Source organism: Candidatus Binatia bacterium (genome assembly GCA_035631035.1).
Lineage (GTDB): Bacteria > Eisenbacteria > RBG-16-71-46 > SZUA-252 > SZUA-252 > DASQJL01.
In genome coordinates this window covers 1-57,671 of record DASQJL010000073.1, presented here as the reverse complement: position 1 = coordinate 57,671, position 57,671 = coordinate 1, and the positions used below count along the sequence as shown (strand labels likewise).

The following is a 57,671-nucleotide window of genomic DNA, read 5'->3' as shown; positions in this document are numbered from 1 at the left end:
GTCGCTGGGCGGGATCGCGGTGGCGATCGGGGCGATGGTGGACGCGTCGATCATCATGGTCGAGAACGTGCACAAGAAGCTCGAGGCGTGGGAGGCGGGCGGGAAGGCCGGGCCGCGCTCCGAGGTCATCGTCCGCGGGCTCCAGGAGGTCGGCCGTCCGGTCTTCTTCGCGCTCATGGTCATCACCGTCTCGTTCCTCCCGATCTTCACGCTCGAGGCGACCGAGGGGCGGCTGTTCAAGCCGCTCGCCTACACCAAGACCTACTCCATGTTCTTCGCGGCCCTTCTCGCGGTCACGCTCACCCCGGCGCTCGCCGCCTGGTTCATCCGGGGAAGGATCCGGCCGGAGCGCGACCACCCGATCAGCCGGCGCCTGGTGAACGCCTACGCGCCGGTCGTGCGCTTCTCGGTCCGCCATCGCCGCTGGGTCGTGCTGGGGGCCGTGCTTCTCGTCCTTTCGACCATCCCGGTCTACCTGCGGCTCGGGAGCGAGTTCATGCCGCCCCTGAACGAGGGGACCATTCTCCACATGCCCACCGCGCCCCCCGGCATGTCGGCCACCGAGGCGGGTCGCGTGCTGCAGTACATGGATCAGAAGCTCAAGGAGATCCCCGAGGTCGCGACGGTCTTCGGAAAGATCGGCCGCGCCAGGACCGCGACCGACCCCGCGCCGATGTCGATGGTCGAGACGGTGGTCACGCTGAAGCCCGAATCCCAGTGGCGGCCGGGGATGACCTGGGAGGGCCTCATCGCCGACATGGACCGCCGGGTCCGCGTGCCCGGCATGCCCAATGTCTGGTGGATGCCGATCCAGACGCGGAACGAGATGCTCGCGACGGGCGTCCGGAGCGCGGTCGGGGTCAAGGTCTACGGGCCCGACCTCGCCACGATCGAGCGGCTCGCCGTCCAGGTGGAGCGCGCGCTGCAGGACGTGCCCGGCACGCGGAGCGCCTTCGCCGAGCGGATCATGGGAGGGCTCTTCCTCGACTTCGACATCGACCGGGCGGAGGCCGCGCGGTACGGGCTGACGGTCGAGGACGTGCAGGACGTGATCGAAACCGCGGTCGGAGGGATGCCGGTCTCTCAGGCGGTGGAGGGGCGCGAGCGCTATCCCATCAACGTCCGGTACGCGCGCGGCTTCCGAGAGGACCCGGACGCGCTGGGCCGGATCCTGGTGCCCACGATGACGGGGGAGCAGGTCCCGCTGGCCCAGCTGGCGAAGCTCCAGTTCCGCACCGGTCCCCCCATGATCCAGGAGGAGGACGGTCAGCTGTTCGGACTCGTCTCGGTGGACGTCGCGGGCCGGCCGCTCGCGCAGTACGTGCACGACGCGAAGGAGGCCGTCGCGAAGCGCGTGGCCCTGCCTCCGCGCTACCGGCTCGACTGGTCGGGACAGTTCAAGTACTACGAGCGCGCCGCCGCGCGGCTCATGCTGGTGGTCCCGATCACGCTCCTCCTCGTCTTCGGGCTGCTCTGGTTCAACACGCGCTCGGTCGCCGAGTCCTCCCTCGTCATGCTCGCCGTCCCCTTCTCGCTGGTCGGCGCGATCTGGATCCTCTGGATCCTGGGCTACCACCTGAGCGTGGCCGTCTGGGTGGGGATGATCGCGCTCGCGGGGCTCGACGCGGAGACCGGCGTGGTGATGCTGCTCTACCTGAAGCTCGCGCATCGCGAGCGGGAAGCGCGCGGGGCGCTCCGCGATCGCGCGGACCTGGCCGAGGCCATCGTCGAGGGCGCCGCGCATCGCATCCGCCCGAAGATGATGACCGTCTGCGCCATCCTCTTCGGCCTCCTCCCGATCCTCTTCGGACAGGGAAGCGGGGCCGACGTCATGAAGCGCATCGCCGCCCCGATGGCCGGGGGGGTGATCACGTCGTTCCTTCTCGAGCTGGTCGTCTATCCCGCGATCTACGCGGGGTGGAAGGGCCGCCGCCTGCCGGAGCGTTCGACCGGTCCGGCTTCATCCGCAGCACCCCAAGGAGATCCACGATGAAACGCATCCTGCTCGCCGCCCTCGTCCTCGCCGTGCTCGTCGTCGTCGCGGGCGGCTGTCAGCGCTCCTCGCAAGCCGCGCCGCAGACCGTGAAGGTCTCGGTGACCGACGCCGGATTCGTCCCGTCCGAGCTCAAGGTCAAGAACGGCGTTCCGGTCGTCCTGCTCGTGACGCGCACCACGGACGAGACGTGCGCCAAGGAGATCGTCATTCCCGACCAGCACATCCGGCGTGCGCTTCCGCTGAATCAGCCGGTCGCGATCACCTTCACGCCGGAGAAGAGGGGAGCCATCAAGTACGCGTGCGGGATGGAGATGGTGTCCGGCACGCTGCGGGTTCAGTGACTTCGGTCTAGCGAAGCGTCACGCGCGCGAACAACATCGTCGACCTGGGGTCCGTTCCGTAATCGCCGCGCAGCCCGGCGGGAACGGCGGCGACCGTCGCGAGGATCCCGATCCCCGCCGCGGCGTGTCCGCGCTTCCAGAGATCGAAGCGGTACCCGCCGCTCCACGAGCCCACGTCGTAGACGGTCCCGGCGCGCGGATCACCCTCGGGAACGAGCTCGTTCTTCTCGACCCGTTCGGCGCGCGCGAAGACGGTGTGCCGTCCGGCGATCTCCAGCGCCGCCTCGGCGGTGAAGGCATCCAGCGCGGGACCCGGCCGGTCCCGATTCCGCCCCCACGCCGCCGTGACCTCCGCGTGTCCCGGTTTCAGATCCGCCGCCCAGATCGCCGAAGCGGTCGTGCGATCGACGTCGATCCCCGGCTCGAGGGACTCGGGACCCTTCAGCCGCCCGCGGCTCGCCTGGAGGGCGAGCGCCGGGGTCGGGTTCCACGACAGGCGGAAGGCGTGCGAATCGAGCTTCGGTGTCTCGACGTCCCAGCGGTTCTCGTCGGGCTCGCGGCCCCGGAACGCCGAGGCCTCCACCTTCCACGCGCCCGCCACCGCTCCCGCCGTCAGCACGCCGAACGTGATGTGCGACGAGTCCAGCCAGTGGTGGGTGATCGGAGCCTGGGGAAAGGCCGCACCCGAGAAACGGTGCATGAAGGCGGGGGGCCCGAGCGCGGGCTCGCCGGGGAGTCCGCCGTAGAGAAAGACCGAGCGGCTCCCGCTCGAGAGGCTGTAGCTGAGCGAGAGCTCCATGAAGAGATCGTGGGGGTGCTGCCGGTCGATGAGCGGCGTGCGGCCGTCCGAGGTCTCGCCGGTCTGGAGGAGCAGCGGATAGCCCTTCTTCCCGATCGTCGCGGGCTCGGCCGAGAGCATCGCGCGTACTCCGAGCCGTCCGGGCCCGAGATCCCGCCGCGCCATTCCCATGATCATGTTGGCACCGAACCGCTTCTCGTCGCCGCGCGGACCTCCCTGATCGTCGGCGACCAGGTCGGCGAAGCCGTGCAGCATCAGCATCCAGCGCCCGGCCATCCGGTGGACGCCCAGGTGGCGCGCCCGATCCGGCTGCCACGAGGTGCCCGACGCCTCGCGCGTCATGGGGTAGGACCCGTAGAGTCCGGTCATCGCCGCGTGCCCGTGCATCGGCATCGCGTGGTCCATCGGCATCTCGTGGTCCATCGGCATCGCCGCGGCCGAGTCGGCGGGCATCGGGTGGTCGTGCATCGACGCGTGGTCGTGCATCTGCGCCGGCCCTGGCGCGGCGGCGGCCATCGCAGCGAACGCCGCCGCGGCCCCGATCGACGCGCGGACCCTTCTCATCGCGACGCTTCGTGGGTCCCGTGGGCCAGGGGACTGCCCTCGGCGGACCGCAGCCACTGAACGTAGGCCCAGAGCGCATCCACGTCGCCCGGCTGGAGGTGCTTCTCGAAGGCCGGCATCTTGAGGACGGCGCGGCGAAGGAAGAATTGCGCGAGCGCGTCGTGCTCGAACCGGTCGCTGACTCCGTCCTCGACCCAGTCCTTGAATTCGTCGCGGCTCCGAACCAGGTCGGGGAAGTCGGCCCCGTCCCACGAGGGGACGTAGCCCTTGAGCGATCCCGGATTGGCGCGCGCCAGCCGGCCCCCGGCGCCATGGCAGCCGGTGCAGCCCAGGCTGTCGGCGCGCTCCAGGCCGCGCGCCGCGATCGAGTCCTCGGGCGAGGGGCTCCCGGACATGGCCATGACGTAGGCGACCAAGTCGGCTATCCGGTCCTCGGACACGTTCCCCCGGAACGCGGGCATCTTGAGGATGCCGCTCTCGCGCTGGGCGCGCCATGTGGCGCTCTGCTGCCGCCTGGCCGTGACGCCGTCATGGATCCACTCGTGAATCTCGGCGGCGCCCGAGGCGAACATCATCACGTCCCCCTCGAAATTGGGAACGGTCTTGTCGGTGCGGCCCGGGTTCATCGCGCCGCGCGTGCCGCCGGGACCGTGGCAGCCGAAGCAGCCCATCGACTCGGCGAGACGCCGGCCGCGCTCGGCGGCCGGCAGGTGGGGGCGGAAGATGGAGAGCGCCGCGCCGATTCCCACGGCGGCGGCGGCGATCACGAGCAGGGTCACGGCACGTCTCATCGCGGCTCCTCGCGGCGGGTCCCGGTCGTCATGGCCGGAAGTCCGCGGACTCCGGCCGGATCGTCCGAGCGGGATTGTCACGGTTCACCGCGTCCGCGACAAGAGGCGGGGTGGGCGCCGGGCCGCCCCCTCGCCTGTCCGCCTCGTCTGTGCGATGCTCTCCAGGCATGGGGGAAGGGGCAGGGGACTCGAACGGAGCCGGCTGGGACGGCGCGCGGGACCCCGGTGACGATCCCGGCTTCGGCCGGGCGCGAAAGGAGTCGTGTCCATGAGGAATGCGTGGAAGGGGCGGGAGGCGCGCCGGGTGGCCGTCCTTCTCGCCATGACGCTGGCGCTGGCGGGCGGATGCTCGTCCAAGAAGGAGCCGAAGACGGTGAAGGCGCCGCCGGGGAACAAGGACGTGCCGATCCAGGTGACCGAGCACGGATTCGAGCCCGCGCGGATCGAAGTCGTGAAGGGATCCAACGCGACGCTGGTCTTCACGCGGATCACCGACCGCACCTGCGCCAAGGACATCGTGATCAACGGCAACGGCGCGCACCTCGACCTGCCGCTGAATCAGCCGGTGCGGATCGGCCTCGGCACGGTGAACACGAACATCCCGTTCGCGTGCGGGATGAAGATGGTCACCGGCGAGGTGGTCGCCGTCGCGCAGTAGCGCTCCCGCCCGCGAACCGAAAGGAGGAGGAGTGACGCGTTCCCAACGTCGCATCCGAATCACGCCCGAGATCGTCGCCTACGTTCGGAAAACCGAAGCCTACCGCGCCGGCCGGGATCCCATCCGGCTGATGCGGGGACACGCCGGCCGCCTGGAACGCGCGGTCGGCGGACTCACGACCGCTCAGCTTCGGCGCCGGCCGGCTCCGGGGAAATGGTCGATCGCGGACATCCTGGGGCACCTCCTCGACACCGAGGTGGTCTACGGCTACCGCTACCGGATGGCGCTCTGTGAATCGGGCTCGCCGATCCAGGGCTACGACCAGGCCGGATGGGCGAAGACGTTCCGCGGACGGCGCGTGAGCACGGCGGCGCTGCTCCGCCGGATCCGGCAGCTGCGCGAAGTGAACCTCGAGCTCGTGACGGGGGTGCCGCGGAGCTGGTGGACGCGGTACGGGATGCATTCCGAGCGGGGGAAGGAGACGGTGCGGCGAACGCTGGAGCTGATCGCGGGGCACGACCTGAACCACCTGGATCAGATCATGGCGATCCGGAAGAAGTACGGCTGGACCGTGCGGGCGCCCCGCGCGCTGCGTCCACGAGCGCGGCGGCGAGCCGCCGCGTGACCTCGGAGCCGCGCATCCGCTCCGGGTGCCACTGGACGCCGAGGTAGAAGGGGCGGTCCTCCCGCTCGATCGCCTCGATCACGCCGTCCACGGCGCGCGCCCCGACGCGCCACCCCGGCGCCACGCTCGCGATCGCCTGATGGTGATAGCTGTTCACGCGCGCGCGCGCCACGCCCAGGAGCTCGCGAAGGCGGCTTCCCGGCTCGATCACGACGTCGTGATCGGGAGAACCTCCCTCATCGTCGTCCTCGTGCTCCGCCGCGCCGGGCAGGTCCTCGGGCAGATGCTGGTGCAGGGTGCCCCGCCCCGCCACGTTCATCACCTGCGTTCCCAGACAGACCCCCAGCGTGGGGCGCTCCAGCTCCAGCGTGGCCGCCGCGTAGGCGAAATCGGACGCGACGCGGTCGGCGTGGGCCAGACGCTCGCGATCGCGCGTCTCCTGGCCGTACCGCTCCGCCTCGATGTCCTTGCCGCCCGTCATGAGGAGGCCGTCGAGGCGCGCCAGCACCTCGCGCGCCTCCGCGGCGGTGGAGACGGCCGGCACGATGAGGGGGATCGCTCCCGCCTCGGCGATCATCGCGACGTACTGGGAGAGCACCACGTGCTCGGTCCCGCGGTTCTTCGTGTCGCGAATGTTGGGCGTGATGCCGATCAGCGGCTTGGCCATCAATATCCTCGTGCCGGATCCACTTCGTTCCAGAGCGGCCTTCCGTCCAGCCAGCGTCCGAGGTTCGCCCGGAAGAGGGCCATCGAGCGCGGCCAGTAGCCGGTCGAGAGGCCGGACACGTGCGGCGTCAGGATCACGTTGTTCAGCGTATAAAGAGGGCTCTCCGGCGGCAAGGGCTCGCGCTCGAACACGTCGAGCGCGGCGGCCGCGGGGCGGCCGGCCCGGAGCGCCTCCACCAGGTCCGCCTCGCGGACGATCTTCCCCCGCGCGATGTTCACCAGCCAGGACCCGGGCCGCATGCGCGCGAGCGCGCGCGCGTCGAAGCGCCCCTCGGTCTCCTCGGTGAGCGCCGCGGAGATCACGATCGCGTCCGACTCCTCGAGGAAGCGGTCGAAGTCTCCGGGGCCGTACACGGCGGCGAGCGCCGGCTCCTCCCGCGGGAGGCCGATCGTGTCGAGGAGGCCGGGATCCCACGTCCGGGGCGCGGGATCCCGCTTCAGCGCCACGACCCGCATCCCGAACGCGAGCGCGCGGCGCGCCGTCTCGCGCGCGATCGCCCCGTAGCCGTAGAGGCCCAGGGTGCGGCCCGCCAGCTCCCGCGGCACCTCGGGGAGCGAGAACCAGCTCTCGCGGTCCATCGCCCCGGTGGCCTGCTGGCGCGCGGCGCGCGGCAGGTCGCGCGCCAGGGAGAGCAGCATCCCCATGACGTGCTCGGCGATCGGGATCGCGTGCACGCCGCGGGAGTTGGTGATGCGGGGCGCCTGGGCGCGGATCGAGGGGGTGAGGTAGGCGCCGACGCCGGCGGCGGGCGCATGCAGCCAGCGGAGCGATCGGGCGCGCGCGAAGACCGCGTCCCCGAGGCCCCAGCAGAAGAGGATCTCCGCGCGCTCGATGGCCGCCTCGATCGCGGCGTCATCCCGCGCGTTCTCCACGCGCACCGAGGGGAAGTCGCGGCGGAGCGCCTCCACGGCCTGGTCGGGAATGGTCCAGGCCGGGGCGCTCTGCAGCGCGATCAAGAGCTCCGCCGTCCGGGCTATAGCGAGGGCCCTTCGTCGTTCAGGAGGATGCGCCGGAGCAGCGCGACCGGCAGCGATCCCTCGGAGAGGATCCGCTCGTGGAAGTGGGCGAGATCGAACGAGGCGCCCTCCTTGGCGCGGACGTCGTCGCGGAGCTTTCGGATCTGCATGGCGCCGATCGTGTAGACGACGTAGAGCGGATCGAAGGCGGCGCGATAGGCCTCCTGCTGGGCGTTCGCGCGCTCCATGTGCGCGTGGTCCATGAAGAACTGCGTCGCCTCGTCCATCGTCATGCCGCGCGTGTGGACGCGGATCCCGACCTGGAGCCGGCAGGACCGGACCAGCGCCCAGCGGAGCATGCCGAACTCCTTCATGGCGTCGCCGCGGGCGTAGCCGTGATCGAACAGCGCCTCTTCGGTATAGAGGCCCCATCCCTCGGCGAAGGAGCTGCACCCCATCGTCTTTCGCGCGTAGGTCGGCGCCTCCCGCATGTAGAGCGAGTGCACGTAGTGGCCGGGGTAGCACTCGTGGATCGAGACCGAGGCGAGGGTCCACCGGCTGTAGGCCTGGAGATGCTGCTCGACGCGCGCCGAATCCCAGCCGGCGGCCGGAAGGGAGATGTTGTAGTAGGAGTCGCGCGCCTTCGTCTCGAGGGGGCCGGGCCCGTCGAACGAGGCGAAGGAGCGGCTCGCTTCGTACACCGGCGTCGCGCGCACCGTGAGCGGCACGCCGGCGGGGATCGGGATGAAGTTCGATTCGATGCAGTAGTCGCGGATGTCGTTGAGCAGCGCGCGAACCTCGTCGAGCAGCTTGTCCTTGGAGGGGTGGTCGCTGCGCATCATCCCCTCGACCATCTCGACCGGCGCGCCCGGCGCCACGCGCCCGGCCGCGTCCTCGTACCGCGCCTCCAGGCGGTAGAGCTCGCGCATGCCGATGGAAAGGAGCGAATCGATCGGCACGTCGATCATCTCTTCGTAGTGGAGCCGCTTCCGGAACGCGTCCTCGCCGAGCACGTAGCTGCCGTGCGCGTTCGGGATCAGCTCGTCGCGGATCCACTTCACGTAGGCGCGCGTCGCTTTCTGGGCGTCGAGCTTGGCCGCGTCGTATTCCTTCCAGAGCGCGGCGTCCTTCACCGAGGCGAACGCGCGGGGCACGTCGGTGTCGAGGTAGGCCACCAGCCCCTCGAGGTCCTCCGCGGAGAAGCGCGCGAGCAGCTCGGGGGGGTTCTTCACGTTGGCGCGGCCGTTGTCCAGCTGCCGCGGGACCTGGCGGAGCCGCGCGATCACCGCCCGGAGGCGCGTCTTGGGAGGCGCGAAGTTCCGCGCGATCAGATTCCCGATCCCCCAGCCGTAGCCGTAGGTGCCCGGATCCTTCTCCCAGTCGCGAAGCTCGGTCATCCGGAAGAGGCGGCCGTTGAGATCGCTGGCGAAGAGGTCGTAGTCGATCCGCGCGTCGGCGTCGAGCTTCGCCCTGTCGATCGTCGCGAGGGCGGCGAGCGCGCGGTGCATCGAGGCCGCCTCGGCGTCGATCGCGGCTTTCGACGTGTTCTCGAGCCGCGTGTCGAAGTCGTGGACGCCCATGTACGTGGCGTACGAGGGATTGGCGGCGAACCGCTCCCGCATCGACTGCTCGAGGAGCTTCTCGAAGCGGACCTGCTCGGCGCCAGGTGTTCCGGGCCTGGCTGCCTTGTGGGGCTTGGCAGCCGTGGTGGCCTCGGCGCGCGCGCCGGAGAGCGGCGCGGCAAGGAGAAGGAGCAGGGCCGCGAGGGACGGGACGAACGAACGGCGGATCATGACGGGCCTCCGGAAATGGGGTCGCCCGAGGCGCGCGTCCGCGGCCGGGGCCTGCTGAAGATCATCTGCATCGAGACGACGACCAGGAACACCGCGAACATCCGCGCGAGCGAGCGCCCCCCGATGCCCTGTGCCAGCACCGCGCCGACCAGCCCGCCGAGCGCTCCGCCGGCCAGAAGCCCCGGAAGGAGCTTCGCCGGCAGCTTCCCCCCGCGCGCGTAGGTGACCACGCCGACCAGCCCCACGGGCACGATCAGGAGGAGCGAGAGTCCCTGGGCGGCGTGCTGCGGCATCCGCTGCACCAGGGTGAGCACGGGGACCAGGATCGTCCCTCCGCCGATTCCGAGGAGTCCGGCCAGGAACCCGACGCCCAGCCCCAGTCCCACCTCGAACGGCCACGGCCAGGGCATCGCCGCTCCCAAAGGAATCGGCGGCGCCACGAGGATCCGGATCGCGGTCGCGAGGACGGCGATCCCGAACGCGCGGCGCAGCCAGAGCGCGCTCATCCGCGCGGCCGTGCGCGCGCCGGCCACGACGCCGGGGAGCGCTCCCGCGGCGAGGAGCGCCGCCAGGCCCAGGTCCAGCCGCTCGCGCGCCAGGTACGGAACGACCGCGACCGCCGCGGTCGCGATGATGAACGCGAGCGAGACCGCCTGCGCCTCGTGCTGCGGCTCGCGCATCACGTGGACCAAAAGCGGCACCAGGAGGATGCCTCCTCCCACGCCCATCATCCCGCCCAGGGCGCCGGCGGCCGCGCCGAGCGAAGCCGTCAGCAACAGCGGATGCCGTATCATGTCGTTCGGATGGCTAACCTAGCACACGCCGGCCCCCGGCTCGGCTGATGTTCTTTCTCGAGCGGCACCGAACCCGCCCGCGCGTCTACTGGACGCTCGGGTTCATCGGGGCGCTGGTGCTCGTCATCAACGGCACCGTCTTCTACTCCATCCGGACCTCCCAGGCGATGCTGGACGTGGAGCTGGGGAAGCGGCTGGAGGGCACCGCGCAGATCGCGGCGCTCCTGGTCCGGCCCGAGCAGATCCGCTCGCTCGGAGCGGCGGTCCGGGACTCGGCGGCCGCCGTTCAGGACTCGGTCACCGACTTCGTCGTCCAGATGGACGCGATCGAGGCCTCCGACAAGGTGCGCGCGGCCTGGAGCCGCCTGGCCGAGGGAGCGGAGGCGTCGAACGTCCTCCTGGTCGACCGTTCCTCCCACGTGCTGCTGCGCCTCAAGGAGCCGTTCGGCTTCGAGCGGGACGTGCTCACGCTGGACCCCGCTTCGCTCGCGACCGCTCTCATCGGCGAGCCTTCCCACTCGCCGCTCTACGAAAAGGACCGCCAGTACCTCCGGTCGGGCTACGCCCCGGTCGTGGACGAGGACGGCCAGGTGCTGGGCGCCGTCGTGGTGGAGGGGGGATCGCGCGCGTTCCGGCCGCTCGAGGCGATCCGGACGTCCCTGTTCGGAGCCGCCCTGTTCGCATCGCTCCTGATCGTTCTGATCTGGGCGGGGTATCAGAGGACGGTGGGGCATCTGAACCGGATCGAGGAGAACCTGCGCCACACCGACCTCCTCGCCTCGGTGGGACAGGTGGCCGCGGGCGTCGCGCACGAGATCCGAAACCCGCTCGCGGTGCTCCGGGGCGCCTCCCAGCGCCTCCAGAAGTACGAAAACCTGAACCAGGCGCAGCGGGCGGAGTTATTGGCGATGATCGACGAGGAGGTGAGCCGGATGGGCACCGTGGTCCAGAACTTCCTCGATCTCTCCCGGCGCCCGAAGGGAGAGTCGGTGGATTTCGAGCTCCGGCCGGTGCTGGAGCGCTCCATCGACATCCTTCGCGTGGAGCTGGACCGGTCCAAGGTGTCCCTGGAATACGAGTGGGACGCCCCGGAGATGATGGTCGAGGGAGATCCTTCGGCGATGCACCACGTCTTCCTGAACCTGGCCCTGAATGCGCGCGACGTCATGAAGGACGGTGGGCGTCTGCGCGTTCGGGTGCAGGGCAAGAAGGGGGAAGCCCGCATTCAGTTTGAAGATACCGGCCCGGGGGTCCCCAAGGCGATCCGGAACAAGATCTTCGAGCCGTTCTACACGACGCGGGCGACGGGGACTGGCCTGGGACTGGCGTTCGTGGATCGAATCGTCACGGAGCACGGCGGATCGGTTACAGTGGGGAGCGCCCCGTCGGGGGGCGCCCTGTTCGAAATTCGTCTGCCGGCCGAGGCCTTGTAACGGATGGCGCAACGCACCCTGGAACGCATCCTGGTCGCCGAGGACAAGGAGAACCTCTGCCGCCTCATCGAGGCGACGCTCTCCGAGGCCGGCTACGACGTGGCCGTCGCCCTCGGCGGCGACGCCGCCATCCACGAGCTGCAGGCCCGCCCCTTCGATCTGGTCGTCTCCGACATGCGGATGCCCGGCGCGAGCGGCGCCGAGGTCTTCCGGCACGCCCGTTCCCTGGCCACCCAGCCCGACGTGATCCTCATGACCGCCTTCGGCGACGCGCGCGAGGCGGTCCAGATGATGAAGGAGGGGGCGGCCGACTACATCCTCAAGGACAACCTCCTCGAGGAACTGCCGGTCCGGGTGCGCCAGGTGCTGGACCACCGGAAGCTCCGCCAGGAATCCACCGTGCTGCGCGGCCGGATCGAGAGCCTTCAGGAGCAGATCCACCTTCACCGCTTCGAGACGATCGTGGGATCGAGCCCCGCGATTCGCGAGGCGCTGAACCTGGCGCAGCGCGTGGCGCCCACCGACGCGAGCGTCCTGCTGACGGGCGAGAGCGGGACGGGGAAGGAGGTCTACGCGCAGGCGATCCACGCGGCGAGCCATCGCTGCGAGGCTCCCTTCATCCCCGTGAACTGCGGCGCGCTCCCCGAGACCCTGCTCGAATCGGAGCTGTTCGGCCACGAGCGGGGCGCCTTCACCGGCGCCATCCGGACCAAGCCGGGGCGCTTCGAGGTGGCCGACGGCGGGACCGTCTTCCTCGACGAGATCGGCGAGCTGCCGCAGAGCATCCAGGTCAAGCTGCTGCGCTTCCTGCAGGACCATATCTACGTCCGCGTCGGAGGCGAGGAGATGCGGCGCGCCGACGTGCGGATCCTGGCCGCGACGAACCGGAACCTCGAGGACATGATCCACGACGGGCGCTTCCGCGAGGATCTCTACTACCGGCTGAACGTCTTCCCGATCCGGCTCGTCCCGCTGCGGGAGCGGCGCGAGGACATCCACCCCCTGGTGAACCACTTCCTGATCCACCAGGAGCGGACCCCCGACGCGCTCGCGTCCGAGGCGCTGGAATTCCTGGTGAACTACGACTACCCCGGGAACATCCGCGAGCTGCAGAACCTGATCGAGCGTGCCTGTATCCTGGCGGGGAAGGGGCCGATTCTCCGATCCCACTTCCCGCACGACCGTCCGCGTGCCGCCCACGACGGCGCCGACCTCCTCTCCATGGGACTCAGCCTGGACCAGATGGAGCGGAAGATGATCCTCGAGGCCCTCGAGCGGGCGCAGGGGAACAAGACGAAGGCGGCATCACTCCTTGGCATCTCCCGCCGCGCCCTCTATTCCCGGATGGAGAGCCACTCCATCCCGATCGGCGCCGCCGAGCCGGAGCCTTCGGAACAGGGATAGGTGGTGCTGTGCCGTGGCGCACCCCGGCATGGCGAACGGCCATCGCTCCGCGCGCTCCGGACCGTTCCGTACAGACGAAGGTACGTTCCCGTCCATCGGCGCTCGACCCGGACCCCGGCCTCGCATCGCCATGGCCGCGAACGCCCGGGGTAACTTCATCCTGTAAACGAGGTTTGGCACCCGTTGCCGATTCGGACGCGGTAACCCTATACGTGGCGTGCCGTTTGCATCGTTTATTCCCGCCATGCCGGAACGATCGATGGATGCCGACCGAACAGCCCAGCCTTGACGCGAGGACCCATGCGCCGCGAACACGCCCGGATTCTGCCTGCTCTTCTGGCTGCCGCGGCCCTGTTCCTGCCGGCGTCCTCGCCTTCGGCGCTTAGCACCGACGAGCTGTACGGCCCCTACCTGCCGCCCGCCTCCTCGTTCGGCCCCGCCCCCAGCGCCCAGCGTCTCACCGAGGGAGACCGCGTGGCGCGCGAGATCCTGCGCACGGACGCCATGATCGCCGGCTCGGAGGGGCGCGTGCGCCGGAGCGCCAGCGACAAGTCGCGCTCGGACCTGCGTAACGCGCGGGAGCGCCAGACCGAGGCCCGCGAGGCGAGCGGGCAGAGCTTCTACGCGCGCGCCAACCGCCTCACCCTCGAGGCGCGCGCCTACTTGAAGAGCGCCTTGATCCAGGCCGGCCCGCCCGAGAACGACCCCGAGGTCGTGGGGCGCGCGCTGGACCAGACCGACGACGCGCTGGAACGGGGGAAGGACATCGTGGAAGCCGCCTCCTCGTCGCGCCAGCGCCTCATGCTGAAGGGGCTTCAAGAAAGGCAGGAGAACGCGCGGCGCCTCTACAAGAACGGCTACGTTCGGGGCGCCTTTGGGCAGACGCGCGACGTGCGCAACGGCGTCGTCGACCTGCTCCGCCAGTGCGCGGACCTGCCGGTCCCGCGGGACACGGCGCGCCGCGCGCTTCGCCGGGCGGAGCGGGTGTTGGTCGAGACGAGGAAGGAGATGGGGTCGAGGCCGGCAGCGCGGGCGCTGCGCCTGGAGCGCGACGCCGAGCTCCAGCTGGCCCGCGCGCGCGATTCCTTCACGAGAAACGCCTACCGCGACACGCTGCTCCACTCGAAGCTGGTCGAGCGCCATCTCCAGCGGGCGATGGAAGCCAACCGGCTCGCGACCAACCAGAGCGACTGAGGCTCGCTACGAGCCGAGCCGCACCGCGGCGACCGTCACGTCGTCGGCGAGCTGGGCGGGTCCGCTGAACTCCTGGATGCGCGCGATCAGCCGCTCGACCAGGGTCTCGGCCGGCAGATCGCGCGAGGCCTGAAGGAACTCCACCAGCCGCTCCTCCCCGAACTCCTCGCCGAACTCCTCGCCCGCCTTCGCGGGCGCCCGCGCTTCCGTCACCCCGTCGCTGTAGGCGACCAGCAGATCTCCCGGGCGGAGCGCGATCGTGCCTTCCTCGTACTCGGCCTCGGGGAACATGCCCAGGAGGAGCCCGCCCGCGTTCAAGGTCTCCATTTCCCCCGAGGCGCGCATGACGTACGGCGGGTTGTGGCCGCCGTTCACGTAGTTCACCGCGCCGCTCCGGGTGTCGATCCGCGCCACGAAGAGCGTGACGAAGCGGAGCCCGCGCACGCTGTGGTGGATGGAGCGGTTCAGGCGGGCCATCACGTCGGCCAGCGGGCGCCCCGTCTCGACCTGCGCGCGCACGGAAGCCTGGAGGTTCATCATCAGCATCGCGGCCGCCATCCCCTTGCCGGCCACGTCGCCCAATCCCACGACCAGGCACCCGTCCTCGGCGGGGATGAAATCGAAGTAGTCGCCGCCGACGTCGAAGGAGGGGATGTTCTTCCCGGCCACCACGACGATCCCTTCGCGGACCGGCTCGGGCGGAAGCAGGTTCTGCTGCATCGTCGCGGCGCGCCGGAGCTCCTCGGCCAGCCTTCCCGCGCGCTCCACCGCCTCGTACTGCTCCGTCTCGCGCACCTTGACCGCGGTCAAGTGCGCGATCAGCGTGAGCAGGCGGAGGTCGCTCTCCTCGAAGGGCGCCGGCGCGGCGACGTTGTCGACGTAGATGAGTCCGAGCACCCGGTCGTCGTGCCAGAGGGGAGCGCACATCGCCGAGTGGATCCGCTGCTGGATCACGCTCTGCTGTTCCCGGAAGCGGGTGTCGCTCTGCGCGTCGCCCGTGAGGAGCGCCTGCTTCTGCTCGATCGCGGCGCGCGCGATGCTCCGGCTGACCACGATGTCCCCCTCACTCCCGGCCGCCTGCTTCACCGCCTTGGCGACCAGCGCGTCAGAGTTCGGATCGCGCAGGAGAAGGGCGGTGCGGTCCGCGCGCAGCACGTCGCTCGCCAGTTCGACGACGAACGCGAAGAGCTCGTCCACCGTGCGATGGGCGAGGAGCGCCTGGCCTACCTTGTCGATGGCGCGCAGGAACGCGCCCACCCGCTCGGGAGCCAGGCCGGCCCCGAGGGAGCGGGTGTCCACCCCGGTCTCGAACTCCTCGACCTTGATCGACCGCAGGGTGGCCGGCCCGGCCACGTCGGCCACGCGCGCCGTGACCTGGCTCCCGCTCGCGGAGAACGCCACCTGGAAGTTGCCGAGCTGGAGCATGTCGCCGGGCGTCAGCGGGGAGGCCTTCTCGATCCGGCGGCCGTTCACCTTCGTCCCGTTCTTGCTCCCCTGGTCCTCCACCCACCAGGAGCCCTCCCGGTGGAAGATGCGCGCGTGCTCGCGCGAGACCGAGGCGTCCGTCAGGACCACCGTGTTCTCGCGGGAGCGGCCGAGCGTGACGGCCGACGCCGGATCGAGCGCAACCCGCTCGCCTTCGGTGCCGCCCCGCCGGACGACAAGGTACTGGCCCTCACCATGCATGCGCGGTAGTCTCCAGCCTTCACCCCTCGGAATCAACACGGATCGGGAGGAATATGGCGCGCGACACCCGCACGATACGCGCCGCGGCGCTGGAGGCGCTCGGCAGTTTCCGTTTTCACGAATTCGCTCCCTTCGCCTGGATCCTCGCGGCGGAGCTGGTCGTCCTGTTCCTCGCGATGAACCTGGGCACGGCGTGGGGCATGGCCTCCGCCGGATGGCTCGCCAACCGCATGACCGGCGACCGGGTGCTCCACTACCCCATCTTCTACGCCTTCCTGCCGACGCTGATGACCAACGTCGAGGCCGTGCTCTATGCGTTCGCGGGGAGCGTGCTGATCCCGCTGGCCCTGATCCGGGTGCTGCGGCCGATCGATCCGGCGGCGTTCCCCGCGACGGCGACGGGTGCGCGGCTCAAGCAGGCGTTCTTCGCCGTGCTGGTCGCGGCCGTGCTGTGCGAGGCGCTGATCCTGGGATGGCAATTCGTCCTCAACCAGCCGGCGGTGCTGAAGGCCATTCGGGCCGTCCTGCGCAGCGGTTTCGCCAGCTCGATGGGCGTCACCGTTCTCGGAATGCTGGTCGGGTATGCGATCTGGAGCCTCTTCGTCTACATCCCCGTGACGGCAGTGCAGCCGGGGCGGGGCTTCGGGAGCGCGTTCGGCGGGGGACTTCGGGAGGGGCTCGCGAACTTCTTCCCGACCTTCCTCGTGGTGATCGGGCTCTCGCTTCCCGCCGCGGCGATCCTGCTCGTTCTACAAGTGATGGGGTCGTTTCTCGTGACCCAGATCCGCCCCGAGATCATCGGCGTGCTGATCGGCCTCTATGCCATCCTCAGCATGCTCGCGACCTTCTTCATCTATAGCGCGGCGGCGCGCTTCTACCAGGCCCGCCAGGCGGAGGCGTCATGACGACCCGCGCGGACGTCCGTCTCCTGCTGCTCCTCACAACGGCGGTCATCGCGGCGGGGTGCGGCACGGCCGACCGCCGTGCCGAGCGGTACCGTGTCGAGCAGGCGATCTACCAGGCGAAGAAAGCGGAGACCGAGGCGTTTCTGGGGAGAAGCCATCCCGACTCCGTGGGCCTTCTTCGTCTCCGCGGGGACTATCTACGCGTGCGCGATGCCGCCCACCCTCCATTCCTGCGGGGAAGCGACCGGGAGAAGCGGATCGGACGGGAAGCGCTTCAGCTCGTGGCCGCGGCGCAGACGCAGGCCGCGCGATTCGCCTCGATGGCGAACCGTCCGGACCTCGCGCTCGAAGATGGGCGTTGGATGGAGCAGCACGCCGAAGGCGACACGATGACGCTGCGCCAGGCGGACTTCGTCGCGGCCGGGACGCTCCGCGCGTTGGGCCGCACCAACGAAGCCGTGGAGCGGATGCGGGCGATGCTCCGCCGCTACGAGCCCGTGCCGCCGCCCAAGGGGACATCGCAGGAGGACGAAATCCTGGGTGTGCCCGAGCTCATGGCGCAGCTGCGGCGGGAACGTGGCGACGAGGCGGGCGCGCAACGAGAGCTGGACTATGGCAACGGCTATTTCAAAGGTCTTCTCGAGAAGCCACGCGAGCCGATGCTCGAAGCCCTCATCCGCGCGCGGATCGTACGCACCGATCTCGAGCTCCGGCGATCGCCCGACGCCTTGGAGCAGGTGACCGCCCTCGAGAAGTTGGTGGCCGCGCATCCGGATCTCAAGGCGCTCACGCCGGAGCTGCGCTATTCGCGCGCCAAGATCGAGCTCATGTCGCACCCGACCGATCCTCGTGGGATTGCCATGCTCGACGCGTTTGCGCGTGAGTTTCCGAAGCACAACCTCGCGCCGCGGGCGCTGTTCGACGCGGCCGTGTACCGTGAGGGGAACAAGCAGTTCCCTGCCGCGCTGGCCACCTATCGCGAAGTCGTCGCCCTCTACCCGCGCAATCTGGACGTGGCACCCGCCGCGCTCTTTCGGGAGGCGATGCTCGAGGAGCAGACCGGCGCATGGGACCAGGCGAAAGCGACGCTGGAGTCGATTCCCGTGAAATATCCGCGCACTCAGGCCGCGGTGGAGGCGCCGATCACGATCGCGACGCGTTACGCGGCGCGTGGGGATCAGGCGGCGGCCGCCGCCGCACTCGCTCGCGCAATCACGGTCTACGAGAGCATGATCGTCACCGATTCAACCTCCGTCTTCGCCCCCCTGTGCCGGTACAACATCATCCGGGGGCACCTGGTCCTCAAACAATGGGACAAGGCGTTGGCCGCCGTGGATGACATGGCTGCACACCATCCGCGTAATCCCTATACGGCCCAAGCACTTGTGGATGGTGCCCGCGTCGCGGCGGCCAACGGGCAGCGGGACCGGGCGGCGGGATATCTTCAGCTGTTCCTGGAGAATTTCCCCAATTCGCCGGCGCTGGCAGAGGTCCGACAGCAAAAAGACGCCCTAATGCGCTAGACACGTCGGGCCTGCCTGACTATCCTCATTGGGTAGTGCAATCCAAACGGTCCGTGAATTTTGCAGTTGATTCGCACGGTGTCACCTGCTACAATCTGTTTGCTCAGGTGTAAGCGGTTTTTTCCAGCGCCACTTTCCCGGCCTGGGGGGGTTGTACCGGGAGTGCGGCGTTAAGTCCGGTGGCGTGGGCATTCATCCCCGACTGTTCGCGCAATGCATCTAGGGGGTTACCGAATGATTCGTAAGGTGCTCTTCCTCGGCGCCGCGGGGCTACTCCTCGGCGCGTCGGCGGCGTTCGCGTTTCCGCCGATCGATCTCACCACTCAGGACGCGACTGCGACGTCCGCCGACGGAACGATCTGGACTCAGCTGAGCACGGATCCGACCGGCACGGGCGTGTACAATCCGTTCCTCCGTCTCCACAACTCCCCGACCGAAGAGGGGTTGAACACGGACGGCAACGCGAATGCAACGTATGACGACGTGGGCGGCATCTGGACCCACAGCGTCACGCTGGGCCAGCTCGCGGTGATCAACGTTGGCGGCGTGAACTACTACCAGTTCAGCGTCGACATCAACGAGGTCGCTACGGATGGCAAGCAGTACCTCTCGCTCGACCAGCTGAAGATCTACACGCTGGCGGGCTCCGGTTCGCTCACGTCGACGACGGACGTGGTGAGCGCGGGTGGCGTGCTCCGGTACAACCTGGATGGCACGACCGATCAGACGGTGTACTTGAACTACAATCTCAACACCGGTAGCGGTGGCGACGATGCTCAGGTGCTCATCCCGACGTCGTACTTCGCCGGTGCCAGCTCCACGGATCAGATCTACTTCTACACCCAGATGGGCGCTACGACGGGAATGGAAGCTGACCTCACCTCCGACGATGGTTTCGAAGAGTGGTCGGCCGCTCTTGGCACGGCTCCTCCTCCGCCGTCGCTTCCCGAGCCCAGCACGGTCATGATCCTCGGAACCGGACTCCTTGGTCTGGCCGCGACCCGGATGCGCAAGAAGTAAGCTCGAAAGCAAAGTCGGTACTCCCCGGCGAGGCGGTGCTTCTCACCGCCTCGCCGCTTTCTTTTCCCCCCTCGAGTGTGGTACCATTCCGGGACAAGCTATCTACATTAGCCGCTTATAATTACCATCGGTTCCGGAGGGACCGGAACCAGGGGGGCTCCCTTGAAAGAGTTCCAAACGAGCCAGATCCGTAACGTCGCACTCGCCTCGCAGCACGGCACCGGAAAAACCTCCCTCGCCGAAGCCTTCCTCTGGCGCACCAAAGTCACGACGCGGCATGGCCGGGTCGAAGACGGGACCACCGCGCTCGACTTCACGGCGGAGGAGACCCATCGCAAGATCTCGCTCAGCCTGGGCGTCGCGCCCATCGAATGGCGCAACCACAAGATCAACCTCATCGATACGCCGGGCTACGCCGACTTCGCGGGTGATCTCGTTGCGGGACTGCGCGCGGCCGACGGCGTGATCCTCTGCCTCAAGGCCCCGGCGGGCGTCGAGGCCGGGACCGAGGCGGTGTGGGAGAAGATCGAAGATCGCGGGTGCGCGACGCTGGCGGTCATCACGCAGATGGAGAAGGAGCACGCCAACTTCGCGGGCGCGCTCGCGCGCGCGACCGAGCGCCTGGGAAAGCGCTTCGTCGCGGTGGCGTGGCCGATCGGACAGGCGGAGTCGTTCCGTGGCATCGTGGACCTCGCGTCGCACAAGGCGTTCTTCTTCGAGAAGGACGGCTCCTCCAAGGAAGGCCCCGTCCCCGCGGAGATGGAGGCCGAGATCGGCCAGGCGCGCTCCGCTCTCGTGGACGCCGCGGCCGAGGCCGACGACACGCTGCTCGAGAAGTTCCTCGGCGGCGAGGAGCTCTCCGTCGAGGAGATCCACAAGGGACTCCGTGAGGGGGTCTGCGCGCGCTCGTTCGTGCCGGCGGTACCGGTCGCCGCCTATCCGATGCACGGGATCGATTTCGCGCTCGACACCATCGTGGACCTGATGCCCTCGCCGTCCGACTGCGGCCCCGTGGTGGGGACGAAACCGGGCAGCGCCGACAAGGTCGAGTTCCCTGCCGACGCCGCCGGGCATCTCGCCGCGATCGTCTTCAAGACGAGCAGCGAGAGCCACGCCGGCGACCTCTCGATGATCCGCGTCTTCTCGGGGACGCTGGCGCCGGGGAAGGAAGTCTGGAATTCCAGCGCACAGCGCGCGGAGAAGATCGGGCAGCTCTTCACCATCGTGGGCAAGGACCGGAAGGACGCGGCCACCCTCCCCGCGGGCGACATCGGGGCGGCGGTGAAGCTGCGCGAGACGCACACCGGCCAGACCCTGTGCGACAAGAACCATCCCATCGTGCTCGCGCCCGTCCCGTTTCCCGGCGCGACCAACGAGGTCGCGATCGCGCCCAAGCACAAAGGGGAAGAGGAGAAGATGGGCTCGGGCCTCCACAAGCTGCGCGAGGAAGACCCGACCATCCACGTCCGCGTCGAGGGCGACCTGCACCAGACGGTCCTTTCGGGGCTGGGCGACCTCCACATCGACGTGCTCCTCGAGAAGCTGACGCGCCGCTTCGGCGTGCACGTCGAGACGGCGAAGCCGCGGATTCCCTACCGCGAGACCATCCGGAAATCGGTCAGCAAGCAGGGGCGGCACAAGAAGCAGACGGGCGGCCGCGGCCAGTTCGGGGACGTCCACGTCCGCTTCGAGCCGTTGAAATCCGGGAGCGGGTTCGAGTTCGTGGACGAGATCGTGGGCGGCTCCGTCCCGCGCAACTTCATCCCCGCCGTGGAGAAGGGGATCGTCGAGGCGATGCACGAGGGGGTGCTGGCCGGCTACCCGGTCGTGGACTTCCGCGCCGCGCTCTACGACGGCTCCTACCACACGGTGGATTCGTCGGAAATGGCGTTCAAGATCGCCGGCGCGCTCGCCTTCCGGGAGGGGGTGCGGGAGGCCGGCCCCGTGCTGCTCGAGCCGATCGTGGAGATCGTTGTGCGCGTGCCCAAGGATTTCGTCGGCGCCGTCACGGGCGATCTGTCATCCAAACGGGGGAAGATCCTCGGCATGGACTCGGAGTCGCGCTACGACCAGATCCGGGCGCACGTGCCGCAGGCCGAGCTGTACAAGTACTCGACGCACCTGCGCTCCCTCACCCAGGGGCGCGCTTCGTTCCACACCAAGTTCAGCCACTACGAGGAAGTGCCGCGCGAGCTGGCCGACAAGGTCATCGCGCAGGCCAAGGCCGACAAGGAAGCGATGGCCTCCGCCTAGCCGGCCAGGGAGTATGACACCCATGGATCTTCATCTCGCCTCGCACCGCGGGCTCCTCTGTCCTGCGATCCGACGTTCCCGAGCCGCTCTCGGCGGTCTCGCCCTGCTCCTTCTGGGGATCTCGCCGCTCGCCTCCGCTGCTTCCGCTGCCCCGGCCCCCGCGCCCGACGCGCGGTCGAAGGCGGCGCGCGCCGAGGCTCTCGAGCGGAGCTCCCGCTTCACGCCCCCCGCGCCGCGCATGCAGCCGGTGCTCAGCGCGTCGGCGGTCGCACGGATCGCCGCCGAGGGGCGCACCGCGCTCTGGGTCGTATTCACCGACAAGGCAGTGTTCGACGAGCGCTCGTTCGGCGCGGCCGTGCGCGACGCCGGAGCGCGGCTCACCGAGCGCGCGCGGGCCCGCCGCGCGAAAGAGCAGGGGGGCCAGTACGCGCCCGATTTCGACGACGTCCCGGTGCCGGCTCGCTACGTCGAAGCCGTCGCCGCGACGGGGGCGGGCGTGCGGCACGTCTCCAAGTGGATGAACGCGGTGAGCGTGATGGCCAACGACGGGGAGGCGCGCCGGATCGCGACCCTTCCGTTCGTGCGCGCGATCCTGCCGCTTCAGTATTCCCGGCCCATAACGCCGGTCTCGGAAGGGCCAGCCATCGAGGGCGCGCCGAGCACGGATGAGCACGGGGCGGCCCCGGCTCCCGGCGCGGCTCGCGCCTCGGCCCTGAACAAGCCGCCCTCGACCGGCTACGGCCCGTCAATCACCCAGCTCACCAGCATCAACGTTCCCGCCGTTCACGATTCCGGATACAGCGGCGCCAGCGTGATCCTCGCGATGTTCGACACCGGCTTCAACAAGAGCCACACGGCGACGATCCAGCTCAAGCGGATCGCCGAGTGGGACTTCGTCTGGGAGGACAGCGAAACCGCCAACCAGATCCCGCCGGACGCCTCGGGACAGTGGGACCACGGGACCGGCACGTGGGCGGTGGCGGGAGGGTACTGGATCAATAACCTGATTGGCCCCGCGTACAACGCGACGTTCGCGCTCGCGAAGACCGAGTACGTCCCCACCGAGACGCATGCCGAGGAGGACAACTGGGCTGCGGCGGCGGAATGGGCCGACTCGCTGGGTGTGGACGTAATCTCGTCGTCGCTGGCGTATCTCGATTTCGACCCGGGGCAGACGGACTACACCTGGAACGACCTGAATGGGCATACGACCATCGTGGCGCAGGCGGCCATCCTCGCGGCCCGTCGCGGCATCGTCGTGGCCAACGCCATGGGGAACTCCGGACCCGGCGGACGCACCCTCGACAGCCCTGCCGATGCCGACAGCATCCTCTCGTGCGGGGCGGTAGACACGAACAACGGCATCGCCAGCTTCTCCAGCCGCGGGAACACCTCGGACGGCCGGATCAAGCCGGAGGTGGTGGCCCAGGGCGTAGGCACCTACTGGGCGGTCGCTAGCAACAACGTCGCCATCGCGCAGGCGAATGGCACGTCGCTCTCGACGCCGCTCGTCGCAGGCTCCGCGGCGCTGGTGCGCGAGGCGCACCCCGAGTGGACCGTCGCCCAGGTTCGTCAGGCCCTGATGACAACGGCGGACCGCGCCAACATCCCCGACAGCATCTACGGGTGGGGCCGGATCAACGTCCAGGCCGCGATCTGGTCCTCGTCCCTGGGCGCGCCCGTCTTTCCCCGCCCGTTCAATCTCCTGCTTCCGTCGAACAACACGACCGTGACCACGACGCCTTTGACCCTGCGCTGGCGGAGCACCACCGATCCGCAGAACGAGGCGTTGACCTATACCGTGACCCTTCGCAATCTCACGACGAACCAGGTGGTCTTCAGCAAGACCACGACCGACAGCTCGGCCCAGGTGGCGAACTACCTCGGCCCGAGCACCACCTACGAATGGAGCGTCGTGGCCACCGATGCCCTGAGCCATGGGCGAAGCGCGCGCGAGCCGTTCCGCTTCACGACCGGCGCGACCACCGACGTGGCGATACCGCCCTCGGCGGCGGGCGTCGTGCTGGGGCAGAACCGCCCCAATCCGTTCCTCCGCGCGACCGACATCCCGTTCACGCTCGCGGGCAGCGGCGCCCCGGTGGCGGCCGACCTGCGCGTCTTCGACGCGCGGGGGCGCCTGGTCAAAACGCTGGTCGATTCCGATCAGGCGACCGCGCGGCAGTACCTGATCCGCTGGGACGGTCGCGACGAGGCCGGACGCCCCGCGGCCGCGGGGATCTACTTCTACCGGCTCCGCGCGGCGGGACGCGAGCTGGTGCGGCGTCTGGTGCTGGTGCGTTGATCGCTTCACGCCCGGGCGCGACGATCGGCCGGGGCGACGCGGAGTCTTAGACGTACAGGGGGGAACGCGGCATGTCGGGTCATTCGAAGTGGGCGACCATCAAGCGGAAGAAAGCCGCGACGGACGCCAAGCGAGGGAAGATCTTCACGAAGTACATCAAGGAGATCATCGTCGCCGCGCGCGCCGGTGGCGGGGATCAGAACGCCAACCCGCGTCTGCGCACCGCCGTCCTCGGCGCCAAGTCGGTGAACATGCCGCAGGACAACATCGAGCGCGCCATCAAGAAGGGAACCGGCGAGCTCGAGGGGGTGAACTACGAGGAGGTGACGTACGAGGGCTACGGCCCCGGCGGCATCGCCATCCTCATGGACTCCCTCACCGATAACCGGAACCGCACCACGGGCGAGCTCCGGCATATCCTGACCAAGGCGGGCGGACGGATGGCCGAGGCGGGGGCCGTGCAGTGGATGTTCCACGCCAAGGGGCAGATCGTCATTCCGCGCTCCGCGATCGACGAGGAGTCCCTCATCGAGCTCGTCCTCGACGCCGGCGCCGAGGACGTCGCCACCGACGACCCCGAAACGTACGAGATCATGACGCCGCTCCCGCAGTTCGAGTCGGTGAAGGCGGCCCTGGCGAAGAAGGGGATTGTCACGACTTCCGCCGAGATCGCCAAGGTGCCCCAGAACACGATCGCGCTGTCCGAGAAGGATGCCGAACAGGCCTTGAAGCTCATGGAGGCGCTCGAGGACCATGACGACGTCCAGCGGATCTCGTCCAATCTCGACATCTCGGACGAAGTCCTCACCAAGTTCCAGCAGTAGCGCCGCCGCGGCAGCGGCCGAGCGCGCACCCGCTCCGGCGGTCGGGCGCGCACCCGCTTCGGCGCCCGCGGCGGGGCGGCGGATTCTCGGGATCGACCCCGGCAGTCGCGCCACCGGTTACGGGCTGGTGCGCCTCGAGGGCAGCCGCGTCCACTACGAACGCTCCGGCGCCATCGCGCCGCGGGCCTCCCTCTCCTTTGCCGACCGTCTCGTCGCCGTGCACGACGCCCTGGCGCATCTGCTCGGGGAGCTCGCTCCCGACGAGGTCGCCGTCGAATCGGCCTTCGTCCGGAAGAGCGCCAAGGCGGCGCTCCAGATCGGCCATGTGCGGGGCGTCGTCCTCCTGGCCGCGCGCAAGAGCGGGGCCGCGATCTACGAGTACACCGCGCCCGAGGTGAAGATGGCGGTGGTGCGGCAGGGCGCGGCGGCGAAGGAGCAGGTCGCGTTCATGGTGCGCCGCCTCCTTCCCGGCGTGGGCGCCGTCACCGAGGACGAAGCCGACGCGCTCGCGGTCGCCCTCTGCCACGCGCACCGCTCGCCGCTGGTCACGTCGGCGAGGGTCGCGATCCCCATCCGGAGGTTTTCCCGGTCATGATCGACGCCCTGAGCGGAACCCTCGTCTCCAAGATGCCCACCTCCGCTGTCGTGCGGATGGGGGGCATCTCGATCCGGCTCCACATCTCGGTCTCCTGCTTCGAGACGCTCCCCGCGGTCGGCCAGACCCTGTCCCTGCTCACCTATCTCCACGTACGCGAGGACGCGCTCCAGCTGTACGGCTTCGCCGACCATGTCGAGCGGGAGCTGTTCGAGCGGATGATCTCGGTCTCGGGGATCGGGCCGCGGCTGGCGGTGGGCATCCTGAGCGGCGCCACCGCCTCGCGCGTGCGCGAGGCGCTCCAGGCGGGGGACGCGGAATTCCTCCAGACGCTGCCGGGCGTGGGGAAGAAGCTGGCGCAGCGCCTGGTCGTGGAGCTCTCCGAGAAAGCGCCGGCGCTCGGCGGCGCGGCGCCCGCGGCCGCCGGAACTCCGGGCGCGCTCGGCGCGCACACGACCGTTGCGTCCGACGCGGCCGCCGCGCTGGCCGCGCTCGGTTTTTCCCGGAGCGGCGCCCTGGGCGCGGCCCAGGAGGCCGTGCAGGAGCTGGGCGCGGGCGCCACCGTGGAGAGCGTCGTGCGCCGGGCGTTGCAGCAGAAGGTGCGCTAGCCTAGGCTTCACCCGTTCCCGATGACGTCCAGCCAGGCCGCCGGTTCACCGGAGTGCCAAATGCCCCGACCCGCATCGCCCGAGCCGAAGAAGCGCCGCCTCCCCGGGCCCGCGCCGTTGCCCGTTCCCGGGCCCGAGCGGGAGCGCGTGACCGATCCCGAGCTCCTCGGGAACGACCGCGAGCTGGAGGGGAGCCTCCGCCCCCGGCAGCTCTCCGACTTCACGGGGCAGGACGGCCTGCGCGAGCAGCTCCGCATCGCGACCGAGGCGGCGCGGGCCCGCGGCGAGGCGCTCGACCACATCCTGTTCCACGGACCCCCCGGGCTGGGGAAGACGACCCTCGCCTCCATCCTGGCCGCCGAGATGGGCGTTCCCTTCGTCCAGACCTCGGGGCCGGTGCTGGAGCGCGCGGCCGACCTCGCCGGCATCCTCACCAATCTCGACGAGCGCGGCATCCTCTTCATCGACGAGATCCATCGGATGAATCCCGTCGTGGAGGAGTATCTCTACCCCGCCATCGAGGACTTCTGCCTGGACATCATGATCGACCGGGGACCCAGCGCGCGCAGCGTGCGGATCGATCTCAAGCGCTTCACGCTGGTGGGCGCGACCACGCGCACCGGGCTCCTGAGCGCGCCGCTCCGGGGCCGCTTCGGCCTCTCCGCCCGGCTCGACTACTACTCGCGCGACCAGCTGACCCGGATCATCCGCCGGTCCGCAACCATCCTGGGCGTCTCCATCGACGCCGGGGGGGCGCAGGAGATCGCCTCCCGCGCCCGCGGGACGCCCCGGGTCGGCAACCGCCTCCTCCGGCGGGTCCGGGACTATGCCGAGACCCGGGCCGACGGGACGATCACGTCCGCCGTGGCCCAGGCCGCCCTCGCCCTCCTCGAGGTGGACGCCCGCGGCCTGGACGACATGGACCGGCGGATGCTGGAGGCCATCGTCGTGAAGTACGGCGGCGGCCCGGTCGGCCTCTCTACGATCGCCGTGGTCGTGGGGGAGGAGCCGGACACCCTGGAGGACGTCTACGAGCCCTACCTGATCCAGGAGGGCTTCCTGAAGCGGACCCCCCGCGGGCGGGAGGCCACCGACCTGGCGTTCGCCCACCTGGGGCGGTCCCGGGCGACGCCCGGCGCTCCCAACCCCGAGGGACAGCAGCGGCTGGAAGGCTTCTAGAGGGGGGCCCTTTTTTCGAACGAAATCACCCCCCTGCACGCTTGTAACTTTACGCTTCTCCTCCGCTGGTCGTATTCTTACCATCTGGCGTCCGCTTTCGGAATATCCGCACTTCGGAAACGACTCGGTTTTCTCGCCAAGGAGAGGACCTCACATGAGTACCGCGACATCGGTGGGCCGCATTCCGGAGATCGTCCAGCGCTACGAGCGCGAGCTTCTGGCCGACTGGATCCAGCTTCAGATTTCCGCGCTGGGCTATCAGCGCGACCGAGCCCGCGAGGACGAGCTGACGGACCAGTCGCGCCGGTTCCTCAGCCATTTTGCGAGCAGCCTGCAGGGCGGCGCCTCCACCGACATCCGCACCCCCGCCTGGGGCGAGACCCGCGAGTTCCTGACCGACCTTTCGCGCTCGCGCGCCATCCAGGGCTACTCGCCGACGGATACCGCCGTCTTCGTCTTCTCCCTGAAGCAGCCGCTGTTCGCCCGGCTCCGCCACGAGCTGGGGCGCGACTCGGACCAGCTCGCCGAGCAGCTCTGGACGGCGTCCCTGATCCTGGACCAGCTGGGGCTCTACACGACCGAGCTCTACATGAAGAGTCGCGAGGAGCTCATCCGGAGGCAGGAATCGGAGATGGTCGAGCTCTCGACCCCCGTGGTCGAGCTGTGGGAGGGGGTCCTCGCCCTGCCCGTCATCGGCACCCTCGATTCGACCCGGGCGCAGACCGTCATGGAGAACCTGCTCCAGAAGATCGTGGAGACCGGCTCCTCCTACGCGATCATCGACATCACCGGCGTGCCCACGGTGGACACGCTGGTGGCGCAGCACCTGTTGAAGACGATCGCGGCGGCGCGGCTGATGGGCGCCGAGTGCATCATCAGCGGCATCCGCCCCCAGATCGCGCAGACGATCGTGCACCTGGGCGTGGAGCTGCAGGGGGTGGCCACCAAGTCCACGCTCGCGGACGCCTTCGCCATCGCGCTCGCGCGGCGGGGCCTGACGGTCGCGTCGGTGGACGGCGCGGCCCCCCGGAACGGCGGCGCGCCTCCTCCTCGTCCGTCGCGCTGAGGAACGGGACCATGGAACGGATCCCGATCCTCAAGATGGGCGACTGCCTGCTCGTCACGATCCAGGTCGACATGCACGACCGGCTCGCGATGACCCTGCAGGACGATCTCACCTCCCGCATCGCGGAGGCGCATGCGCGCGGCGTCGTCATCGATATCTCCTCCCTCGAAGTGGTCGACTCCTTCATCGGGCGGATCCTCGCCAACATCGCCGCGATGGCGCATGTTCTGGATGCCGAGACGGTGGTGGTCGGCATGCGGCCGGCCGTGGCGATCACCCTGGTCGAGCTGGGCCTCTCGCTCCCGGGGGTGCGTACCGCCCTGAACGTGGAGCGAGGCATGGACCTGATCCGCGGCGACGGCGCCGCGGGATCCGCGGAGCGTTCGCGTGGCCGTACTCAGGGATGAGGCCAAGGAGATCCGCACCTCGCAGGACGTGGTCGGCGTGCGCCAGCTGGTGCGCGAGTGGGCTGTGTACGCGGGCTTCAGCCTGGTGGACCAGACCAAGATCGTGACCGCCGCCAGCGAGCTCGCGCGCAACACGCTGACCCACGGCGGGGGCGGGTCGATGCGGCTCGAGGCGCTGAACGACGGGAACCGGCGCGGCATCCGGGTGGTGTTCGAGGACCAGGGGCCGGGGATCCCCGACGTGGAGCAGGCGCTGCGCGACGGCTTCACCACGGGCGGGGGGTTGGGTCTGGGACTGGGCGGGGCCAAGCGGCTCTGCCACGATTTCGAGGTCACCTCCGAGCCGGGCCGGGGCACCCGGGTCGCGATCACGCGATGGCGGTGATCGAGACGCAGGCGATCCCGGTCCGCGAGATGAGCCAGGCGGGGCAGGTTCGCCGGGCGGCGGCGGTGCTGGCCGAGAGCATCGGGTTCGATTCCGAGGAGACCGGCCGCGTGGGCCTGGTGGCGACGGAGGCGGCGACGAATCTCGTGAAGCACGCGCAGGGGGGAGAGATCGTGCTCTCGACCGTGAGGGAACCGGAAATGCGGGCCGTGGAGATCGTCGCGCTCGACCGCGGCCCCGGCATCCGCGACCTCGATCGCGCCCTGCGCGACGGCTTCTCGACGAGGGAGGGGAGCATCGGAGGCGGCCTCGGCGCCATTCGCCGGATCGCCACCTGCTTCGATCTCTACAGCGGCGAGACGGGCACCATCCTGTTCGCCAGGGTGGGGGCCGAGCCCCGGGGCGACGCGAGCGCCATCGAGGTCGGGGCGGTCCAGGTCCCCTGCCCCGGCGAGGAGCTCTCCGGGGACGCCTGGGCGGTCGCCCATCGCCCCGACCGCACGCTGGTCCTGGTCGTCGACGGTCTCGGGCACGGCGCCGACGCGCATGCCGCCTCCTCGCTGGCGGCGCGCCTCTTCCTGGAGCACACCGACGAGGGGCCGGTCTCGATCCTCGAGCGCATCCACGAGGGACTCCGCGCCACGCGCGGGGCCGCCGGGGCCGTGCTCGAGCTGGATCTTCAGGAGCGCGTGGGCCGCTTCGTGGGGATCGGCAACATCTCCGCCTCCGTGCACGCTCCCGGAGAGCAGCGGTCGATGGTCTCCCACCACGGCGTCCTGGGCCACTCCGTTCGCAAGGTTCACGAGTTCGTCTATCCCTGGCCCCGGCGCGCCCTGGTCCTGCTCCACACCGACGGGATCGCCACCCACTGGGACCTCGCCCGGTATCCTGGACTCCAGCATCGCCATCCGGCGGTCATCGCCGGCGCTCTCTACCGCGATTTCGGCAGGGGGCGGGACGACGCCACCGCCGTCGCGCTGCGGGAGGCCGCGTGAGCAGCCGCATCCTCTCGCTCGCCCTGCGCCAGGAGGTGGACGTGGTGCTCGCGCGCCAGCGCGCGCGGCGGATCGCGGGTCTCCTCGGATTCGACGGACAGGATCAGGTGCGGATCGCCACCGCCGTCTCGGAGATCGCGCGGAACGCGGTCGCCTACGCGCAGCAGGGGATGGCCGAGTTCCGGGTCGAGGGAGTCACGCCGCCCCAGGTGTTCACGATCCGGGTCACCGACACGGGGCCGGGCATCCGCCGGCTGACGGAGATCCTCGAGGGGCGCTACCGCTCCACGACGGGCATGGGAATCGGCATCTCCGGCGCGCGGCGCCTGATGGACCAGTTCAGCATCGTGTCCGATCCGGCGCAGGGAACGACCGTCACCCTGAGCAAGCTCGTCCCCCCGGGGCGGCCGCTCGTGAGCCCGGCGGAAATCGTCGCGATCGCCGAGTCGCTCGCGAAGGAAAAGCCGCAGGACGCCCTCGGGGAGATCCAGCGCCAGAACCAGGAGCTGCTCGCCACCATGGCCGAGCTGGAGCAGCGCCAGGAGCAGCTCCTGGTGCTGAACCGCGAGCTGGAGGACACCAACCGCGGGGTGGTCGCGCTCTACGCCGAGCTGGACGAGAAGGCCGACCATCTGCGCCGCGCCGACGAGCTCAAGTCGCGCTTCCTCTCGAACATGACGCACGAATTCCGCACGCCGGTGAACTCGATCCAGGCGCTTGCCTGGATGCTCCTCGAGCGCACCGACGGCCCGCTCACGGCGGAGCAGGAGCGGCAGGTTCAGTTCATCCGGCGCGCCTCCAGCGAGCTGTCGGAGCTGGTGAACGACCTGCTCGACCTGGCCAAGGTGGAGGCGGGGAAGTCCGAGGTGCGCCCCACCCTCTTCGAGGTGTCGAACCTCTTCGGGGCCCTGCGCGGCATGCTCCGGCCGCTCCTCGTCACCACCTCGGTCGCCCTGGTCTTCGAGGAGCCGGAGGAGATCCCGCCGCTCCATACCGACGAGGGAAAGGTCTCGCAGATCCTGCGCAACTTCATCTCGAACGCGCTCAAGTTCACCGAGCAGGGCGAGGTCCGCGTGCGCGCGCGCCTGGTCAACGGCGGAGGGAAGATCGCGTTCGAGGTGTCGGACACCGGCATCGGGATCGCGCCCGAGGACCAGGAGCGGATCTTCCAGGAGTTCACGCAGATCGACAGCGCGATCCAGCGGAGGGTCCGCGGCACGGGACTGGGGCTTCCCCTCTGCCGCAGGCTGGCCGAGCTCCTGGGCGGATCGGTTTCCGTGCGGAGCGAAGTGGGCGCCGGATCCACGTTCGTGGCGGAGATCCCGGTCTCCTACGCGGAGCGCGACAGCGTGGCCCTGGATTCCTGGCACCCGATGCCCGGGCGCCTCCCCGTACTCGTGGTCGAGGACGCGCCCGAGGAGGCACTTCTCTACGAGAAGTACCTCTCGGCCGCGGGCTATCAGGTGCTCCACGCCCGAACGCTGCGCGAGGCGCGCGAGGCGCTGTCGATCATGAGCCCGGCGCTGATCCTCCTCGACGTCCTGCTGCGCGGCGAGGATACCTGGGCCTTCCTGACCGAGCTCCGGCGCCGTCCGGATACGGGAGCGACGCCGATCCTGATCGTGAGCACCGTCGAGGATCAGGCCAAGGGAGCCGCGCTGGGAGCGGACGCCTACCTGATCAAGCCGATCGACCGCCAGCGCCTGATCCGGCAGATCTCGTCCATGACGGGAGACGTCGTCATGCGCCGCGTGCTGATCGTGGACGACGAGGAGATCTCGCGCTATCTGATCCGCCAGAGCCTGACGGCGCCGCACGTCGAGGTGCTCGAGGCCGCCACGGGAGCCGAGGCGCTCCACGTCGCGGGCTCCGGGCAGGTCGGCGCGATTTGCCTCGATCTCCGGATGCCCGACCAGGACGGCGAGGAGGTTCTGCGCCGCCTGAAGAGCGATCCGATGACGCGCGAGATTCCCGTGTTCGTGGTCACGTCCAAGGCGCTCGGGGAAGGCGAGCGCGACCGGCTCCTCGAAATGGCCGCGGGCGTGATCTCCAAGGAAACACTTTCCCGCGAGCGCATCCTGCCGCGCGTCGAAGAGGCGATGCGGCGGACGGCCGCCGCGTAGGAGCGATCGATGGCCCCCCAGCCGGAGCTGATCCTGGTCGTGGACGACACCGACACCGCGCGCTACCACAAGGAGCGGATCCTGGCGCGCGCGGGCTATGAAGTGATCCAGGCCAAGGACGGGCTCGAGGCGCTGCGCCTCGTAGCCGAGCGCGAGCCTCGCATCGTGGTTCTGGATGTGAAGCTCCCGGGACTGGACGGCTGGGAGGTCTGCCGCCGGATCAAGGCCGATCCCGGGACCGCCTCCACCCTGGTTCTCCAAGTGTCGGCCACGTACGTGAGCGATGCCGATACCGTGCGGGCCCTGGAAGGGGGGGCCGACGCCGCCCTCACCGAGCCGATCGAACCCACCGTGCTCGTCGCGACCGTGCGCTCGCTCCTGCGCGTGCGCCGGGCCGAGGACTCGCTGCGCGCCGCGCTCGCCGGCGAGCAGTCGGCACGGAGCGCCGCCGAAGCGGCGCGCGAGGCGGTCGAGGCCGCGAACCAGAGCAAGGACGAGTTCCTGGCCACCCTCTCCCACGAGCTGCGCTCGCCCCTCGGCACCATGCTATCGTGGGTCTCCCTGCTCCGCTCCGCGAACGGCGACGAAGCGCAGCTGACGCGCGGGCTCGACGTGATCGAGCGGAACGTCCGGCTGCAGATGAAGCTGATCGACGACCTGCTCGACGTCTCCCGCATCGTCTCGGGAAAGCTGCGCCTGGACGTGGCCCTGGTGGAGCTGGAGCCGATCGTCGCCGCGGCGATCGTGAACATCCGCGGCGCGGCCGAGGCCAAGCACGTGCGCGTGGAATCGATGGTCGAGGACACCGCGGGTCCCGTGTGGGGGGACGCGACGCGCCTGCAGCAGGTCGTCTGGAACCTGCTCTCGAACGCGATCAAGTTCACGCCGCGGGACGGCACCGTGCGCGTGTCGGTCCGGGGCACCGAGGCGGGCGTCCGGATCGAGGTGGCCGACACCGGCAAGGGGATCGCTCCCGACGTCCTGCCGAAGATCTTCGAGCGCTTCCACCAGGCCGACCCCTCGACCACGCGCTCCGAGAGCGGGCTGGGGCTGGGGCTCGCGATCGTGCGGCAGATCGTCGAGCTGCACGGCGGCGCCGTCGAGGCGAGGAGCCCGGGTCTGGGGGGCGGCACCACGATGATCGTGAGCCTTCCTCCGGCCGAGGCGCGCGGGCTCTCGGCGGTGCGCTCCATGGCGCGACCGGACGTGAAGCCGGTCCTCTCGGAAACGCCCAGCCTGAACCGGCTCCGGCTGCTGGTGGTCGAGGACGACCCCGACGCCCTGGAGGCGATCTCCGCCCTGCTGCAGCGGTCGGGGGCGAGCGTGACGTCCGCGCGGTCGGTCCCCGAGGCCTTGATCGCGCTCGGCCGTGAGAAGCCCGACGTGCTGATCAGCGACATCGCGATGTCGGGCATGGACGGGATCACGCTGATCCGCGCCGTGCGCGAGCGGGGCCGGGAGCGCGGCGGTACCGTCCCGGCGCTCGCCCTGACCGCCTACACCGGCGGCGACACGCAGCGGCGCGCGCTGGAGGCGGGATACCAGGCCTACCTCACGAAGCCGATCGAGGCGAACGACCTGGTCTCGGCCATCGCGTCGCTGGCGGGCGTCGAGCGGCCGGCGGGGTGAACGCGGGGCCCCTCCGCACCTCCGACTTCGACTACAGCCTTCCCGCCGACCGGATCGCGCAGCACCCCTCGGCCGAACGCGACGAATCGCGCCTTCTCGTGCTCCCTCGTGCGGCGGACCACGATGCGCCCGGCGCGAACCCTGCGCCGGCGATCGAGCACCGCCGCTTCCGCGATCTTCCCGGCTACCTTCGCCCGGGCGACCTTCTCGTCGTCAATGACACGCGCGTGATCCCCGCGCGGCTCTTCGCTCGCCTGCCACGCGAGGCCGGCTGCGCCTCACCCCGCGACGTCGAGCTGCTCCTGGTGAGAGAAGAGCCGCCCTCGCCCATCGTCCCCGGCGAGCGGGCGTGGCTCGCGCTGGCCCGGCCCGCGCGCCGCCTTCGCCCGGGACTCCCGCTCGCGTTCGCCGATCCCGCGTGGAGCGCGGTCGTCTCCGGGGTCGGGGAGCGCGGTGCCCGCCGCGTGGCGTTCCGCCCTCACGGGGCGCTTCCGTTCGAGAGCTGGCTCGCGCGCGTGGGACACGTGCCCATTCCCCCCTACATCGACCGGGCGGACGAGCCCGAGGACCGTGAGCGGTATCAGACGGTCTATGCGCGCGAGCCCGGTTCGGTCGCCGCGCCGACGGCGGGACTCCATTTCACCGAGGCGACGCTCCGGGCCTGCCGCGACCGCGGAGCGGCGATCGCGGCGGTGACGCTCCACGTGGGCCCCGGAACGTTCCGTCCCGTCGCGACCGAAGATCCGGCCGAGCACGCGCTCGACCCGGAGCCCTATCGCGTGCCGCCCGAGACCGCGGCGGCGCTCCACGCCGCGCGGTCGGCGGGCGGGCGCGTCATCGCCGTGGGGACGACCGCCGTGCGCGCGCTCGAGTCCTGGGCGCGGGACGGCGAGCCCGCCGGCGGCGACTGGCGCGACACGTCGCTGTTCGTCCTGCCGGGATTCGAATTCCGCGTCGTGGCCGGGATGGTCACCAACTTTCATCTGCCGAAGTCGAGCCTGCTGTTTCTGGTTTCGGCGCTTGCGGGGAGGGAGCGGGTGCTCGCGGCTTATGAAGAGGCGGTGCGGGAGGGGTATCGGTTCTACTCCTATGGTGACGCGATGCTGATCTTGTAACAGAACGGCCGGCCGGGCACGCCATCGGGGTTGCGCTCCGTGGCGGCGGCCGGCCGGATATGATTTCTGCACGGCCCTTCGCATTTCGCTCAAGTTTTCGCCGCTCCTGCCGATGTCGAGCGCTCCTTCCAGACGTTCACGCCAATCCTATAAACACATACCAATAAGCAGCTTACGCGGCCGGCAAATTCCCTTCCGCGGCCCGGCACGCCCGTTGCCTTTTGCCTCGCCGTAACCAGCCAGTCACCGCGCGGGTCGGACGATCCGCGAAGCCGTGGGAAGGGAGAACGCCGATGCCTCGCGCCTCGAAGTCCCGGAGCCGGAAGTCTCACGCCGCCCAGGTTCGCGGCCGCGCCGTGAGCGCGGTCGAACGTCTCGCGATGCGCCGCTATCTCGCCTTCGTCCGCGCCGTGGTCGGTCAGACCACGAAGAGCGCGGCCCGCTGACCGGCACCGCCATGAGCCGACTGCTCACGCCGGAAGAGATCGCCGCCCTCCGCGGGGAAGCGGCCTACGTCCCCGCGCCGCGCGAGCGCTACCACGTCGTGATCGACGCGGGGCACGCCGACCTGGCCCAGGAGGAGCTGAAGGCGCTGCGCGCCGGCGACGTGCTCCCGCTGACGCGGGCCGCGCTCTCGCCGGTCGAGGTCGTCGCGAATGGAACCACCGTCGCCTACGGCGAGCTGATCGCCCTGGAAGGACGCGCCGCGGTGCGCGTCATCGCCCTGGCCGGAACGGACCGGAGGAGCCCTCGATGACCATTCCCTGGATCGAAGCGACCGCCTTCGCCGTGTCCGCCGCCGTGCTCTACGGCGCCAGCCGCATCTTCGCCGCGCGTCCCAAGGGCTCGCCCGAGGCGGCGGAGGTCCTCCCCCTGCACGTCGTGTCGCGGACCCGGGTCGGAATCGGCCGGACGCTGGTGCTGGTGGAGGTGGATGGACGGCGCCTTCTGCTCGGTTCGACCAAGGAGCACTGGGCGGCGCTCGCCGATCTGGGCCGCGCCCCCGGCGCCGCGACGGAGGAGGAGGCCTTCGAGGAGATCGAAGCGGAGCTTCTCCGCGCCTCGCGGGCCGCGCGTCAGCGCCGGATGCGCTCGTAGAGCAGAAGCGGCCGGCCGCGCTCGGGCGCGGCGGTGCGGCGGCAGGCGGGCGGCCAGAAGTTGTGCGGCGCTCGGGGACCGCCGCCAAACCGGCCGGCGCTCCACGGGGAGCGGAGGCGCCGGCGCGAAGCAACGCAACGACTTAACCTGCGGCATACGAGTTGCACAACGGACCTGCGAATCCGACGAACCAACTGAGGATCGACGAGCGGCACGAACGGCGCGCGCTCCAGAGCGCGCACGAGGGACAACGGAGCGTCATGACCGAAATCGAGATTGGAAACCGGGCCGAGTCGAAGGTGGAGCGGCGGAAGCGTCCCGCGAAGAAGGCGCGGACGCCGCGCGCGGCTCGGAAGCCGGTGATCGCCCCGCCGTCGAATCGCCCGCGCCGCCGCATCGTCGCGGTGACGAGCGGCAAGGGCGGCGTCGGCAAGACGAACATCGTGACGAACCTGGCGATCGCGCTCGCGCGGCAGGGCATCCGGGTCCTCGTCGTCGACGGCGACCTGGGACTGGCGAACGTGGATCTGCTCCTCGGCATCGCGCCCCAGTACGACCTTCAGGACGTGATCCTCGGCACCCGCACCGTGGGCGAAGTCGTGCTCGAGGGCCCCGACGGCATCCGGATCCTTCCCGCCTCGAGCGGGGTCGAGGAGCTCGCGAACCTGGACGAGTACCGCACCGAGGTGCTGATCCGCTCCCTCGCGGAGCTGGAGCGCGACGTGGACCTGATCCTGATCGACTGCCCGTCGGGCATCGGCCGGAACGCGGTCTCCCTGGCGCAGGTCGCCGATCCGATCCTGGTCGTCACCACCCCCGAGCCCACCGCCTTCTCCGACGCCTACGCCATGATCAAGGTGCTCAGCCGGCGCAGCATCCGCTGCGTTCCCGCGCTGATCGTGAACGAGGCCGCGTCCGAGGAAGAGGCCGCGGCGGTCGCGCGGCGCGTCGGCTCGGTGGCCAAGCGGTTCCTGAACCTGGACATCGAGTACTGGGGCGCGATCCTGGCCGACGAATCGGTGCCGAAATCGGTGCTCCGCCAGGAGCCCTTCCTCTCGACCTATCCCTACTCGCCCGCCGCGACCTGCGTCTACCAGCTCGCGCGCCGGGTGCTGGGCATGGCTCCCAAGGAGACGGCGCCGGAGCCGGGGCCGTTCACGGTGGTCACCAGCGACGAAGTTCCGGAGGGCGTCTGACGTGCGCGCACTCCTCGTCCGTCTCACCGCGATCACGGCCGTCCTCGCCGCCCTGCTCTCGGGGCTCGTGAGCGCCGCCACGCACGCGTCCTGGATCGTGACGGTCCTGCGCGCGGCGATCGCCTTCGTCCTCGTCGCCGCCGTCGGGATCGGCTTCGGCCTGATTCTCATGAGAACCGCGCTCCGCCGCCATTACGAGGAGGCCCATCCGGCCTCGCGGCGCGCGCGCGGGAACCGCTAGCTCGGGAGAGCACCCATGGCCTTCTCGTCCGTCCTTCACGCCCTTCAGAACCGCTCGCCGCGCTCCAAGAACCGGAAAGAGCGGCAGAAGGAGATCGCGCTCAGCAAGTACGCGCCGCTGGTGAAGTACGTGGTCGACCGGCTCGCGCTGCACCTCCCGAAGTCGGTGGAGCGGGACGATCTGACGTCGGCCGCGATCATCGGCCTCTTCGACGCGCTCGAGAAGTTCGACGCCTCGAAGGGAACCAAGTTCGAGACCTACGCCATCTGGCGGATCCGAGGCGCCATCCTGGACGAGCTGCGCTCCCTGGACTGGGCCTCCCGCTCCATCCGGCGCAAGGCGCGCACGGTCGAAGAGGCGGCTCGCGAGCTGGGGCAGAAGCTGGGGCGCGCCGCGACGGAGGAAGAGGTCGCCGACGCCCTGAACCTGAGCCCGGTCGAGCTGTCGCGCCTCATGGACGAGGTGCACGGAACGGCGCTGCTCTCCCTCTCCAAGGCGGTCTCGACCGAGGACGACCAGGACTACATCCAGCTCGAGGATATCGTGGACGACCCCGCGCAGGCCGACGCCCTCGAAGTGATCGAGAGCGAGCAGGCGCGCGAGGTGCTGCTCGAGACGATTGACGGCCTGCCGGAGCAGCAGCGGCTGGTGGTCGCGCTCTACTACTACGAAGAGATGACGCTGAAGGAGATCGGCGAAGCGCTCCATATCTCCGAATCCCGCGTCTCGCAGATCCACACGCGCGCCGTGAAGACGCTGAAGGCGCGCCTCGCCCGGGTGCTTTGATGGCGCACCTCTCCGGCGCCCCCGCGCGGGTCGCCGCAGCCCGTTCCGCCGCCCGCGCCCGCGCTCGCGTCCATGCCGAGCCGCCCGGGATCTCGCGCCGCATGGCGCTCCAGCGCGCGGCCGAGCGCACCGTCTCCCTTCCGACCTTCCCGGCGGTCGCCTCGCGCCTGATCGAAGAAGTGGCGCGTCCCGACGCGACCTCCGAGGAGATCGGACGGATCGTGGCCCTCGATCCCGCCCTCACCGCGCGCACGCTCCGGCTCGCGAACTCCGATTTCTACGGCTTCCCCCGGAAGGTCGGCTCGGTGGAGCTGGCCGTCCTGGTCCTGGGCCCCTCCACGATCCGCGACCTGGTGCTCACGTCGTCGGTGGTGCGGGCGCTGGGGCGTCCGGGCTCCTCGCTGGAGGGCCTCCTGGGGCACTCCATGGCCGCCGGCATCGCCGCGCGGGCGCTGGCCGAACGGGCGAAGTACCGCCTGACCGGCGACGCCTACGCGGCCGGCCTTCTCCACGACGTGGGGAAGGTCGTGCTGCGCGAATCCGATCCTCCGCGCTTCGAGAAGGTCCTGGCCCGCTGCCGCACCAAGGGCGTGGCCTCCTTCGAGGCGGAGCGCGCGCACTTCGGATCGGATCACGCCGAGGTGGGCGGATGGCTCGCCGAGCGGTGGGGTCTCCCCTCCGACATCGTCGAGGCGATCGCCTGCCACCACCGGCCGGAGACGGCGGCGCGGAACGTCGCGCTGGCGTCGCTGGTCCACATCGCCAACTTCCTCGCGCAGCGCGCCGGCTATCCCTGGGCGCCGGGTATCGACGCCCCCGGGCTCGACGAGCGCGCGTGGGAGTCGGTGGAGCCGCGCGCGGCGCGCCGCGAGGCGCTGGCCGCGGAGCTGGTCTCCGAGGTGATCCGGGAAACGGAGCGGGAGAAAGCGCTCTTCGCCGAGTTCCGCGGGTCGGGAGAGGAGTGAGCGAAGTGGGTTGGGTGAGGATGGGGTCCACCGCCGCCAAGCCGAGCGCGAGCCGCCCGGTCGAGATCCGGATCCGTTTCGAGCCGGGGCTGGGTGCTGCGCTCTACGCATCGCTGCGCGAAGGAGCGACGGAGCCGCTGACCGTGGCCCGGATTCTCGGGCGCGGGAAGGCGCTGCTCCATTTCCATGGAGTCACGCTCATGGCGCACGGCGCGCCGGAGTGGAAGCCGGGGGAGACCTTCCCGGTCACCGTGAAGGAGCTGGGACCGCCGATGGTGCTCGCGCCGGCGGGCTTGGGCCGGGACGAGGGCGGGACCCGCGTCACGATCGTGGATTCGGCGGTGGTGCCGGGATCGGCCCGTCATCAGGGAGACGCGCCCGGGGCGCGCTGAAGCATTCCAGGGAGGAAGCCATGAAGCAGCGGAACGGCGCGGGGTCGAAGCGGCTGGTCGAGGCGACGGAGCGGTTCATCCGGTCGGAGCAGAAGCTCCTCGAGGTGCTCGGGGGCCGGCGGATCTTGAAGAAGAACGAGTGCGACCACTTCGCGAAGGATCTCGCCCTGTCGGCGGCGAAGAAGCGCTCCTCCGACGTCTTCGCGAGCGCCATCGCGATCAACCGGAAGGTCATGGCCGTGCTCGGGAAGGGGAAGGGGAGCGACGCGAAGGCGCGGGTCTCCGACGCCGAGGTGTTGGCGGAGCTGAGCGCCATCGCGCAGCGGAACGCCGCGCCCGCCGACGCCCTCGCCGCCGCGCTCGGACAGGTGCAGCGGGCGGTGCCGTTCGAGAACGCCACCCTCTTCGTGCTCGACCGGGACAACGGAACGCTGGTCGAGGCCGCCACGCTGGGCGAGCGGATCGACCTGATCGGCCACGTGCGCTTCGACCGCGGCGCGGGCTTTTCGTCGTGGGTCGCGCAGTCGCGGAAGCCGGTGCTCCTGAACGACCTCCATCGCGAAGGGGGCTCGGAGGCCCCGACGGTGCGCTCCTTCCTCTCGGTCCCGGTGCTGGTCCAGGGAGACCTGGTCGGCGTGGTGAACCTGAGCCATTCCCGTCCGGGCGCCTTCGACGAGGAAAGCGCGAGCCGGATCGCCCTGATGATGCTTCCGGTGTCGGCCATGGTGATCCGCCTGGTCCTGCTGCGCGAGGCGGAGCGCCTCGGCACGACCGACGAGGTGACGTCGCTGTTCAACAAGCGCGCCTTCGACCGCTCGCTCGAGAGCGAGGTCGGGAAGGCGAAGCGCTACGGCCACAAGCTGTCGGTCGTGGTCCTGGACGTGAACGCCTCGGGCGCGCGGGAGCGCGCCGGGTCGGTGACCACCCAGGTCCTGTCCGACATGGGGAAAGCGCTGAAGCGGGCGGCCCGCGGGAGCGACTGCGTGTCGCGCTACGGCGCCGACGAATTCCGGATCCTCCTGCCGCACACCGACACCCCCGAGGCGATGATCGCCGCCGAGCGGCTGCGCACGCTGGTCGAGAAGCAGGCGACCGCGCGCCGCCGGAAGATCACCGTTTCGATCGGCGTGGCGACGTTCCCGGTGGACGCGCAGGACTCCGGGTCGCTGAACACCCGCGCCGAGCGGGCGCTGCTCGCGGCCAAGCGGGTCGTGGCCGAGGCGGCGGGCCCGGCCGGAACGCGCGGACCGCTCGACGAGGCCGCGGCGCATTGAGACGCGGCGGCACGAACCCGATCCCTGGAGCCCGATGAACCCGAAGCCCGTAGCCGCTCCCCTCCCCGCGGCGGATCTCACGCCGGAGCGGAAGGCGCGCATCCTGGTCGTGGACGACGAGGACCAGGTCGTCCAGATCTTCCGCGACCTCCTGACCCAGCAGGGGTACGACGTCGTGTCGTGCGACAACGGGGACGACGCCATCACCACGGTGACGACGGGGCGCTTCGACCTGGTCCTCACCGACATCAATCTTCCGGGCGTGGACGGCCTGGAGGTGGTGCGGGCCGCCAAGGCGGCGGACAAGGACACGGTTGTCATCCTGATCACCGGCTACGCCTCGACGACCACCGCGATCGACGCCCTCCGCCAGGGCGCCTATGACTACATCACCAAGCCGTTCGATCTCTGGGAGACGGCGAAGGCGATCGAGCGCGGCCTGGAGAGCCGGAACCTGATCCTCGAGAACCGGCGCCTCATCGTGGAGCTGGAGCGGGCGAACGCCGAGCTCCAGGAGCACGAGGAGATCCTGCGCCGGAAGGTCGAGCGCGCCACCTACCGCCTCGGCACGCTGTACGAGGCGGGCAAGGCGATGAGCTTGAGCCTGAGCCTCCAGGCGACCTGCGACGTCGTCGCGGCGCAGGCGGCACGGATCACCGGCGCCCGGGCCTGTCTCCTCTTCCTGCACGACCAGGGCTCCGACGAGTTCGAGGCGATCGCCGGGATCGGGGTGCCGCCCGACCGTTACCAGAAGCTCCGGTACGCGATGGGTGTGGGCTTCCACGGCCAGGTGGTGCAGAGCGCCGAACCGGCCCTGGTGACCGGCGTCTCGGAGGCGGTCGGCGTCGAGGAGGTGCTCGCCGCGCTCCGGGCGGAGCACGCCCTGATCGTGCCGCTCCTCTCCAACGAGAGCGTCATCGGCACGATCACGGCGATCAACCTCGCCGACGGCGACGAGTTCACCGCCGACGACGCCGAGGGGCTCAAGATGCTCGCGAGCCAGGCGGCGATCGCGGTCACCAACGCCATCCTCTACGAGCGCACGAAGGAGCTGGACCGCCTGAAGTCGGAATTCGTCGCGGTCGTGAGCCACGAGGTGCGCACGCCGCTCACGTCGATCAACGGCTCCCTGGAGCTGTTGGGGGACGAGCGGTTCCACAAGCTGCCCGCGCCGCAGAAGGAGCTGCTCGGGATCTGCCAGGCCAACACCCAGCGGCTGATCTCCCTCATCAACGACATCCTCGACTTCTCCAAGCTCGAATCCTCGCGCCTCTCGCTCAACTTCGAGCGGATGGACGTGGGGCGCGTGCTGGTCGAGGCCGCGGAGAACATCCGGAGCCTGGCCGCGAGCCGCGGCCTGGAGCTGGAGGTGAAGATCGATCCGAGCGCGGAATCGGTCGAGGCCGACCCGATGCGCATCGGGCAGGTGGCCACGAACCTGATCGGAAACGCCATCAAGTTCTCCCCCGACAAGGGACGCATCGAGGTGTTCGCCTCGGGCGACTCCTCCACCGTCACGATCTCCGTGAAGGACTACGGGCGGGGGATCGCGCAGCGCGACCTGAACCGCCTCTTCCAGCGCTTCGCCCAGCTCGACTCCTCCACGACGCGCAAGGCGGGCGGGACCGGGCTGGGGCTGGTCATCTCCAAGGGAATCGTGGAGCAGCACGGCGGAAAGATCTGGGTGGAGTCGTCCCTGGGCCGGGGCTCCACGTTCAGCTTCTCGTTGCCCCGGCAGCGCCCGGCGGAGCCGGTCGCGCCGTAATCCTCAGGCGCCCGTGCGCTCCATCAGCGCCTGGAACTCCGGGTCGCTGCGGAAGGGATCGAACGTCGGCGCGTAGCGCAGCGTGACGGGCGTCAGCTGCCCCTCGCCGATGCGCTTCTCCAGCGAGGCGTACAGCCGCGCCCGCTCGTCCAGCGCCACGAGCAGGAAATGGATCGCGACGTGTGGAACCGGCTCGCGCTTCGCGCGCTCGTCCAGCTGCCGGAGCGCTTCCCGAGCCGACTCCGGCCGGCCCGCCCGCGCATTCAGGAAGCCCACGGCCGCGATCACGTGCGGGTCCTGGCGCTGTTCCGGGCTCAACTGTGAGAGGTAGGCGATCCCATCCTCCTCGCGCCCCTGCATGCCCCGGTAGATGCCGAAGAACGCCGCGTAACGCGTGAGCGAGGGCTCGATCTCGAGCGTGCGCAGCGTATACGCCGCGGCCAGCTCGAAATCGCGCTTCCAGGCGTACATCCCGCTGAAGTTGATCAGCACGACCAGGGATTGGGGATCGAGCCGGCAGGCACGCTCGTTCATCACGATGGCGTCGTCGATCCGTCCCTGGGCCATCAGCGCCGTGGCGCACCAGCTATAGGCGATCCCATACGAAGGATCGAGCTCGATCGCGCGGCGCTCCTCGCGCTCGCTCCCGACGTAATCCCGATGGAGGTTGGAGAGTACAGCGCCATACGAGGCATGGGCTTCGGCCAGGTTGGGATCGAGCTCGAGCGCCCGCTTCGCATAGGCTTCGGCCCGGGGACCCGTTTCGGCGATGGTGATCGAGTCCCAGTTCGGGAGCACGACATACACGTCGGCCAGCCCGGCGTAGGCTCGCGCGTAGTCCCGATCGGCGGCCAGGGCCGCCTCGAAGGCCTCGATCGCGAGACGAAAACCCTCCTTCGTCCGCCGGTTCCAATGAAAGCGGCCGCGCAGATAGGCCTCGTACGCGGCGGGATTCGCCGCCGCACCCGTCGATCCGCCCGCGCGCCCCGAGGGGAGCAGCTGCACTTCCAGCGCCTTCGCGACGCTCGCCGCGACCTCGCTCTGGATGTCGAACACGTCCGCCATCTTTCGGTCGTAGTTCTCCGCCCAGAGATGGGTCTGGTCGGCGACCTGGATCAGCTGCACCGTGATGCGGAGCCGCTCCCCGGCGCGGCGCACGCTCCCCTCCAGCACATGATCGACGCCCAGCTCCCGGCCGATCTCGTCCACGCTCTTCGCCGTCTTCTTGTAGCGCATGGCCGAGGTGCGGGCGATCACGCCGAGCCGCTTGGGCTGGAGGCGGCCCAGGTGCGCGATCAGCTCCTCCGTCATGCCGTCCGTGAAGAATTCCTGCTCCGGATCGGCGCTCATGTTCTCCAGCGGAAGCACCGCCAGCATCACGCGTCCGCCGGGAGACCGGCCGGGCGTGGTCGCGTCGCGTCGCGAGCCGGCCGGCGTCGGGAGGGGGGATGGCGTGGCGAGCGCGCCCAGCGACTCGCCGAAGGCGGCCGCCGTGGGGAAGCGGTCGGCGGGGGCCTTGGACAGCGCTCGCGCGAGCGCTTCGGCGACCGGCGGCGGCACGCTGGCGCGGAGTGCCGTGACCGCGCGAGGCTCGAGCGTCCGATGCTGGAGTCCGATGCTGTCTGCGGTCCCGCCGGTGAACGGCGGCTGCCCCGCGAGCATCTCATAGAGGACGCAGGCCAGGCTGTACTGATCGCTCCGCGCGTCCACGGCGCCGCCGGCGGACTGCTCGGGGCTCATGTAGAGCGGCGTTCCGAGAACTGCCAGGGTGCGGGTCATCGCTTCGGCCCCCGAGCCGGACGACTGCGCCACGCCGAAATCGAGAACCAGCGCGTGCCCGCTGGAGAGGACGATGTTCTCGGGCTTGATGTCCCGGTGCACCAGTCCTTGCCCATGCGCATACTGGAGCGCGTCGGCCACCTCGCGCGCGATCCGAATCGCGTCCTCCACGGGGAGCTGCTTCTCGCGGGTCAGCCGCTGGCGCAGCGACTCGCCCGTGACGAGGGGCATCACGTAGTACAGGAGACCGCCGCCCGATCCCGAATCGTGCAGCGGCACGATGTGCGGATGCATGAGCCGCGCGGCCATCTCGATCTCGGCCTGGAAGCGGCGCGGACCGATCACCTCGGACAGCTCCGGGTTCAGCACCTTGATCGCGACCGCGCGCCGGTGCCGGGTGTCCTCGGCCTCGAAAACGGTGCCCATGCCGCCGCGGTTCAGCTCGCGCACCACCCGATAGCGGTCTCCGAGCGCCGCCTGGAGCTTCTCGCCGACGGAGGTCATGGAAGGTGCCGTGGGCGGAAGTTGCCGGATCGCTGGTAGGTCATGATGGGACTGTAGCATACGGGAGGCCGGGAATCCGTTGACGGGTACCGACCCCTGTGGCTAACTCGCCCCGGTGAAGACCGTTCTCAGCGTGTTCGGGACCCGCCCCGAGGCCATCAAGATGGCGCCGGTGCTGAAGGCCCTGGCGCGCGAACCCGGGATCCGCTCGCTCGTCTGCGTCACGGCCCAGCATCGCCAGATGCTGGACCAGGTCCTGGGGCTGTTCGGGATCGTCCCCGACCACGACCTGGACCTCATGCGGGAGGGGCAGACCCTCACCGAGATCACGGTCGGCGCCCTGACCCGGCTCGAGAGCTATCTCGCCGAAACCAACCCCGATCTCCTCCTGGTCCAGGGCGACACCACGACCACGATGGCCGCGTCCCTCGCGGCCTTCTATCGGAAGATCCCCGTCGGCCACGTGGAGGCCGGGCTCCGCACCCACGACAACCTCTATCCCTATCCCGAAGAGGTCAACCGCCGCGTCACGTCGGTGATCGCGTCGCGCCACTTCGCCCCGACGCGCCGCGCGCGGGAGAACCTCCTGCGCGAGGGGATCGCCGAGGGCTCGGTCGTGGTCACGGGCAACACGGTCATCGACGCGCTCCTCGAGGTCGTGGCGATGCAGCCGCCGCGCGCGCCGGCGCTTCCGCTCCGCGGCAAGCGGCTCGTGCTGTTGACGGCGCACCGGCGGGAGAATTTCGGGGCGCCGATGCAGGAGATCTTCGCCGCGGTGCGCGACCTGGTGAAGCGCTACGCCGACGTCGACGTGGTCTACCCGGTCCACCCCAACCCGAGCGTGGCGGGCCCCGCGCGCGAGGCGCTCGGGTCGGCGGCGGGCGTGCACCTGATCGAGCCGCTCGAGTACAAGGCGTTCTCCGACCTGATGGCCGCGTCCCACCTGATCCTCACCGACTCGGGAGGGATCCAGGAAGAGGCGCCCTCGCTGAAGAAGCCGGTGCTGGTGCTGCGCGACGAGACGGAGCGCCCCGAGGCGGTGGAGGCGGGGGTGGTGAAGCTGGTGGGACCGCATCGCGAGAAGATCGTCGGCGAGGCGTCGCGCCTGCTGGACGATCCCAAGGCCTACGCCGCGATGGCGTCGGGAGCGAATCCTTACGGGGACGGGAAGGCCGCGGAGCGGATCGTGGCGATGCTGCGGCAGGCGCTGCGGTAGGTCAGCCCCCCAGGTGCGCCCGGACCCGCTCGGCCACGCGGTCCACCTGCGCGTCGGTCATGTCGGGCCAGATCGGGAGCGACAGGGTCCCGGCATAGCAGCTCTCGGCGGCGGGGAACTGTCCCGGGCGAACGCCCAGCCGCTCCTGGTACCAGGGGAAGCAGTGGAGCGGCTTGAAGTGCACGCTCGTGCCGATCCCGTCCTCGCGCAGCGCGAGCGCCAGCGCGTTCCGGTCGGTGCGACCGCCCTCCACCACCTCGATCTGGTAGAGGTGCCACGCGTGCCGCACGCCGGGCAGGACCGCCGGGGTCGTCAGGCCGCGGATCCCGTCGAGGGCCTCCGTGTAGCGCGCCGCGATCGCCTCGCGGCGAGCGCGCATGGCGTCGGCCCGGCGCATCTGCGCCAGCGCCAGCGCGGCCTGCACGTCGGTCAGGTTGTACTTGTAGCCGAGCTCGACAACGTCGTAGTCCCACCAGCCGCCCTTGTCGTAGCGCGACCACGCCGCCGCCGAGAGCCCGTGCAAGGAAAGCCGCCGGACGCGGTCGGCCCACTCCGCGCGCTCGGTGACGACCATGCCTCCCTCTCCCGCGGTCACCCCCTTCGTCGCGTAGAACGAAAAGCAGGTCATGTCCGCCTGGCGCCCGACCGGCTGGTCGCCGATCCGGGCGGTGAGCGAGTGCGCGGCGTCCTCGATGACGGGGATCGCGTGGCGCTTCGCCTCGGCGGCGATCTCGTGCGCGCGGCAGGGGTGCCCCGCGATCGAGACCGACACGATGGCGCGGGTCTTCAGCGTGATCGCGGAGGCCACGAGCTTGGGATTCAGGTTCTTGGTCGCGCGCTCCACGTCCACGAAGACCGGCCTGGCGCCCAGGTAGAGGATCGTCTCGCCGGTGGACACGAACGTGTAGGGGGAGGTGACCACCTCGTCGCCGGGGCCGACCCCCGCCGCGATCAGCGCCAGGTGGAGCGCCGCGGTGCAGGAGGAGAGCGCCACGGCGTGAGGCATCCCGACGTAGTCCGCGACCATCTGCTCCAGGTCGCGCACGCGCGGCCCCGTCGTGAGCCACCCGGAGCGCAGGGTCGCGGTGACCGCGTCGACCTCGGCGTCGGTGATCGAGGGTCGGTGGAACGGGATGGGATCGGGCATCGAGGGACGGTACCACAAACCGCGTGGCGGGGCCGAGGCTCGCGCCGCGTGGGGAGACGGAGGCTCGCGCCGCGTGGCGAGAAAGAGGCCGGTAGACAAGGAAACGGGCGGGAGGCTTGGCCCCCCGCCCCGCCTTCCGCCGGCTGAAGCCGGCGGGTTATAGATTCGTGACGTACTCCAGGCTCGCGATCCGCTCGTTGAACTCGGGCGTACCCGGCACCGCGTACTGGAACCGCCGGAAATTGCCGCGCAGCACCAGCGCCTGGCGCGGCGCGAACTCCCAGCGCATCTCCAGTCGGGGCGTGAGGTCGGTGTCGGTGCCCGCGTTCCCCGTGCGCGTCCGGGTCACCTGGAGCTGCGCGTTGGTCAGGAGCTTCGCGCGGAAGGCCGCGAGGGTGAATCCGGGTCCGAACGCGCTCAGCTCGCTCACCGCGATCTCGAAGTCGGTCTTGGTGTAGCTGCCGGTCAGGTTGATCGAGAGGGGGGCGCCGACCTGGGCCGCCCAGTTCCCGAGCAGGGTGAGGCTCTTCGTGTCCGCGATCACGCCGCCGTTCTCCGACTTCTGCATCGTGGCCGAGCAGGTGAAGGAGTTCTGGATGCGCCCCACCGTCCAGGCGGTGTGAGGCGCCACCGAGTAGACGCGCGTCGTGTTGCTGTTGCCGAGGAAGAGCGAGTCGGTGGCGTCCGACTCGTTCGAGTAGATCGCCATCTGCGCGTCGGCCCCGAAGCGGGGGCCCGGCTGCCAGGAGCCGTTCAGGCCGTAGTTGCGCCGCCGCGTCTCGGCGGCCAGCGCCTCGCTCACCGCGTCGTTCCGCACCCCAGCCATGCCGTCCAGGTTCACCTTGCCCTGGAGGAGCGCGACGTGCGCGTTCAACCCCACGTCCACGCGGTCCCCCGTGATGCCGGAGTTTCCGAGCGTCATGAAGCCGCCGTTCAAGTACTCGGCCTTCACGCCGACCCGCGTGAGGCCGGTCTCGTGGAACAGCTGGAGGCCGAGCGCGCGGCCGTCCACCGAGGAGGCGTCGGCGCGGCGATCCCGGTCATAGCGGGAGAGCGCCGTCTCGACCACCGCCCGGAGATGGCGCGTCGGGAGCAGCCCCTGGGCCTTGACCGAGTAGACCGTGTTGCCCTCGGGTGTGAGCGTCAGCGTGCTCTCCGCGCCCGCGATCGAGTGGGGATCGTCGGTCGCGTGCAGGATCGAGAACTCGACCGAATTGGCGAGTGGGTTGCCATAGCCGATCCGCCCCGCGGTCATGTTGCGCGCGAACTGCGGGACGATGCCGAGCACCGAGGTCTGCGTGATCGCCTTGCGCGCGCGGCCGCTCACCACCCCGATGTGCCACTGCTTGGGGGCCAGCTCGAGACCGCCGCCCAGGATCGTCGCGTCGGCCATCGTGTAGCTGGAGAACTGCGGCGAGAAGTTGCCCGCGGTGACCCCCGCCCAGCGGAAGCGCGGCGCGACCGCGACCTGGTTGATGTTCTGCCGGAACGCGACCTGGTCGTCGGAGAAGAGGGCCGACACCGGGATCCGCATCTGGTCCTTCATGACCCCGACCGAGAGCCCCGTCACCACCCGCGAGCTGCGGTCGGGACGGTTCGGCGTGGCCAGGCCGTCGCTGCTGTAGGCCTCGCCCGAGAGGGAGGCGGTGCCGTGAAGCCGCGCCCATCCGGGCCCCAGGCCCGGGCTGTCGCTCGAGGGAGGAGCCGCCGGCGGCGGGGGCGGCGGCGCGACCGCGGCCTGCGCGGTGCTGTCGGCGGCGGCGCCGGTCTCGGTCGTGGTGGCCGGCTGCGCGTCGGATCCCGGATCGGGCGCGGCCGCGAGCCTCGAGTCGGAGGACGACGGCGTGGTGCGCGAGGCCGCGACGCCGGAGCCGGTGCCCGAAGTCGAGGCGCCGGAGCCGATGCCGGAAGCCGAGGCGCCGGAGCCGGTCCGCGAGGCCGCGATCGCCACGCCGCTCGACGGAGCCGACGGCGGCACCATCGCACCCTTGCCTCCCGCGCGCGCCACCGCGGACGCGGCGCCCGGGCCCTGCTTCCAGAGCGAGGCCATGACGCGCGCGAGCCGGTCGGCGAAGTTGCTCCCCTCGGCGGCGCCCTCCTCCATGCCGGCCTGTCCGGCCGAGATCCCGCCGTCGTCCTGGCCGGATCCGGTCTCCGAGTAGCGGCTGACGGCGCCGCCGTTGGGCGGGCTCCAGACGTTGCCCATGCGCGACTCCTCGCCCACGGGCGCGAGATCGGAGGGCGCGCCCTTCGCGGCCGCCATCGGATCGGAGCTCCAGGTGAAGGTGTAGACCTTGCTGCGCCCCTCGTTTTCCCCGAGCGGACGGGCGTTGAACTGCGTGAACGAGGCGCCGGGCTTGGCGGCCAGGGTGGTGCCCAACCCGCCCGAGCCGCTCGTTCCGACCGTGAGGAGCGCCTGGACGCGCCATGCGTACCGGTGACCGTTCAGCAGAAAGGGCGCGAACGCGGGATAGGTGAAGCTGCTCTGGTCCCCGCCGGGCATGTTGGTCCCGAACACCTGCTCGAAGATGGCGCGGTTCGCCTCGATCGCGCGCTCCGGCGTCTGGCCCGGATAGACCTCGACCAGGCGGAAGAAGTGGGGCAGGCGGCCGCCCAGGTTGGAGAGCACGGGGGTCCACTGGAAGACCGGCGACGGCGTCGAGACCAGGCCGCCGTCACCCGGCGCGACGAGCTGGGGCGGCTTGGGGAAGAAGGAGAAGAACGTGGCGCACTGGGAGAATCCGGTGTACTGCGCGCCCGAGGAGGTCCCCCGCACGTTCGAGATGTCGACGCAGACGGTGTAGACGCCGTCCGGGAGCCGTCCCGTGAGATCCACCGCCTCGCCCACCTTGCCGCCGAAACGCAGCGACTGCCACGTCGTGACCTCGGGCGTGGGGACGAAGAAGCCGCCGACCGGGTACAGGCGCTGGACCGGCGGCGTCGCCGCGACCTCGGTTCCGTTCCGGACCAGCGTGACCTTGATGTCCGCGGTGACCACTTCCTGCGTGCTGTTGGTGAGCTGCATCGAGGCGAACGTGTTCGTCCGCTGCCAATCGGCGGGGTAGGCGGACGCCAGGCCCGCGCTCATCGTACCGCTGATCCCTCCCAGGCTCTGGGCGAGGGCGGACGGCGCGAGCGACGCGACGAGAACGAGACCGCTGAGCCAGGCCGAGGCGTTCCGCCCGGCGCGCGCGACACGAGACATGCGTTGGACCTCCCCTTTACTTGGGCTGAACTTGCAGGATCATCGGGCTGATCTGCCGCTGAAGAACGATCGCCACCGACGTCGTGGCCTGTGCCTGGTTGTTGTCCGCCCGCGCATCGTTCGCCACGATCGCGGTGACCACCGCGGTCAGCATCTTCCCGCCCGGCGTGGTCACCGGCCAGGAAAGGCTGGTCATGCCGGAGGCCGCCAGGTTGACGGGGAACTCGCGGCGGGTCGCCTCGGCGCCGTCCGCCTGGAGAATGGCGCGCACCGTGGCATTGTTCGCGGCGCCGGTGCCCACGTTCCGGACCGTGATGTTGATGGTGAGCGGGTCGCCCGCCTTGGGCGAGATCGGCAGGAACGCGATGTCCCCCGGCCCGATCTGCAGATCCGGATTCGCCACCATCATCATCGTCATGCCGCTGACCGCGGTGGTGCGGAGTCCCACCGTCGGGGTCTGCAGGGTCGGCGGGGCGGTCTGCGTTGAGGGGGTGATGAGCGTCGTGGTGGTCAGGAGCGGCTTGGCCAGCATGATCGCCGCGCCCACGGCGACGTCCCGCGTCGCCTCCACGATCCGTCCGCCCGCGTTCGCGCGGAGGAGCAGCTTGTGCGCGCCCGAGGCGGCCGTCCACTTGGGGAAGCCGCTGAAGACGAAATCCTTCCCGGCCGCGATGTTCCCCGACACCTCGCCCAGGCGCGTGCCGTCGGCGAAGAGCTCCACGCGGACCCCTTTCACGTCCGCGGCGCCCGCGTTCTGCACGCGGACCGACACGTCCACGGCGTTTCCGGCGGCTGGGGCCAGAGGATTCAGCCGGACGTCGGCGGTGGTCATCTGCAGGGTCGAGAGCGAGAACGCGCCCCGTCCCATGAGCATCGCGACGCCACCCGCCCCGACGCCATTGGGGGGCCGCACGTCGACCGGCTTGGAGGCGGCCCCGCTCCGGTCGCCGGCGGTGACGACGGCGCGCACTTCGTGGCGTCCCGGCTTCGCTTTCCACGTGGGGAAGCCGCTTGCGATGACGGCCCGCGCGACGGGCACGTCCAGGGTGGTCTCCCCCAGCTTGTCGCCGTCCACGTAGGCTTCGACCTTCACTCTCTTCGCCGCCGCGCGCTCGGTGTTGAAGAGGCGGATCGTGACCGCGACGTCGTTGCCGGCCTGGACGGGGAAGGGCGCGAGCAGGACGCTGTTGGGCGTGAGCCCCAGGATCGAGGTGGTCATCCCGCCGATGGCGCGCGTTCCGCCCGGAGCGAGGTAGAGGGAGCGCGTCGCGGGGCCGGCCATCGCCGGCGCTACGGGCGCCATGACGAGCGGCGTGAGGAGCCGCGTCTGCGTCAGGGTGCCGGGACCGCGCGTCATCGCGACCGGCACGGCACCCCCGGGCGCGCCGCCCGTGGCGCCGGGCTTCCCGCCGATCACCATGCGGGTGGCCGCGCCCGCGGGGGGTGCGGCGGCGCCGCCGGGGTTGACCGTGAGCTGGTCCATGGCCGAGGCGGTGAGAGGCTTTCCGCCCGGCCCGAGGCCCGCGAGATCGATCCGAACCGGGAAGGTGCCCGTCTTCGGCGGCGTCCACTGCGCGAAGGAGACGGTGCGGCGCTGCCGCGGGAAGAGGACCCCGAGGTCCTTGGTCGCGATGACCTTGTCCTGGATCTTGAGCGTCCCCTTGACCGAGGTGAACGTGTGGTCGAAGGGATTCGTCACGGTGAAGGCGAGCGCGATCGGCTGCGGCCCGCTTGGCGCCGCTTCCATGCGGTAGGCCCTGGTCTCGGTGCCGCCGCCCGTGCCGCCGGTCCCGCCCGTGCCGCCGGTTCCGCCCGAGCCGCCGAGCACGGTGACGCCGCCGCCGGCCTTCGCGGTGCCGCCACCCGTCCCGGTGCTCATCCGCATCGCCATGGGAGCGCCGCCGCCCGCTCCCGGCGCCGACATCGTGCTCATCATCGGCATCGGGCTGATGCCGCGCACCGCCTCGATGTGGATGAAGCCGGGATCGGTCTTCGTGACGAGGTTCCCCTTCACCCCGCCGAGAACCTTGGGATCGAGCTGCACGACGCCACCGTACTTGCCGCCGAGCTTGCCGCCCAGGCCCCCGCCGCCGAGCCCGCCTCCGCCTCCTCCGCCGCCGCCCCCACCTCCACCGCCGGGGGCCGCGTCCATGTCCACGGGATCGGTCTTGTTGTTGGCGAGCTGCGAATCGTTGTCGCAGTAGGCTTCGACGGTGACGTGCGGATAGTTCCCCGGGTGGTCCGGCGTCCAGTTGAGGGTGACCACCTGCGAGGAGCCCGACGTGATCGAGGTCGGCGTCGACTGCGTGAGGTCGCTCGTGCCGTTGTTCTGCTTCAGGTAGAGCGAGACGCCGGTCGCGGTCGCCGGGCCGCCGTTTCCGACCGTGACCGAGATCGAGACCGGCGATCCGGCCTTGATCTCGCTGTCCACCGACGCGCCGGCGATGTAGATGTCGGCGGTGTTGGTCGGCGCGGGCGGCGGGGGAGGCGGCGCTCCGCCACCGCCACCGCCTCCACCGCCTCCGCCTCCGTCACCACCGCCACCGCCGCCGCCGCTCACGAGGTTCTCCGCCGTCTTCGCCACCCAAACGTCGAGCATTCCGAAGAGCGCGGCCTGCAGCTTGTCCTTGACCGCACCGACCAGCCCCTTGGTCCCGCCCGGCCCCGAGGCGGCCGCCGTCAGCTCCTCCGCGATCTGGCCCGCCCCGGTGCTCATCGCCGCCGCGGCGAGCGACGTCTTGAGATGGGCGAGGAGCGCGCACGCGGCCTTGGGCATCCCCGGTTTCGAGGCGTCCTTGCTCGAGCCCACCAGCCCGAACCGGCTCTCCACGCGCCCGACCCACCAGCGCATCTCCTTCGAGTCCGACCCCGGCTCGTTCCACATGCGCGTCAGCTCGGCGGCCCGGTCCTGCCAGTTCCACGAGGCCATCTCGTCGAGGGTCTTGGACGAGGGGGGCGCGGGCTCACCGCCCGGCCGGTCCATGGCGGTGCGCCAGAGGATCCCCGCGAAGGAGGACTCGACGCCCTGATTCGTGCGGAGATCGCTCAGGTTGTTGAAGGTCTGCGTGTAGTACCGCGTCTGGTCGGCCTCGCCCTTCGCCGCCGTGGAGTAGCCGGTGTTCACGATAAGGAGCTTCCCGGGAAAATCGGTCTGCAGCTTGCCGATCAGATCGGGGAAGCGGTCCACGCCGTCCGAGCTCAAGCTCCCCGGGAACCACTCCAGCCCTACGACGTCCACCGGGGCGGCGCCCAGCACCGCGGCCAGGTAGTCGTGCGCCGAGGCGTACGCCTGCTGATAGGTCTCGTCGGTGATCGGAACGTTCGCGATCGCGCCGACCTTGATCAGCTCGTAGTCGAACGACACGCCGGCGAGGACGGGCGTGGCCTGAAGCGACGAGCCGGCCAGCGCCGCCTGCTCCGCCGCGTGCAGCTTCGTCACGGTGTTCGCGAGCAGCGACGCCGCCTGCGATGCGTCCATCGGGCCGTGGTTGCCCGGGTGGTTCAGCGGCCGCTCCAGCTGGTAGAACATGATCTGCGCGTACGCGGCGGGATCGCCCTTTCCGACCAGCTCGATCGTCTTCGTCGCGAACGCCCCGACCTTGTCGGGATAGTCCGCCGGGAGCGCCTCGCCGGGCGAAGCGCCCAGGAGCGCCGGCGCGAGCCGCACGTTGTTCGTCTTGGCCCACCCGCAGAGCTTGGCCAGCCGCGCCGCTCCCTTGTCGCCCAGCTCCCGCGCGTCCACGGGGAACTGGACCACGTTGAAGCCGGAGTCTTTGAGCCGGCCGTCCCACAGCTTCTGCAGCGCGGCGACGGCGTCGTCGGGCTTGGCGTTGTTCGGGAGCGCGTCGAAATCGACCGCGACGCCGAAGATGGGGAGGAGCCCGGTGGCGCTGACGGGAGAGGCCGACGACGCGTCTCCGGCTGCCGCCGGCGGTGCCGCGGGGGCGTCCTCGGCTCGTGCGCTTCGGAATCCGCCGCCCGAAGCCGCGAACGACAGCAGAAGGAGCGCGGCGAGCGCGCGCCCGGTCGGTACCGCTTTCATGATCGACTCCTCCAGAGGTGCGGCGGTCGGGTCACGGGGCCTCGTCGGCCACCGATTGATTGACGCCCAGCGCCATGGCGATATCGGTCAGCTGGTCGAACCGCGGTTTGTGCGTGGCGTCGATGACCGCCGCGGACCGGACCGCGTCCTTGTAGCCGTCCCAGTACATGTCCACCCATGCCTGCGGCAGCTTGTTCTCGAAGATCGTGGCGTAGTCCGCCTTGGTCCTGGACTGGTAGCTGGTGAAGAAATCGGCGTACGCGAGCGGGATGAGATACGGCTTGGGCCCCGCCTCGTTCACGTTCTGGACCGACGAGAGCGGGCGCCCCTCGAGTCCCATCGTGCAGAGGGTTTCGTACAGCTTGGCGATGGGGCTGTTGGGCGTGCGGAAGAGCATGGCGTCGTTGGTCTTCAGCGCCTTCAGGAACTTGCCCAGGCCCAGGTGCCAGGCGTACTCCGAGAAGGTCATCGAGATGATGTACTCGTTGTGGACGATGAATTTCGGCGGGATGCTGCGGATCTGGAACTGGGCGTAGCCCGGGATCGGGTTGGTCGTGATCTCCGTCGCCCCCGAGGCCTTGAGCTGGTTGTAGAGCCAGATGTCCTGGGAGGGGAACTCCCAGACGCTGTTCGCGCAGGGGTGCGTGTTGAGATACACGGTCTGGGTGGGGATCGCCTTCTCGACGATGACCATGTCGTTGTTGGCGAACCAGTCGAACATCTTCTTGCGCCGGTCGTTGTCGATGAACAGCGCCATCGTGTTCGCGATGCCCTCCTGGTAGGTGGCGCGCAGGTTCGGCACCGCTTCGACGGTGTAGTGCTTGCCGTCGGAGCCGTAGTTGTACCACTTGCTGCTCAGCCAGAAGCGGACGTCCTGGCGGTCCGACCGGTCCTGCGTGTGGACCAGCTCGTGAATGAAGGTCGCCATCGGGTCGCCGCCGGAGCCGCTGCTGAACACCGTCTGCCCCAGGGTCATCTGGCCGGCCCAGAAGTCGCGGCGCTCCGGAGCGGATTTCCCCTCCTTCTTGGCGCACTGGGCGCGCCAGTCGTCCTGGCTCGCCATGTTCGAGGCGCACGGCCACGCATGCCCGCTCCCGTCATCGCAGGCGTCCCACCGCTCCATCGCCTGGCTCGAGAGCGGCGCGTCCACGTCGTTCACCAGGGTCAGCATGACCGGCTTGTCGAGGACCTTGACGATCCACGAGGTGAGCAGCTGGAGATAGTCGTTCCCCCCCTTGCCGGGCTCCTGCAACAGTCCCCGCACCAGCCGCTGCAGGCCGGGCACCTTCGTGCTCGTCCAGAACGTGCCGGTCTGGGTGCCGTTCGCGATCGCGGCGTTGTCCAGGATCTGCGGGAGCTGCGCGACGCTGTTCGGCGTGTCCACGTAGTAGAAGACGAGCTTGGTCCGGAGATACGTCCGCTCGGTCTCGCCGGCCGCCGCGCGTCCCGGGCCCCAGGGGCCCAGGACCGTCGCGAGCGCGGCCGCGAGAAGGATGCGGCGGGAAGAGAACAGGGAAGTCATGAAGGTGGTTTCCTCGCTCAATGTTCCGCGGTCGACTGGTTCACCCCGAGCGCGATCGAGATGTCGGTCAGGTTCGTGAACTGGGGCGTGTGGGTCGCGTCGATCGGCACCGCGCTCCGAACGGTATCCTTGTAGCCGTCCCAGTAGAGATCGATCCACTCCTGGGGCAGCATGTCCTCGAAGATCGACTTGTAGTCGGCCTTGGACTGGGAGCGGTAGGCGGTGAAGTAATCGGCGTAGGCCAGCGGGATCAGGTACGGCTTGGGCCCCGCCTCGTTCACGCCGGTCACCGCCGAGATCGGGCGCCCCTCGAGGCCGGCGCGGCAGAGGGTGTTGTAGAGCTGGGCAATCGGGCTCGTGGAGACGCGGAAGATCGTCCGGTCGTTCGTCTTCAGCGCGTCCATGAACTTCTGCAGCCCCAGGTGCCGGGCGTACTCGGAGAAGACGAGCGCGATGATGTTCTCGTTGTGCACGATGAACCGCGGCGGCAGGTCGCGGATGCGGAAGTAGGCGTAGTTGGGATACGGATTGGGCGTGCGCTGCACTTCCCGGACGTGGGCCGCCGTGAGCTGGTTGTAGAGCCAGATGTCGGCCGAGGGCGTCGTGACCACCGTCCAGCAGGGCGCCGCGCCCGCTCCGGTGCCCGGGGGCACGGGGACGTTCTTCTCGACCATCATGACGTCGTTGTTCGCGAACCAGTTGAACAGGCGCTGGGCCTCGTTCGCGTCCACCGTCATCATGACCGCATTCGCGATCCCTTCCTGGTACGTCGACGCCAGGTTCGGGACCGCCTCGATGTCGTAGTGGGTGCCGTCCGAGCCGTAGTGGTACGAGTGCCGGCTGATCGTGAACATGTGCGCGCGGCGGTCGGAGCGGTCCTGCGTGTGCACCAGCTCGTGCACGAAGGTGCCGGTGGCGCTCCCCGCGGTGCCGCCGTTGAATGCCGCCTGGCCCAGCGTCATCTGGCCCGCCCACGTCGCGTCCAGCCGGGCCGGTGGCGTCTCGTGGCGCGACTCGGCGCACTGCTGCCGCTGGTCGTCGGTGGTGGAGGCGTTCGAGGCGCACGGCCACGCGTGGCCGGCGCCGTCGTCGCAGGCGTCCCAGTGGTTCATGGCGTCCGCGGACAGAGGCGCCGTAACGTCATTCACCATGAGGATCATGACCGGGCGGTCCTGGATCTTGACCGTCTTGGCGACCACGTACTGGAGATTGGCGTCGCCACCCTGTCCCGGCGCCTTCAGCAGCTTGCGCACCATGCCCTGAAGTCCGCTCACGGCAGGGGAGGCCCAGAAGGTTCCACTCTCGGTGCCCGAGGCCACGGCCGCGTTGTCCAGCACCTCGACCGCGCTCGAGATGTTGTTCGGCGAGCCCACGTAGCGGAACGAGAGCTTGTTCTTGAGATAGTCCCGGTCGGTCTGGGCGCTGGCCGCGGCCGCCGCCAGGAGGAGCGCCGCGGTGAAGAGCGGCGCCGCGATGCGAAACATCGTGGTTCGTCTCATGGCTTCCTCCTCAACCCGCGGGGACTTCGTCGACGAAGAGGATCGCGTCGCTCGCGCTCTTCCGGCCCGACGAGACGGTCTTGTTGCCCTTCAGGCGCCAGTCGATCTGGTAGTCGTAGTTGGCCTTGTCCGAGGGCAGGATGAAGTCGATCTTGTCGGAGAGCTGCCCCTTGGAAGCGTTCAGCGTCACCTGCTTCACCTGCTCGGTGTCGCCCAGGTTGTAGAAGATCTTCACGGTGATGGAGCGCACCCCCGCCTGGGTGATGGCGTCCGGATCGGCCTGCAGATCCACGCTGTGCTTCTGGAAGGGCGGCGCCAGGTTGATCGCCCCCGCGTTCGCCGCCTTCCAC

At 70.0% G+C, this 57,671-nt stretch carries 48 protein-coding genes (1 of these 48 running past the window's edge); 34 read left to right on the top strand and 14 right to left on the bottom strand.

The genetic code is table 11. The features are described from left to right. Positions 1-1,993 carry the 3' portion of a CusA/CzcA family heavy metal efflux RND transporter gene (locus tag VE326_08045; protein ID HYJ33155.1) on the top strand. It extends 1,172 nt beyond the left edge of the window, so only the last 1,993 of its 3,165 coding nucleotides appear in the window; its start codon lies beyond the left edge, outside the window; the stop codon is at positions 1,991-1,993. Further along, complete coding sequence (locus VE326_08040) at positions 1,990-2,337, top strand: cupredoxin domain-containing protein (protein ID HYJ33154.1); 348 nt, start codon at positions 1,990-1,992, stop codon at positions 2,335-2,337. The genes VE326_08045 and VE326_08040 overlap by 4 nt, the downstream gene beginning before the upstream one ends. Before the next feature lie 7 nt (positions 2,338-2,344). Here the strand turns inward: VE326_08040 and VE326_08035 are convergent, their stop codons facing one another. After that, positions 2,345-3,700, bottom strand: a complete 1,356-nt coding sequence (locus VE326_08035) for a hypothetical protein (protein HYJ33153.1) — start codon at positions 3,698-3,700, stop codon at positions 2,345-2,347. Further along, positions 3,697-4,491, bottom strand: a complete 795-nt coding sequence (locus VE326_08030; GenBank protein ID HYJ33152.1) for a c-type cytochrome — start codon at positions 4,489-4,491, stop codon at positions 3,697-3,699. The genes VE326_08035 and VE326_08030 overlap by 4 nt, the downstream gene beginning before the upstream one ends. A gap of 268 nt (positions 4,492-4,759) precedes the next feature. On the opposite strand from VE326_08030, the gene VE326_08025 reads away from it, so the two are divergent. Both VE326_08025 and VE326_08020 read left to right on the top strand, forming a co-directional pair. Continuing rightward, entirely contained in the window at positions 4,760-5,149 is a 390-nt protein-coding gene (locus tag VE326_08025; protein HYJ33151.1) for a cupredoxin domain-containing protein, read from the top strand. A 31-nt stretch (positions 5,150-5,180) separates the two neighbouring features. Continuing rightward, on the top strand, positions 5,181-5,774 hold the full coding sequence (locus tag VE326_08020; GenBank protein ID HYJ33150.1) for a DinB family protein: 594 nt from the start codon (positions 5,181-5,183) through the stop codon (positions 5,772-5,774). On the opposite strand, the gene VE326_08015 is transcribed toward VE326_08020, so the two are convergent. From VE326_08015 to VE326_08000, 4 genes are read right to left on the bottom strand one after another with little or no spacing between them, the layout of a single operon-like run. Continuing rightward, positions 5,689-6,441 (bottom strand): gamma-glutamyl-gamma-aminobutyrate hydrolase family protein, encoded by a 753-nt coding sequence (locus VE326_08015; protein ID HYJ33149.1) that lies wholly within the window; start codon positions 6,439-6,441, stop codon positions 5,689-5,691. The two genes, VE326_08020 and VE326_08015, sit on opposite strands and share 86 nt — an antisense overlap. Next, positions 6,441-7,457 (bottom strand): D-2-hydroxyacid dehydrogenase, encoded by a 1,017-nt coding sequence (locus tag VE326_08010; GenBank protein ID HYJ33148.1) that lies wholly within the window; start codon positions 7,455-7,457, stop codon positions 6,441-6,443. Before VE326_08010 ends, VE326_08015 begins: the two co-directional genes overlap by 1 nt. 17 nt (positions 7,458-7,474) lie before the next feature. Beyond that, positions 7,475-9,250, bottom strand: a complete 1,776-nt coding sequence (locus VE326_08005) for a DUF885 domain-containing protein (protein ID HYJ33147.1) — start codon at positions 9,248-9,250, stop codon at positions 7,475-7,477. Next, positions 9,247-10,044: a sulfite exporter TauE/SafE family protein gene (locus VE326_08000; protein ID HYJ33146.1), complete on the bottom strand. Its 798-nt coding sequence runs from the start codon at positions 10,042-10,044 to the stop codon at positions 9,247-9,249. Before VE326_08000 ends, VE326_08005 begins: the two co-directional genes overlap by 4 nt. A gap of 47 nt (positions 10,045-10,091) precedes the next feature. Between VE326_08000 and VE326_07995 the strand changes: the two genes are divergently transcribed. From VE326_07995 to VE326_07985, 3 genes are all read left to right on the top strand, one after another. Then, positions 10,092-11,477, top strand: a complete 1,386-nt coding sequence (locus VE326_07995) for an ATP-binding protein (protein HYJ33145.1) — start codon at positions 10,092-10,094, stop codon at positions 11,475-11,477. A 3-nt stretch (positions 11,478-11,480) separates the two neighbouring features. After that, positions 11,481-12,881, top strand: coding sequence for a sigma-54 dependent transcriptional regulator (locus VE326_07990; GenBank protein ID HYJ33144.1), 1,401 nt, complete (start codon positions 11,481-11,483; stop codon positions 12,879-12,881). Between the two features lie 300 nt (positions 12,882-13,181). After that, positions 13,182-14,075: a hypothetical protein gene (locus VE326_07985; GenBank protein HYJ33143.1), complete on the top strand. Its 894-nt coding sequence runs from the start codon at positions 13,182-13,184 to the stop codon at positions 14,073-14,075. A 6-nt stretch (positions 14,076-14,081) separates the two neighbouring features. On the opposite strand, the gene VE326_07980 is transcribed toward VE326_07985, so the two are convergent. Continuing rightward, the gene (locus VE326_07980; GenBank protein HYJ33142.1) at positions 14,082-15,761 is read right to left on the bottom strand and encodes a SpoIIE family protein phosphatase; all 1,680 of its coding nucleotides are present in this window, start codon (positions 15,759-15,761) and stop codon (positions 14,082-14,084) included. Positions 15,762-15,814: 53 nt separating this feature from the next. Between VE326_07980 and VE326_07975 the strand changes: the two genes are divergently transcribed. The 26 genes from VE326_07975 to VE326_07850 all read left to right on the top strand — a co-directional run bounded on the left by VE326_07975 (position 15,815) and on the right by VE326_07850 (position 42,407). Continuing rightward, positions 15,815-16,666 (top strand): hypothetical protein, encoded by an 852-nt coding sequence (locus tag VE326_07975; GenBank protein ID HYJ33141.1) that lies wholly within the window; start codon positions 15,815-15,817, stop codon positions 16,664-16,666. A gap of 203 nt (positions 16,667-16,869) precedes the next feature. Then, positions 16,870-18,189 (top strand): tetratricopeptide repeat protein, encoded by a 1,320-nt coding sequence (locus VE326_07970; protein ID HYJ33140.1) that lies wholly within the window; start codon positions 16,870-16,872, stop codon positions 18,187-18,189. Between the two features lie 234 nt (positions 18,190-18,423). Further along, entirely contained in the window at positions 18,424-19,209 is a 786-nt protein-coding gene (locus VE326_07965) for a PEP-CTERM sorting domain-containing protein (protein ID HYJ33139.1), read from the top strand. Between the two features lie 162 nt (positions 19,210-19,371). Next, on the top strand, positions 19,372-21,462 hold the full coding sequence (gene fusA / locus VE326_07960) for an elongation factor G (protein HYJ33138.1): 2,091 nt from the start codon (positions 19,372-19,374) through the stop codon (positions 21,460-21,462). A gap of 22 nt (positions 21,463-21,484) precedes the next feature. Then, positions 21,485-23,764, top strand: coding sequence for a S8 family serine peptidase (locus VE326_07955; GenBank protein HYJ33137.1), 2,280 nt, complete (start codon positions 21,485-21,487; stop codon positions 23,762-23,764). Positions 23,765-23,835: 71 nt separating this feature from the next. Then, complete coding sequence (locus VE326_07950; protein ID HYJ33136.1) at positions 23,836-24,588, top strand: YebC/PmpR family DNA-binding transcriptional regulator; 753 nt, start codon at positions 23,836-23,838, stop codon at positions 24,586-24,588. 82 nt (positions 24,589-24,670) lie between these two features. Next, on the top strand, positions 24,671-25,183 hold the full coding sequence (gene ruvC, locus VE326_07945; GenBank protein HYJ33135.1) for a crossover junction endodeoxyribonuclease RuvC: 513 nt from the start codon (positions 24,671-24,673) through the stop codon (positions 25,181-25,183). Further along, positions 25,180-25,791: a Holliday junction branch migration protein RuvA gene (gene ruvA, locus VE326_07940; protein HYJ33134.1), complete on the top strand. Its 612-nt coding sequence runs from the start codon at positions 25,180-25,182 to the stop codon at positions 25,789-25,791. Before ruvC ends, ruvA begins: the two co-directional genes overlap by 4 nt. A gap of 60 nt (positions 25,792-25,851) precedes the next feature. Next, the gene (gene ruvB / locus VE326_07935; protein HYJ33133.1) at positions 25,852-26,970 is read left to right on the top strand and encodes a Holliday junction branch migration DNA helicase RuvB; all 1,119 of its coding nucleotides are present in this window, start codon (positions 25,852-25,854) and stop codon (positions 26,968-26,970) included. A 154-nt stretch (positions 26,971-27,124) separates the two neighbouring features. Further along, positions 27,125-28,036 (top strand): STAS domain-containing protein, encoded by a 912-nt coding sequence (locus tag VE326_07930; GenBank protein HYJ33132.1) that lies wholly within the window; start codon positions 27,125-27,127, stop codon positions 28,034-28,036. A gap of 11 nt (positions 28,037-28,047) precedes the next feature. Further along, on the top strand, positions 28,048-28,443 hold the full coding sequence (locus VE326_07925) for an STAS domain-containing protein (GenBank protein ID HYJ33131.1): 396 nt from the start codon (positions 28,048-28,050) through the stop codon (positions 28,441-28,443). Further along, complete coding sequence (locus VE326_07920) at positions 28,424-28,828, top strand: anti-sigma regulatory factor (GenBank protein HYJ33130.1); 405 nt, start codon at positions 28,424-28,426, stop codon at positions 28,826-28,828. Before VE326_07925 ends, VE326_07920 begins: the two co-directional genes overlap by 20 nt. After that, a complete protein-coding gene (locus tag VE326_07915) occupies positions 28,819-29,823 on the top strand; it encodes an ATP-binding protein (protein ID HYJ33129.1) in 1,005 nt (334 codons plus the stop codon). The genes VE326_07920 and VE326_07915 overlap by 10 nt, the downstream gene beginning before the upstream one ends. Further along, positions 29,820-31,946, top strand: coding sequence for an ATP-binding protein (locus VE326_07910; GenBank protein ID HYJ33128.1), 2,127 nt, complete (start codon positions 29,820-29,822; stop codon positions 31,944-31,946). The genes VE326_07915 and VE326_07910 overlap by 4 nt, the downstream gene beginning before the upstream one ends. Before the next feature lie 9 nt (positions 31,947-31,955). Continuing rightward, entirely contained in the window at positions 31,956-33,575 is a 1,620-nt protein-coding gene (locus VE326_07905; protein ID HYJ33127.1) for a response regulator, read from the top strand. Next, positions 33,572-34,690, top strand: a complete 1,119-nt coding sequence (gene queA / locus VE326_07900; GenBank protein ID HYJ33126.1) for a tRNA preQ1(34) S-adenosylmethionine ribosyltransferase-isomerase QueA — start codon at positions 33,572-33,574, stop codon at positions 34,688-34,690. Before VE326_07905 ends, queA begins: the two co-directional genes overlap by 4 nt. 293 nt (positions 34,691-34,983) lie before the next feature. Continuing rightward, positions 34,984-35,136, top strand: coding sequence for a hypothetical protein (locus tag VE326_07895; GenBank protein HYJ33125.1), 153 nt, complete (start codon positions 34,984-34,986; stop codon positions 35,134-35,136). Between the two features lie 11 nt (positions 35,137-35,147). Further along, positions 35,148-35,447: a FliM/FliN family flagellar motor C-terminal domain-containing protein gene (locus VE326_07890; GenBank protein ID HYJ33124.1), complete on the top strand. Its 300-nt coding sequence runs from the start codon at positions 35,148-35,150 to the stop codon at positions 35,445-35,447. After that, complete coding sequence (locus VE326_07885; protein HYJ33123.1) at positions 35,444-35,788, top strand: flagellar biosynthetic protein FliO; 345 nt, start codon at positions 35,444-35,446, stop codon at positions 35,786-35,788. The genes VE326_07890 and VE326_07885 overlap by 4 nt, the downstream gene beginning before the upstream one ends. Positions 35,789-36,048: 260 nt before the next feature. Further along, a complete protein-coding gene (locus VE326_07880) occupies positions 36,049-36,984 on the top strand; it encodes a MinD/ParA family protein (protein ID HYJ33122.1) in 936 nt (311 codons plus the stop codon). A gap of 1 nt (position 36,985) precedes the next feature. Then, positions 36,986-37,225 carry a hypothetical protein gene (locus VE326_07875; protein HYJ33121.1) on the top strand — a complete coding sequence of 80 codons (240 nt, stop codon included), beginning with the start codon at positions 36,986-36,988 and terminating at the stop codon, positions 37,223-37,225. 15 nt (positions 37,226-37,240) lie between these two features. Then, positions 37,241-38,011 (top strand): FliA/WhiG family RNA polymerase sigma factor, encoded by a 771-nt coding sequence (locus VE326_07870; GenBank protein HYJ33120.1) that lies wholly within the window; start codon positions 37,241-37,243, stop codon positions 38,009-38,011. Continuing rightward, positions 38,011-38,976, top strand: coding sequence for an HDOD domain-containing protein (locus VE326_07865; GenBank protein HYJ33119.1), 966 nt, complete (start codon positions 38,011-38,013; stop codon positions 38,974-38,976). Before VE326_07870 ends, VE326_07865 begins: the two co-directional genes overlap by 1 nt. Positions 38,977-38,981: 5 nt before the next feature. Continuing rightward, complete coding sequence (locus tag VE326_07860) at positions 38,982-39,368, top strand: hypothetical protein (GenBank protein ID HYJ33118.1); 387 nt, start codon at positions 38,982-38,984, stop codon at positions 39,366-39,368. 20 nt (positions 39,369-39,388) lie between these two features. Beyond that, the gene (locus tag VE326_07855) at positions 39,389-40,642 is read left to right on the top strand and encodes a sensor domain-containing diguanylate cyclase (protein HYJ33117.1); all 1,254 of its coding nucleotides are present in this window, start codon (positions 39,389-39,391) and stop codon (positions 40,640-40,642) included. Between the two features lie 34 nt (positions 40,643-40,676). Then, positions 40,677-42,407 (top strand): ATP-binding protein, encoded by a 1,731-nt coding sequence (locus VE326_07850; GenBank protein HYJ33116.1) that lies wholly within the window; start codon positions 40,677-40,679, stop codon positions 42,405-42,407. 3 nt (positions 42,408-42,410) lie between these two features. Here the strand turns inward: VE326_07850 and VE326_07845 are convergent, their stop codons facing one another. After that, positions 42,411-44,690, bottom strand: coding sequence for a protein kinase (locus tag VE326_07845; GenBank protein ID HYJ33115.1), 2,280 nt, complete (start codon positions 44,688-44,690; stop codon positions 42,411-42,413). Between the two features lie 115 nt (positions 44,691-44,805). Between VE326_07845 and wecB the strand changes: the two genes are divergently transcribed. After that, complete coding sequence (wecB, locus tag VE326_07840) at positions 44,806-45,906, top strand: UDP-N-acetylglucosamine 2-epimerase (non-hydrolyzing) (GenBank protein ID HYJ33114.1); 1,101 nt, start codon at positions 44,806-44,808, stop codon at positions 45,904-45,906. Between the two features lies 1 nt (position 45,907). Here the strand turns inward: wecB and VE326_07835 are convergent, their stop codons facing one another. From VE326_07835 to VE326_07810, 6 genes are all read right to left on the bottom strand, one after another. Further along, positions 45,908-47,053 carry a DegT/DnrJ/EryC1/StrS family aminotransferase gene (locus tag VE326_07835; protein ID HYJ33113.1) on the bottom strand — a complete coding sequence of 382 codons (1,146 nt, stop codon included), beginning with the start codon at positions 47,051-47,053 and terminating at the stop codon, positions 45,908-45,910. Positions 47,054-47,210: 157 nt separating this feature from the next. After that, on the bottom strand, positions 47,211-50,258 hold the full coding sequence (locus VE326_07830) for a hypothetical protein (GenBank protein ID HYJ33112.1): 3,048 nt from the start codon (positions 50,256-50,258) through the stop codon (positions 47,211-47,213). A gap of 16 nt (positions 50,259-50,274) precedes the next feature. After that, positions 50,275-54,300 carry a CARDB domain-containing protein gene (locus VE326_07825; protein HYJ33111.1) on the bottom strand — a complete coding sequence of 1,342 codons (4,026 nt, stop codon included), beginning with the start codon at positions 54,298-54,300 and terminating at the stop codon, positions 50,275-50,277. A 31-nt stretch (positions 54,301-54,331) separates the two neighbouring features. Next, a complete protein-coding gene (locus VE326_07820) occupies positions 54,332-55,822 on the bottom strand; it encodes a hypothetical protein (GenBank protein ID HYJ33110.1) in 1,491 nt (496 codons plus the stop codon). A gap of 17 nt (positions 55,823-55,839) precedes the next feature. Beyond that, the gene (locus VE326_07815) at positions 55,840-57,321 is read right to left on the bottom strand and encodes a hypothetical protein (GenBank protein ID HYJ33109.1); all 1,482 of its coding nucleotides are present in this window, start codon (positions 57,319-57,321) and stop codon (positions 55,840-55,842) included. A 10-nt stretch (positions 57,322-57,331) separates the two neighbouring features. Continuing rightward, positions 57,332-57,671, bottom strand: a 340-nt coding sequence (locus VE326_07810; protein ID HYJ33108.1) for a hypothetical protein, incomplete at its 5' end; no start/stop codon positions are given.

Coding starts and splice junctions, on each gene's coding strand:
- VE326_08040 (HYJ33154.1), top strand. CDS start 1,990: ATGAAACGCATCCTGCTCGCCGCCCTCGTCCTCGCCGTGCTCGTCGTC.
- VE326_08035 (HYJ33153.1), bottom strand. CDS start 3,700: ATGAGAAGGGTCCGCGCGTCGATCGGGGCCGCGGCGGCGTTCGCTGCG.
- VE326_08030 (HYJ33152.1), bottom strand. CDS start 4,491: ATGAGACGTGCCGTGACCCTGCTCGTGATCGCCGCCGCCGCCGTGGGA.
- VE326_08025 (HYJ33151.1), top strand. CDS start 4,760: ATGAGGAATGCGTGGAAGGGGCGGGAGGCGCGCCGGGTGGCCGTCCTT.
- VE326_08015 (HYJ33149.1), bottom strand. CDS start 6,441: ATGGCCAAGCCGCTGATCGGCATCACGCCCAACATTCGCGACACGAAG.
- VE326_08005 (HYJ33147.1), bottom strand. CDS start 9,250: ATGATCCGCCGTTCGTTCGTCCCGTCCCTCGCGGCCCTGCTCCTTCTC.
- VE326_08000 (HYJ33146.1), bottom strand. CDS start 10,044: ATGATACGGCATCCGCTGTTGCTGACGGCTTCGCTCGGCGCGGCCGCC.
- VE326_07995 (HYJ33145.1), top strand. CDS start 10,092: ATGTTCTTTCTCGAGCGGCACCGAACCCGCCCGCGCGTCTACTGGACG.
- VE326_07990 (HYJ33144.1), top strand. CDS start 11,481: ATGGCGCAACGCACCCTGGAACGCATCCTGGTCGCCGAGGACAAGGAG.
- VE326_07985 (HYJ33143.1), top strand. CDS start 13,182: ATGCGCCGCGAACACGCCCGGATTCTGCCTGCTCTTCTGGCTGCCGCG.
- VE326_07980 (HYJ33142.1), bottom strand. CDS start 15,761: ATGCATGGTGAGGGCCAGTACCTTGTCGTCCGGCGGGGCGGCACCGAA.
- VE326_07975 (HYJ33141.1), top strand. CDS start 15,815: ATGGCGCGCGACACCCGCACGATACGCGCCGCGGCGCTGGAGGCGCTC.
- VE326_07965 (HYJ33139.1), top strand. CDS start 18,424: ATGATTCGTAAGGTGCTCTTCCTCGGCGCCGCGGGGCTACTCCTCGGC.
- VE326_07955 (HYJ33137.1), top strand. CDS start 21,485: ATGGATCTTCATCTCGCCTCGCACCGCGGGCTCCTCTGTCCTGCGATC.
- VE326_07950 (HYJ33136.1), top strand. CDS start 23,836: ATGTCGGGTCATTCGAAGTGGGCGACCATCAAGCGGAAGAAAGCCGCG.
- ruvA (HYJ33134.1), top strand. CDS start 25,180: ATGATCGACGCCCTGAGCGGAACCCTCGTCTCCAAGATGCCCACCTCC.
- ruvB (HYJ33133.1), top strand. CDS start 25,852: ATGCCCCGACCCGCATCGCCCGAGCCGAAGAAGCGCCGCCTCCCCGGG.
- VE326_07930 (HYJ33132.1), top strand. CDS start 27,125: ATGAGTACCGCGACATCGGTGGGCCGCATTCCGGAGATCGTCCAGCGC.
- VE326_07925 (HYJ33131.1), top strand. CDS start 28,048: ATGGAACGGATCCCGATCCTCAAGATGGGCGACTGCCTGCTCGTCACG.
- VE326_07915 (HYJ33129.1), top strand. CDS start 28,819: ATGGCGGTGATCGAGACGCAGGCGATCCCGGTCCGCGAGATGAGCCAG.
- VE326_07905 (HYJ33127.1), top strand. CDS start 31,956: ATGGCCCCCCAGCCGGAGCTGATCCTGGTCGTGGACGACACCGACACC.
- VE326_07895 (HYJ33125.1), top strand. CDS start 34,984: ATGCCTCGCGCCTCGAAGTCCCGGAGCCGGAAGTCTCACGCCGCCCAG.
- VE326_07890 (HYJ33124.1), top strand. CDS start 35,148: ATGAGCCGACTGCTCACGCCGGAAGAGATCGCCGCCCTCCGCGGGGAA.
- VE326_07885 (HYJ33123.1), top strand. CDS start 35,444: ATGACCATTCCCTGGATCGAAGCGACCGCCTTCGCCGTGTCCGCCGCC.
- VE326_07880 (HYJ33122.1), top strand. CDS start 36,049: ATGACCGAAATCGAGATTGGAAACCGGGCCGAGTCGAAGGTGGAGCGG.
- VE326_07870 (HYJ33120.1), top strand. CDS start 37,241: ATGGCCTTCTCGTCCGTCCTTCACGCCCTTCAGAACCGCTCGCCGCGC.
- VE326_07865 (HYJ33119.1), top strand. CDS start 38,011: ATGGCGCACCTCTCCGGCGCCCCCGCGCGGGTCGCCGCAGCCCGTTCC.
- VE326_07855 (HYJ33117.1), top strand. CDS start 39,389: ATGAAGCAGCGGAACGGCGCGGGGTCGAAGCGGCTGGTCGAGGCGACG.
- VE326_07850 (HYJ33116.1), top strand. CDS start 40,677: ATGAACCCGAAGCCCGTAGCCGCTCCCCTCCCCGCGGCGGATCTCACG.
- VE326_07845 (HYJ33115.1), bottom strand. CDS start 44,690: ATGACCTCCGTCGGCGAGAAGCTCCAGGCGGCGCTCGGAGACCGCTAT.
- VE326_07835 (HYJ33113.1), bottom strand. CDS start 47,053: ATGCCCGATCCCATCCCGTTCCACCGACCCTCGATCACCGACGCCGAG.
- VE326_07830 (HYJ33112.1), bottom strand. CDS start 50,258: ATGTCTCGTGTCGCGCGCGCCGGGCGGAACGCCTCGGCCTGGCTCAGC.
- VE326_07825 (HYJ33111.1), bottom strand. CDS start 54,300: ATGAAAGCGGTACCGACCGGGCGCGCGCTCGCCGCGCTCCTTCTGCTG.
- VE326_07820 (HYJ33110.1), bottom strand. CDS start 55,822: ATGACTTCCCTGTTCTCTTCCCGCCGCATCCTTCTCGCGGCCGCGCTC.
- VE326_07815 (HYJ33109.1), bottom strand. CDS start 57,321: ATGAGACGAACCACGATGTTTCGCATCGCGGCGCCGCTCTTCACCGCG.